This window comes from Streptomyces sp. NPDC056161, assembly GCF_042268025.1.
Lineage (GTDB): Bacteria > Actinomycetota > Actinomycetes > Streptomycetales > Streptomycetaceae > Streptomyces.
Map to the genome: position 1 here is coordinate 1 of NZ_JBHJUV010000016.1, position 56622 is coordinate 56622.

Genomic DNA, 56622 nt, shown 5'->3' on the forward strand with positions numbered 1-56622 from the left:
GGGACGGAGCGGGAGTCGCGCGGGCAGTGCCCTCCCGTCCCGTTCACGGGCCGGGCGCCCCCGATGTCCCTTCCACGACCACGTCCGAGCAGCCTTCGACGGCCACGAGGTCCGTCTCTACGAGGGCTTCGGCGTCGGCGCCTGTCAGGTGGTTGCCGGTGAAGGTCGGTCCGCGGACGGCGCGGGCGTGGACGACCGGGGCGCCGGCCCCGTCGAAGACGTTGCCGCTGATCGTCACGTTGCGGTGCACGGGGTGCGCGGGGTCGAGGACGGTGTTGGTCGGGGCGATGAGGATCGCCGGGGTGGACGGGCGCAGGATCCCCGCACCGGCTCTCGTGCACCCGACCGGCCGACCACTGGCAGGGGGCTCTGCCGCTGGACAACGGGCGGACTCCTTCGCGTCGAGCGGCTTGCGCCCGGTGACCTTGCGCAGGAACTCGGCCCGGTCCCGGCCGAGTTCACGCATCGAGGTCCTCCGGTCCGGGCCGAGCAGCAGGCCCAGCACGGATTCCGCGGCCTGCGAGGTCAGCCATGCGCCCCTACTCCGATTCCGCCCGCGGGCGCCACGTGCCGTCGAGTGGGATGCCGGCGGCCACCGCGATCCGATTGCGTGATTCGACCAGTCGGGTCCTCAGCGCCGCCAGGTCCACGCCCACCAGTACGCCGTCGCGTTTGACCACGCGGCCGGCGACGAGGACGGTGTCCACCAGGCCGGAGTGGCCGGCGCTGACGATGGTGGCGGCCGGGTCGGTGACCGGGAACACGGTCAGGTCGTCGGCGCGCAGAAGGATGACGTCGGCGTCCTTGCCGGGCGCGAGGCTGCCGGTTCGGGCGCCGAGTCCGCACGACCGGGCGGCGTCGACGGTGGCGAACTCCAGCAGGTCCCGGGAGCGCAGGCCGCCGTCCAGGCCGCGCTGCACGGCGAAGGCGGTACGCATCGTGGAGAACATGTCGCCGCCGACCGACGGGACGTCGTCGACGGACAGCGTCGGGCGCAGGCCGGCGGCCAGCGCCCGGCCGGTGATCGGTGCTCCGAACCCCATCTTCAGCTCGACGTCCGGGCTGATCGACACCGAACTGCCCGCGTCGGCGAGCATCCGCAACTCTTCGTCACTGATCCCGTTGGCGTGCACGAACGTGGTGGTGTCCCGCAGCAGACCGTGCTCGCGCAACTCGGCGACCGGGCGCCGCGTCCCGCCGCCGTCGGCGTGGAGGCTGGTACGCAGGCCGAGTTCGGCCGCCAGTTCCAGCTCTCGGGCGACGGTGTCCATGCCGGTGACCTCGGGCCCGCGCAGTCCGAGTGCCATGGTGACCGGGCCGTCCCCGGCCATGTCGGCGCGGACGCGGCGGACGGCGGCGTCGACCGGGTCGGGGGTGCCCCATCCGGCGCCGAGGCAGAAGATCGACCGCCCCGGTGCGTCCCGCAGCGCGGCGACGGCGGCGTCCTCGTGTTCGCGGTCCTGCGCGACGTGGTACCAGTCCAGCATCGTGGTCACGCCGGAGTGCAGGGCCTCCAGGCGGCCGAGCAGAGTGCCTACGTAGACGTCCTCGGGCTGGTAGTGGGGCTTGACCGTGCCGTGCATGGCCACCGCCCACTCGGGGAACGTCCAGTCCGCGCCGATGCCTCGGAACGCGGTCTGCCAGGTGTGGCGGTGGTTGTCGACGAAGCCGGGCATGACGATCCGGTCGGTCGCGTCGATCGGCTCGGCGTCCGGCGCGTCGATCCGTTCGGCCACCTCGACGATCACGCCGTCTTCGATGAGGACGTCACCGTGGTCGAGATCGCCGACAGCCGGGTCCATGCTGACCACGGTGCCGCCGGTGAGCAGGGTCTTCATCGGGATGAACTCCTTCACGGACGCGTTCGGATTGCTCAAGATCGTGTTGTGGCGACCGCTCCTTCTCTGCCTGCCGCCGTGCAGTTCGGCCGCGGGCGGTCAGGCACGGCTGCCGCAGGTGACCGACGGGGAGAGGGGCACCGCGAGGCCGCCGGGGACATACACCTCGGGTGGCCGGCAGTAGCTGAGCAGCACGGGGAGGATGCCGAAGCCGGACGGGGCGATCACCGCGAGCCGTGGCATTCCGCCGGAGACCTTGCCGTCCCGCAGGCCCCAGCAGGCGTGCAACTGGTCCGGCCCGCACCAACGGTCGGTCAGGTGCGCACGGCGTCGGCGGCGGCGAGTGCGTCGGCGACCAGGTCGGCCGTGTCCTCGGTGCCCGCGGCCAGCCGGACCAGGCCCGGCGGGACCGCCCCGGCGATCTGTTCCGCACTGAGCATCCCGCGCCACATGGACGCCGGGTGCACGGCCAGCGATTCCACGCCGCCGAGGCCGGCCGACCGGCGCGGATAGGTCTGAGCAGCTTTGGCAGCAAATTGCGCGCGGTCTGAGGCGAACGATTGTGGTAGGTGGTCTAACGGCGCAATAATCTGCCACCATGGACGAGGTCGATCGGTCGATTCTGGCTGTGCTCGAACAGCATGGTCGGATCAGCAACGCCGAGCTTGCCGCCCGGGTCGGGCTGTCGCAGTCGCCCTGCCTGCGGCGCGTGCGCCAACTGGAGGAGGCGGGGGTCATCCGCGGCTACCGGGCGCTGATCGACCCCGTCGCGGTCGGTCGTGGTCTGCGGGTGTTCGCCGGGGTGCGGCTGATGCGGCACACCCGCGCGGAGGTGGTCGCGTTCGAGCGGGAGGTCACCCGGCTGCCGGAAGTGGTCGCCTGCCACCACATCACCGGCAACTTCGACTATCTGCTCCAGGTCGAGGTGGCGGACCTGCCCGCCTACGAGGACTTCCACGCCCACCAGTTGGCCGACCTGCCCAGCGTGGCCACGGTGACCAGCTACGTCACCATGAAGACGCTTTCGCCCGACACCGCATGACGCTTTCGTCCCGACCCGGGTGGTCCGGCGTACGCACGGCGGTCGGCGGCTCGGACAGTGAGGGTGCCGTGTCGGTACCTCAGGGCCGGTGCTGGACGGACGTCGGATCCGACGCGCCGCTGACCCGTCCAGGTCGCGCCTGGGCCGCGTTTGAATTGAACCGCGGACGCCCGGAAGGTCCAGCGGCCGAGCCGGGAACAGCCGGTCCGACCGGCACTGTTGAATCGACTGAGGGACCGGCGCCGCCCAGGCGGGGAACACGGAGACCACGAGGTCGTCCACCCCGCCAGGAGCCGGGCCCCGGGTTCGCGGACGCCCGCCGTGGACTCGGACCAAGCTGTATTTCTCCAGGAGGACTGTTTCATGACTGACCGGCCTTTGACACTCATGGCTGTGCACGCCCACCCCGACGATGAGGCCACCGGAACCGGTGGGGTTCTCGCGCGGTACGCGGCGGAAGGCATCCGCACGGTGCTCGTGACGTGTACCGACGGCGCTTGTGGCGACGGACCGGGGGGTGTCAAGCCGGGTGATCCCGGGCACGATCCGGCGGCCGTCGCCTTGATGCGCCGTCAGGAACTCAAGGCGAGCTGTGACGTCCTGAAGGTCAGCGATCTGGAGATGCTGGACTACGCCGACTCCGGGATGATGGGCTGGCCGGGCAACGACGCCCCCGGATCCTTCTGGCAGACCCCCGTGGCGGAAGGCGCGGCCCGGCTCGCGGAACTCATGCGGCACTACCGTCCTGATGTGGTCGTCACCTACGACGAGAACGGCTTCTACGGCCATCCCGACCACATCCAGGCCCACCGCATCACGATGGCGGCGCTGGAGATGACCGAACTGAGGCCGAAGGTGTACTGGACGACCATGCCCCGTTCGATGATGCAGCGGTTCGGCGAGGTCATGCGGGAGTTTCATGAGGACATGCCGGAGCCGGATCCGGCCGAGGCCGCCGCGATGGCCGAGATCGGCCTCCCGGACGATGAGATCACCACGTGGGTGGAGACCACCGCGTTCAGCGGTCAGAAGTTCGACGCGTTGGCCGCGCACGCCAGTCAGGGCGAGAACATCTTCTTCCTGAAGATGGGCAAGGAGAAGTTCGGCGAGTTGATGGGCATGGAGACCTTCGTACGGGTACAGGACGCCACCGGCGCCGCCGTACCCGAGAACGATCTCTTCGCCGGACTGCGCTGATCCGCGCGGCCGACCGGGGCCCCGACGCCGGATGAAGGACGGCGCGGCCCGGCTCGGCGCGCCGTCCGATCAGACCGGCCCCGACCGCGGTCGGCGGGAGAGCGCCGCGATGTGCCCGCAGGTGTGCCTCCGGCCGGCCCACCGTCTGGTCGTCCAGGGTCCGTGCAGGGTTGCAGGGCGATGTCCACCCGGGCATCGGCTTCGCAACCGACGCGCGCCTCCGACCAGGGCGAGCGGGCGATCCCGGACCGTGCCGACGCGCGCCTCCGACCAGGCCGAGCGGGCGATCCCGGACCGTTCGACGGACAGGATCGCTCGGGGCCGCCCTGGGTGTGTGGCAGACCCGGTAACCAGCAAATGGGGCATATTGACAGGGGGATAGGATTCGGTCGAGACGAATCCGTACGGTGCCGCGCGAGATGCGCGGGGGCCGGACACGGTGGCCGCCCAGGAGGAGCCGGATGTTGCAGGCGCTGGGCTTGAGCCCGGCTGAAGAGGCCGTCTACACGGCACTGTTGACCCGTCCGACAGCCTCCGCGCGGGATCTCGCCGGGCAGACCGGAACGGAGGAGTCGGAGACCGCCCGCGTTCTGCTGGACCTGGCCACACGTGGCCTGGTGGCGGTCGCCGCCGAGGCCGGGAGCGGGACGCCTGACCCGGCCGACCGCGAGGTCGGCCGCCGGCCCGCCCACTACCGGCTCACACCGCCTTCGGTGGCCTTGGCCCCGTTCCTCGTCGAGCAGCGCAACGCGCTTCAGCGGGCCGAGGTCGCGCTCTCGATGCTGACCGAGCAGTACCGCAGTGCCGCCGTGCACACCGCCGGCAGCGTCGTGGAGGTGGTCGTGGGCGCGGAGCAGGTCGCACACCGCTTCCATCAACTGCAACGGGGCGCACAACGGGAGTTGCTCGTCTTTCTCGTCGGTGTGCCCATCGCGGTGTCGCGCGAAGAAGCCGACATGTCGGAGAACTCCGCGCTGGACCGAGGAGTCGACTTCCGGGTCGTGGCCGCCAGGAACTACCTCGACGGTCACGACGTGGCGCGGGACGTGCAGGCGTCCATCACGGCGGGCCTGGAGCTCCGCCTGGTCGACTCGCTGCCACTGAAGATGGTCGTCTCGGACCGAGAGCGTGCCATGGTGCCGCTGGAGACGGCGGATTCCGGCGACGAGCCGAGCGCCGTCGTGGTGCACCGCAGCGGCCTGCTGACGGCCCTGGTCCACCTCTTCGAGAAGGAATGGGCCCAGGCCCGGCCGCTGTACACCACCGCCAAGGGCGTGCGCGTGGAGCAGGTGACCGACCAGCAGCCGACCGAGGGGGAACTGGAGGTCCTCGCCCTGCTGCTGGCAGGGTTTTCCGATCGGCGTACGGCATCCCAGCTCGGCCTCTCCATACGCACCGTGGAACGGCGGACGCGCCGTCTGATGGACCTCGCCGGGGCGGATTCGCGCCTGCAACTCGGGTGGCACGCCGCGCGTGCGGGCTGGCTCTGACCTTTCCTTCTCCTCGGCCCGAGGCCGAGGAGGCTTCCCCTACCAGCGATCCGCCTACGAGGGACGCCGGGACGCTGGTCAAGGAGGCGGAGGACGGCACCGGCGCGTCCCTTCCTTGAGTTCGCCTCGGCATGCCTCAGCGCGGCAGACCGTCCCGCCCGGGAACCTGCGCGAAGCCTCACCGAGCCGACGTACCAGGTGAGGTGACCGTGTGACGGAAACCCGTCATGCGGCAAACCCGCCATGTGTGACATCCCTGTGAACCCCGTATGTCTGCCAGGCTGCAGCCGCAACATGGCATGTTCACGGCCTCAAGTAGGGAGATTCATGCGCCCCATATCGCTCATGGCCTTGGGCGCGGCGACCGCCGCCGTCCTGGCCGTCTCCGCGGTCACGCCTTCCGGGGCGGCGGATACGCCGCCTGACGGAGCCTCGGGGACGAGGCCGGTCATCGGGAGCGGGACCACAGCAACGGACGGCAAGCAGGTGACGGTCACTCTCGTCACCGGCGACAAAGTACTGGTGACCACGGACACGTCGGGTCGCAGTTCTGCGGCGGTGCTGCCGCGCCAGGACGGTGCGCAGCCGATGTTCCAGACCTATCAGAGGGGCAAGGACCTCTACGTCTACCCGGACGACGCCTCCCAGGCGATCGCCGACGGCAAGGTCGACGAGCAGTTGTTCAACGTCACTGGGCTCATCCGCCAGGGATACGACGACACACACACCGACTCACTGCCGCTCATCGCCACCTACCGCGAGGGTGTGAGCGTCGCCGACAGCGTGCCCGCTTCCCCCCGCGGGACCGAGCGGAGCCTGAGCCTCCCGGCTGTGAACGGCGTCGCGCTCAAGGTCGGCAAGACCACCGCCGCCACCTTCTGGCAGGACATCACCGGTACCCGCTCACGTTCTGCCTCCACGGTGCGCAAGCTGTGGCTGGACGGCAAGGTCGAGGCCACACTGGCCCGGTCCACCGCGCAGGTGCACGCGCCGGAGGCATGGGCGGCCGGCTACGACGGCAAGGGCACCAAGGTCGCCGTGCTGGACACAGGCGTGGACGCCGAACACCCCGACCTGGCGGGCCGGGTCACCACGTCCAGGAACTTCACGGACTCCAAGACCACCGACGACCGGGTGGGCCACGGCACCCACACCGCCTCCACGGTCGGCGGCTCGGGAGCGGCCAGTGGCGGCCGCGAGAAGGGGGTGGCCCCTGGTGCCTCCCTGCTCATCGGCAAGGTCCTCGACGACCAGGGCTACGGCCAGGACTCCTGGATCATCGCGGGTATGCAGTGGGCCGTGGACCAGAAGGCCGACGTCGTCTCCATGAGCCTGGGCAGCGCCACGATCGGCGACTGCACCGACCCGATGGCCGAGGCCACGAAGCAGTTCTCGAAGAACACCCACACCCTGTTCGTCGTCGCCGCCGGCAACTCCGGCTCGAACACCGAGACCGTCTCCTCGCCCGGCTGCGTACCCGGCGTGCTGACCGTCGGTGCCGTCGACCACGACGACACCACCGCGTGGTTCTCCAGCCGCGGTCCCGTGGCCGTGACCCACACCCTCAAGCCCGAGATCGCCGCCCCCGGCGTCGACATCTCGGCGGCCAACGCGGGCGGCCGCGGCGTCTACGCCTACCAGACGATGTCCGGTACCTCCATGGCCACCCCGCATGTCGCGGGCGCCGCGGCCGTCGTCCGCCAGGCCCACCCGGACTGGACCGCGCAGCGGATCAAGGCAGCCCTCGTCGCCTCGGCCCGCACCGACGGCAAGGTCGCAGGCGCCGACCAGACCGGCGGTGGGGTCCTGGACGTGTTCGGCGCGGTGAACCAGAAGGTGCTTTCCGCGCCGGCCGTCCAGGCCGGCAGCTACGACTGGCCGCAGGAGGCATCGGACCGCACCACCGTGCGGGTGCCCCTCACCAACACCAGCGGAACCGACCTCACCCTGAATCTGAAGGTCAGCGGGGTGCACGGCAACGACGGCAGCGACGTCCACTCCGGCATCGTCAAGCTGGAGCAGGGCAAGGTGAAGGTCCCCGCGGGCGCCACCGCCGAGGTGCCGCTGCGGATCGACCCCACCGCCCGTCTGAAGGACGCCCAGTACGGTGCGGTCACCGGCCGGATCCTGGCCACCGGCGACCACGTGCACGTCTCGGTGCCCGTCACGCTCTACGTCCAGCCGGAGACGGTCACCCTCCGGGTCAAGGCCATCGACCGCGACGGCAGACCCGCGACCGGCACCTCCTCCCTGGACCTCGTCAGCCTCGACACCAACAAGGGCGAGCGCCGCAGCAACCAGGGTGCGGCCGAGCAGACGTACAGCGTGCGTCCTGGCGACTACGCCCTCAGCGGCTTCGTGGCGACGTACGACGCGAACAACGCACCTGAATCGGTCAGTTACCTCGCGCACCCGCAGCTCCGGATCACCCGTGACACCACCGTCGTCCTGGACGCCCGCAAGGCCCACCGGCTGAGCCTGCACACCGACCGCCCGTCGACGGTGGACAACACCACGATCAGCTACGACCGCACGTGGGACGACACCTGGCAGACAACCGGATCGGTCTCGGTCGACGGCACCGTCCAGGAGTTCTACGCGGACATCGACGGGCGCGCCCAGAACGGCACCTTCGAGTTCCGTCCCACCTGGCGCGCGACCGGCTCCGAGGACGGCTCCTCCTACGTCTACAACCTGTCGTTCCCGACCCGGGGTCCGCTCCACTCCGACCAGGTCCACCGGCCCAGGGACACCAAGCTGGCCCAGGTCACCGAGAAGTGGAACGCCATGGGCAAGGAGGGCGACTACGTCGACGCGATGTTCCTCCGCCCGTCCGGGAGCAGCGGTGGCTACGTCCCCGTGAGCCCGTCCGGCACCGTCCATGTGCCCGGTACCCGCACCGCGTACTACACGACCGGCGACGACGCCTGGTACCACGGGGCGATGACCAGCTTCCCGTTCGCCGCGTTCATGAGCGACCACGAGCGTACCTACCAGGCGGGACAGCGGAGTGCCGAGGAGTGGTACGGCGGTCCCCTGCGGCCGGCCGCGCCACGCGATGCCGACGGCAAGCTGATGCTGGCCGCCGAGCGGCAGGGCGACCTGATCGGCATTCAGACCGGGCTCTGGCTCGACAGCTCCGGCGACCACTGGTCCTCCGGCGGGTCGTTCGGCGACCTCGGCAACCTGGTACTGAAGCGGAACGGTGAGCAGATCGCCACCAGCGCCTGGCCGTACGACGCGTTCAAAGTGCCGGACGAGGACTCCGCGTACGAGCTGACGCAGAACCTCCAGAAGATTCCGTCCTCGGACCGCAACTGGCTGCGCTCCACCGCTGTCACCACCACCTGGAGCTTCCGCTCCCACCGGGAGCCGGACGTCTACTCCCGGGGCCTGCCGATTCTCTTCCCGGCGTACGACCTGCCGGTGGACGGCCTGAACACCTTGCCCGCGCAGAGCGGCATCAGGGTCGGCCTGTCGGTCGAGGGTCACGCGGGATACACGCCAGGGGCGATCAAGTCGGCCTCGCTGTCGTACTCCTACGACGGCGGTACCACCTGGATCCAGGCGCCGACCGAGCAGCGGGACGGCCACTGGACGGCCGTCCTCGACCACACCGGCGCCTCCGGCAAGCAGGTCACGACGAAGGCCACCGTCACCGACGCCAACGGCAACGCGGTCACCCAGACCATCACCCGCGCCTACGACGTCCGGTAGTCACACAGTCCGGCCGGGCGGTCTGCCGTAACGGGCGGGCCGCCCGGCCGCCTGCTGCCGTCAGTCGCGCCTGCTCGGCACGGAACCCACGGAACCCACGGGACCTAAGGGACTAACGGGATCTACAGGACCAACGGTTCACCGGCCGGCCGACTTCGACCGGCCGGGTTGTCGTCGAGGTATTAGGAAGGCTGGCCTTGCAATATTGCGATTGGAAGTCTAGTCTTCTATTCATGCAACCTCGCGACGCTCTGAACCGCTCCACGGCCACTTCGATCCGGGTGGCGGTGGGGATGCTCAAGCGACGTACCGGCGAGGCGCTCACGGACGGCCAGTTGACGAATCCGGAGTTGACCGTGCTGGCGCAGATCGACCGCAATGGCCCGATCACCGTCGCCGATCTGGCCCGGCTACAGCAGATCACCCCGCAGGCAATGGGCTCGACCGTCGCATCGCTGGAGAAGCACGGACTGGTGACGCGGTCACCGGACCCCGACGACCGGCGGCGGTCACTGCTGACGGTCAGCAGTGCGGGCAGCGACGTCCTGCACTCCAGCCGCGACGTGATCTCCGATCGCATGGCCGTCGCGCTCGGCGAGTCGTTCACCGATGACGAGGTCGCCGTCCTGGCGGCGGCGGCTCCGCTGCTTGAGCGCCTCGCCCAGCGTTTCTGACCCACACGCGAACCGGCAGTGATCATCACGCCGCTCTCCCGGCGCAGACTCGTCCGCAGACCGGTCATCGCGGCCGCTGCCGTCTGCCTGCTCGGATCAGCCGGTGTCCTGCTGCTCGACTCCACGATCCGGATCGGCATCGTGGTCATCCTGACCCTCGTCTTCGGGCTCGCCATCGGCTTCTCGACCGTCGGCAACCAGACCTCGCTCACCGAGCAGGCGCCGGCCGCTCAACTGGGCGCCGCGTCCGGGCAGCTGGGCACCTTCGGATACGTCGGCTCCATCGGCGCCGACGCCGGTGCCGTCACCGGCTTGGTCGTCCGCCGCGACGTCACCGACCGCGACGTCACCGGCCACGACGTCACCGACCGCGACGTCACCGACCACGGCGTCACCAACCCACGATGTCCACCGGATCGGCTGGATCACGACGGCCATCAGCCTCGTTCCGGTGGCACTCACACTCGCCGACCGCACCGTGCGGCCGGTCCGCCACTGACGGCCCGACCCGACGGACCGCTCAACACCACCGATTGCTCAAGGAGACACACATGCCCATCACCGCGATCGACCCCAACACGGCCCTCATCGTCATCGATCTCCAGGCCGCCGCCGTCCATATGCCGACGGTTCACCCGTTCGGCGGTGTCCTGGCCAATGCGGCCAGGCTCGCCGCCGCCTTTCGGGCCGGGAAGCTCCCCGTCGTGCTGGTCAACGTCGCCGGCGGCGCCCCGGGCCGCACCGAGCACGACTTCGGGGCCCCGGACCTCCCCGCCGGCTGGTCGGACCTCCTCCCGGAACTCGACCAGCAGCCCGGCGACAAGACGGTCACCAAGTACACCTGGGGCGCTTTCCACAACACCGACCTGGCAGCACACCTCCGGGAACTCGGCGTCACCCAGGTCGTCGTCTGCGGACTCGCCACGGCCATCGGTGTCGAGTCCACCGCCCGGCAGGCCCACGAGCACGGCTTCCACGTGGCGTTGCCGATCGACGCCATGACCGATCTCGACGCCGCGGCGCACGACAACTCGGTCGCGCTGATCTTCCCCAAGCTCGGCGAGACCGGGACCACCGCCGAGATCCTCACCCACCTCGGCGCCTGACCCCGGCCGCGCGACAACGGGCGGGCCCATGGTGCCGTGGGGGGAACGAAGCTGACGCATCGAATCTTGCAGGCGAATATTTTGATTCTACAAAGTCCTGTCTAGTTATTGCGCTTCGATATCGGCAATATTACGGTCCTCCTTGCGTCGCCCCGCCATGTCCTCCCAGCCTCCGCTGAGCACAGGCACGGCCCCCGCAGGGGCAAGGGCGGTGCCGGCCCGATCACCGATTTCGCTCGCTCGCAGTCGACGGACGTCGACACCGACCAGAGGAGTCCAGATGGGTGTCACACGCAGAGGCTTCCTACAGGCCGCGATCGCGGCCACCGCGGTGGGAACCGTGGGAGCCACCGCGACCGTCTCCGCCGAAGCCGCGTCAGCGGCCAGTCCACCCGGTGACGTGGTCGGCAAGATCAGCGTCGGCTACCAGGGCTGGTTCGCCTGCACCGGCGACGGCGCGCCCATCAACGGCTGGTGGCACTGGAGCCAGAACTGGGGCCAGTCGCCGTCCCCGTCGAACACCGCCATCAAATGCTGGCCCGATGTGCGCGACTACACCAAGACGTACCAGACGTCGTACGCCGCCTTCGGCAACGGCCGTGCCGCCACCCTGTTCTCCTCGTACGACCAGCAGACGGTGGACACCCACTTCCTGTGGATGCAGCAGAACGCCATCGACACCGCGGCACTCCAGCGCTTCAACCCCACCGGAGGCGAGGGCCCCACCCGCGACGCCATGGCGACCAGGGTGCGCAGCGCAGCCGAGTCGTACGGGCGGAAGTTCTACATCATGTACGACGTCACCAACTGGACGAACATGCAGTCCGAGATCAAGACGGACTGGACGAACAAGATGTCCGCGCACACCGCGTCCTCGGCGTACGCGAAGCAGAACGGCAAGCCGGTCGTCTGCATCTGGGGCTTCGGCTTCAACGACAACAACCACCCCTTCACCGCCGACGCCTGCCTCGACGTCATCAACTGGTTCAAAGGGCAGGGGTGTTACGTCATCGGCGGCGTCCCGCGCGAATGGCGGACGGGCACCGGGGGCTCACGGGCCGGCTATCTCGGCGTCTACCACGCCTTCAACATGATCTCGCCGTGGATGGTCGGCGCCATCGCCAACGTGACCGAAGCCGACAACGCCTACAACACGTACACCGTCGGCGACCAGGCCGACTGCAACGCCAACGGCATCGACTACCAGCCCTGCGTCCTGCCCGGTGACCTGGCGCTGCGGCAGCGGGTGCACGGCGACTTCATGTGGCGGCAGTTCTACAACATGGTCCGGGCCGGGGTGCAGGGCATCTACATCTCGATGTTCGACGAGTACAACGAGGGCAACCAGATCGCCAAGACCGCCGAGACCCAGGCATGGGTGCCCGGCAACTCCGGTTTCCTCGCCCTCGACGAGGACGGCACCGCCTGCTCCGCCGACTACTACCTGCGGCTGACCGGCGACGGCGGCCGCATGCTCAAGGGGCAGATAGCGCTGACCGCCACCCGCCCCACCCAGCCGGTCGTCTCCACCGGCGGCGACACCACGGCCCCCACCGCGCCGGGTGCCCTGAACGTCACCGGGCACACCAGCAACTCCGCCTCGCTGGCCTGGAGCGCCGCCACCGACGGTGTCGGCGTCACCGGCTACCGCGTGCTGCAAGTGACCGGCTCGACCAGCACGCAGGTGGGTACGACCAGCGGCACCTCGTTCACGGTGACCGGACTCGGCGCGTCCACCGCGTACACCTTCGGTGTCGTCGCCTTCGACGCGGCCGGAAACGTGTCGCAGCTCTCCAACCAGGTCACCGTCACCACCGATCCTCCTTCCAGCACCACCAACCTGGCTCTCCGCCGCCCGACCGCGGAGAGCAGCCACACCCAGACGTATGTCTCGGGCAACACGACCGACGGCGACGCCAACACCTACTGGGAGTCCGCCAACAACGCCTTCCCGCAGTGGGTCCAGGTCGATCTGGGCGCCGCCACCGACGTCCGACGGATCGTCCTCCGCCTCCCTCCGGCGACCGCGTGGGCCGCCCGCACCCAGACCGTCTCCGTACAGGGCAGCACGGACGGCGGCACCTTCGCCCAGCTTCTCGCCCCGGCGGGCTGCACCTTCGACCCGGCGACCGGCAACACGGCGACCCTCACGCTTCCCGCCACCGTGGTCACCCGCTACGTACGGCTCACCTTCACCGCCAACACCGGCTGGCCGGCCGGGCAGATCTCGGAGTTCCAGGTCTTCGGCGCCTGATGCCTGACCCCGTCTCCGTCGGCGGCTGAGGGGCCGTTCGTATCCGATACGTCGTTCGGGTGCTTCTGCCGCGCGATCGAGAGGACGGCATGCCTGTGACCGTTTTGAGGTACTTCGTACTAGTCTCTGGTAGCGGTAAGCAATCGATCTATTACGGATCGCATCCATTCACTCCATCGGAGACGACATGCGTAAGCTTCGCAACGTGGCCGTTCTGATCGCCGCGCTCGGCAGCATCGGACTCGTGGGCGGCACGGCCCACGCCGGGGGCAAGGGCGGCGACGAGGGCGACAGGTTCGCCATCCTGCAGAGCTCCACCTGTAAGTCGCACGACCTGAACCTCGATGTGCTCGGCGAGGTCGGCGTGCTCAACGGCGCGCTGGGCAACGCCCTGAACGGCGAGGGCAACCCGGGCGCCCAGGCCACCGACATGGGCTCCAGCATGGAGTGCGGCAACAGCGCCTTCTGAGGCCGTGCCCGGCGCACAGGCGCCGGACGGTGAACGCGGTCCCGGCACTCGGCCAAGGCAGGGTGCCGGGGCTTCGTCGTTCCCGCGACCGGCCGGGCCCGGGGAGCCTTGTACGTTCGTGGCGTACTCGACGGCCGGCCCCGCCAGGGGTGTCCCTCGGTCGCCCTTGCTCAAGGGCAGCCGGGAAAACGGCCTCTGCGGGGTGGTCCAGGAGGGGCCAGCGCCGTCAGGCAGTCGGCGACTGCCTCGGTCATCGCGCCCCGGGCGAGCGTCAGACAGCGGCGCGGGTCGACCAGGTCCGGCGCGTCGGCCAGTGCCTCGCGGACGGCCCGGGTGAAGGCGACGTTGAGCAGCGTCCCGACGTTGATCTTCGTCATGCCGTGTTCGACCGCGACCCTGAGTGTCGCGTGCGGCACGCCGGACGAGCCGTGCAGGACCAGGGGCACGGGCACCTCGTCCCGCAGCCGGGAGATCAGGTCGAGATCGAGCGCGGCGGTGCGGGTGATCATCGCGTGACTGCTGCCCACGGCGACGGCGAGGGCGTCCACGCCGGTCTCGGCGACGAACCGGGCGGCGTCCCCCGGGTCGGTGCGGACACCGGGCAGGTGCGCCGACCCCTTGCCGCCGATCTCGCCCAGTTCGGCCTCGACGAACAGGCCGTGCTCGTGGGCCCATCGGGCGGCAGCACGGGTCGCGGCGATGTTCTCCTCGTCGGGCATCCGGGACGCGTCGTACATCACCGAACTGGCCCCGCACTGGGCCGTACGGTGCAGCAGCGCGACGTCCTCGACATGATCGAGGTGCAGCGCGAGCCGGGCCCGGCTGCTTGCGGCTGCGGCCGTCGTGGCGGCGGCCAGGGGCATGACGTCGCCGCCGTAGTGACGGACGACATTGTGGCTGATCTGCACGATCGCCGGTCGGCCGGTGCGCTGCGCGGCCTCGACGACGGCCTGCACGTGTTCCAGCGTGATGACGTTGAAGGCGGCTATGCCGGAGCCCGACGTACGGGCTTCGGCGATCAGGTCCGCGCTGCGGCAGAGCATGACGTCCTTTCGGAAGGGAAGCGGTCGGAGAGCGCCGGGGCGGCGGGCCGGCGTTCGGGGACGTCCCGGCCCGGCCTCGCCCTCGGCCGAAGGGCCCGCGAGGCGCGGCACCGGACCCGGGTGAGCCGCCGTCCACCGCGAGATGGGCGGCACCGGCTGCGACGTCCGCCGGTGTGCGGTCAGGAACCGGGCCGGTCCAGGATCACCGAACGGCTCAGGGCGCGCGGCCGGTCGGGGTCCAGCCCCTTGCGTACGGCGTCGGCCTCGGCGAGCCGCTGCACCCGGACCAGGTCGGCCTGCGGGTCCTCGGGGTGGTCCACGAAGTGCGCACCGGTGGCGGCGACGTCCGCCCGCAGTCCGTCCTCGTCCGCGCCGAAGTGCCATACCAGACGGCCGGGCGCGGCGATGGCGATCGGACCGTGCCGGTACTCCAGGGACGGGTATGCCTCCGTCCAGCTCTGGGTGGCCTCACGCATCTTCAGGGATGCCTCGCGGGCGATTCCGTGCGCCCAGCCGCGGCCGAGGAAGGTGATCTGGTCGGCGGCGAACCACTCCTCGGGAAGCGGTGCGTCCAGTGCCGTGCGCGCGGCCTCCGCAAGGGGCTCGGCCGCCTCACCCAGGCCCGCGCGCAGGGCGGTCAGCGCGGTGGTCGCGAAGACGGTCTGCACGACGGACCTCTCGTCCGCGAAAGACAGGTCGAGGACGTGCTCGGCGGTATCGACGATCGGGGTCGAGGTGTCGGCGGTCAGGGCGACGGCGGGGTAGCGGCCGCGTCGGCGCTCCAGCAGGTCCAGGATCTCGGTGGTGGTGCCGGACCGGGAGATCGCCACCAGCCGGTCGTAGGCGCGCTCGTGGGGAAACTCGGAGGCCGCGAAGTGGTCCGTCTCGCCCAGGCCGCGCCCCTCGCGGAGCGCGGCGTACGCCTCGGCCATGAACCAGGAGGTGCCGCAGCCGACGACGGCGACCCGCTCACCCGGCCGGGGCAGCAGATCCGCGGCCTCGGCGGCCACGCTCGCGGCCTTGAGCCAGGTCCGGGGCTGGCGGGCGATCTCCTCGCCTATGAACGACATGTGTGTCCTGCTTTCTTGGTCGTGGATCCGAGCCGGTCATTCGGCGGACCGGGGCTCAGGGGGCTCAGGGGGTTCGGGTGGCCGGCCCGTGCGAGCCGGGCTGGTGACGGGTGAAGTAGTCGGCGAGGTGCGGGGCGAGGGCGGGAACCTCGACCGGAGTGCCGCCCGAGCGCAGCGACGTGGTGGCGGCGATGCCGGTCGCGACGGCTTCGCGGGCGGCGACGGGCGAGGTGTCGGTGGCGCCGCCGTGCGCGACGAAGCGCAGGAACTCGGCTACGAGAGCCTCATCCGCACCCCCGTGCCGGCCGTCGGTCGCCTCGGTGGGGGACAGGGTCAGATCCGCCTCGGGGCGGTAGCCGGAGCGCCGCCGGTTCCACACCTTGATCACCGGTGCGTCGCCCTGGATGCCGTCTCCGAGGTTCTCCATGCGGCCTTCGTCGCCGATGACGGTGTAGTTGCGCCAGTAGTCGGGGGTGAAGTGGCATTGCTGGTAGCTGGTGAGCACCCCGTTGTCGAGGCGGGTCAGCACCATGCTGATGTCCTCCACGTCGATGACGGGGTTGAGGTCGCGCAGCGCGGACGGCGGCCAGACGCCTTCGTCGAACCAGTCCTGCACTCGCCGTGAGTCCTGCGCCCCGGCACGGCGGGGCGGGCCGGGGCGGTAGACGGCCAGGTCGCCCAGCGCGGTCACCGTGCGGGCAGAGCCGCCCGCCAGCCAGTGGATCGCGTCCAGGTCGTGCGCGCCCTTCTGGAGCAGCAGGCCGGTGGTTCGCGCGCGTTCGGCGTGCCAGTCCTTGAAGTAGTAGTCGCCGCCGTGGCCGACGAAGTGCCGGCACCACACGGCCCGCACCGTTCCGATCGCGCCCTCCTCGACGAGGCGGCGCATGGTGCGCAGGACCGGCAGATGGCGGAGGTTGTGTCCGACGTACAGCCGGGTTCCGGTGCGGGCCGCGGCGGCCAGGACGCGGTCGCAGTCGTCGAGGCTGACGGCCAGCGGCTTCTCGGCGAACACGGCGACGCCCGCTTCGAGGAAGTAGAGGGCGGGAGCGGTGTGGACGTCGTCGGGGGTGAGGACGAACACGGCGTCGAGGTCGTGCGCGAGCAGGTCCTCGTAGCGCTCGTGGACCTGGACATCGGTGCCGAAGACCGCCCGCGCGTCGGCGCGGCCGCGTTCGGCCGGATCGGCGCAGGCGACCACGCGGGCCGATCCGGGCCGCTCGGCCAGGGCGGCCAGCCCGGCTCGCTGGCCGACGCCGACGACGCCGACGCGCAGTTCCGGCGCGGATGGCTGGTTGGACATGAGCACTCCTTCGTCGCGGACAGGGAGTTGCGCTCGACGCCACGGCGTCGCGGGGCCCGGACCGGGCGGCAGGCATACGTCACGGCCGACCCGGATCGCACCGGGGTCTCCACCGCGACACCCACGATCATAGATGCTCGAAAACGCTCGATCAACGCTTGTTGCGAGCAGCTTCGAGCATTTTGGTTACGATCTGGCCGTGTGCAGGGCCATGGAGCGGCCGGCAGAACACCCGCAGAACACCCCCACCTCCACCGTCGTCCCCCACCTCCACCGACCCCACCGACCCCACCGACCCCCATCTCCACCGACACCTCCGAAGGAGCAGCAGGTGATCCTCACCGTCACACTCAACGCCGCGCTCGACATCACCCACCGGGTCGACCGGCTCCGTCCCCATGCGAGCAACCGCGTCGCATCCGTGGCCCAGCGGGCGGGCGGCAAGGGAGTCAACGTGGCGCGGGTCCTCCACGCCCTCGGGCACGAATGCGCCGTCACCGGGCTGGCCGGGGGAGCGACCGGCGCCGCCGTGCGCGCCGAACTCGCCTCGGCCCGCCTGGCCGACCACCTCGTCCCGATCCGGGGGGAGACTCGTCGTACCGTCGCCGTCGTGGACGACCGCGACACCACGATCCTGCTGGAGCCCGGACCGTTCGTCACCCGGGCCGAATGGGCCCGGTTCGTCGACCACTACCGGCTGCTGCTGAGCGGCGCGGCGGCCGTCGTCCTCGCCGGCAGCCTGCCCCCGGGCATACCCGTGGACGCCTACGCCTCACTGATCGCCCTGGCCCGCGCCCAGGATGTGCCCACCCTCCTCGACGCGGACGGCGCGGCGCTGACGGCCGCGCTCGCCGCGGCGCCGGATGTCGTCAAGCCGAACGCCCATGAACTCGCCGCTGCCACCGGCGGCAGCGACCCGGGGGCCGGAGCGGCCGCGCTGAGCGCCGCGGGAGCGCGGGCGGTGGTCGCCTCCCTCGGCCCCGAAGGACTCCTCGCCCACACGCCGCAGGGAGCGTGGCGGGCCCGTCCGCCCGCCCCCGTCGCAGGCAACCCGACGGGGGCGGGAGACGCGGCGGTGGCGGCCCTCGCCCGCACCTTCGGCCGACCCTGGCCGGAGCGGCTCGCCGAGGCCGTGGCCCTGTCGGCCGCCGCCGTGGCCGCCCCGCTCGCCGGGGACTTCGACCCCGAGGTGCGTCGCGCTCTGCTCCGCACGGTGACCGTCAGTCCGATCGCCTCCCCGCGCACGGGACGCTCCGACGCGACCTCCACCGGAGGAACTTCGTCACCGCGGTGACGTCCTCACCGGCACTCTGTGCTCGATTGTGCGCGTTTCGCAGGTGTTTCGCGCATATCCAAGCATGCCTGCCTCTTGACAGTGGCCCGGAACGGTCGTTTAACTCCTGGCCAACGCCGCAGTCGAAGGACTTGGCGTCAGAGGTACGCCCAGCCGGTAACTGACCACGCGTCAGAAGTCCGGCCTGAGTCGCCAGGACCGCGTCGGCGTCCGAGGCGGGGCCGTGCCCACCATGTTCTGGAGCTCGGACGTGATCCGTATCGGCGTGACTCCCCGGGGACACCCACACGGCCACCACCACTTCGGGACGCGCCCGCCCGTGCGGACCGGACCGCCCGGCCTTCGCGGCGCCCGTATCCGGCCGCCGTTACCCCACGTGAGACCCACGTGCGAGCTGTAGCGGTACGACGACCGATTCCCGCCCCCGAGCCCGACGCCGCTTCCCGCTCCCCGAGCCCGACGCCGCTTCCCGCTCCCCGAGCCCGACGCCGAGCGCCGCCCACCGTGACGCCGCAGCCGCCGCAGGACGGCGGCGCACACGGCCCCACCGGGACCGTCGGCCTGTGCCCCGGCCGGTACGCCATGCACCGGTCGCACCCCTCGCAGAGACGACGCGTGTCCCACGGCTCCCACCGGAGGTACCCATGTATGCGGTCACCCGCAGTGCCCAGCCCGCACGCCGCGACGTGCTGCGCGCCGGCGTCGGCCTGGCCACGGCAGCGGCCACGGGCACAGCGGCGTCCGGTTGCGCGGCAGGCCGCGACGACGGCGTCGGCGCCGACGGCACCGTGACGATCGAGATGTGGCACGGCCAGACCGACACCGGCAAGAAGGCACTGGAATCCCTGGTCGCCTCCTTCAGGCGCGGCCACCCCCGTATCCGCGTCAACCTGGGCGGCGGAGTACTCGCCGACACGATGCTCCAGAAGGTGACGGCCTCCCTCGCCTCCGGCTCCTACCCGGACATCGCCTACATCTTCGGCACCGATCTGGCGAGCATCGCCCGCAGCCCCCAGGTCGTCGACCTCACCGACACGGTGCGGCATGCCCCCACTGCCTGGACGAGCTACTGGGCACCGGCGCGCAAGGCCGTGACCGTCAACAGCCGAGTGCTCGCCGCGCCCGCGCTGCTGGACTCCCTCGCCGTGGTCTGCAACAAGAAGCTCTTCCGGCAGGCGGGTCTGCCGCTGCCCGAGGCGGGCTGGCGGTGGGACGACTTCGTCGCCACCGCCAAGGCGCTCACCGACGCCGGCGGCGGCCGTTTCGGCACCGGCTGGCCCGGCGTCGGCGACGAGGACACCGTCTGGCGCCTGTGGCCCATGGTCTGGGACCTCGGCGGGGACGTCGTCGCCGGCGACGGCAAGCACATCGGATTCGGCAGCACCGGGGCCCGCGCCCTGGAGGTACTGGCCGCGCTGGCCCGCGACAAGAGCGTCTACGTCGACCCGAAGCCGGGCAGCGAGCAGATGTACCAGGTCTTCATGTCCGGCCGCATGGGCATGGCCCTCACAGGCCCCTGGCAACTGCCCGACATCCAGCAGGCGAAGATCGACTACCACGTCGTGCCGCTGCCCAGCTTCTCGGGCCGGCCGGTGACCATCAGCGGACCCGACACGTGGACCGTGTTCGACAACGGCGACGCCCGGAAGCAGGCTGCCAAGACGTTCGTCAGCTGGCTCATGCAACCCGGACAGGACGTGCGCTGGGACGTCGAGGCGGGCAGCCTGCCGCTCAGCCGCGGGGCCGACGAACTGCCCGCCTGGCGGCACAAGGAGAGTGACACCGAGGGACTCGGGGTGTTCACCAAGGCCCTGGACTCGGCCCGGGTACGCCCGGTCCACGCCGCCTATCCGCAGGTCTCCCAGGCCCTCGGACAGGCTGTCGTCGCCGTGCTGCTGGGACGGAGCAGCCCCGCCAAGGCACTGCGCGCCTGTGCCACCGACGCCAACGCAGCACTGCTCATCCCGCGTTGAGGAGCCCCCTTCATGTCGCGACTGCCCACCCCGATCACCGTGTCCGAGCCCCCGGACAACCGGCGTGCCCTGCGCCGCAGACGCACCCGTGAAGCCGCCATGGCGTGGACGTTCGTCTCGCCCGCCGTCCTGATCATCCTCGGGCTGAGCGTGGTGCCCATCATCTGGTCGCTGCTGCTGTCCTTCCAGGCCAACGACCTCGTCACCCCGAGCCGTTGGGTGGGCCTGGACAACTACCGCGCCCTCGCCCAGGACCCGCACTTCAGCCAGGCCCTGCGCAACACCCTGCTGTACACCGTGCTGTACGTGCCGGCCGGCATGGCGCTGGGACTGTTCCTCGCCCTCGCCCTGAACCGGCGCATCCGCTTCGTCGGGCTCTACCGCACCCTGTACTTCGTCCCGTTCGTGGTCTCCGCGACCGCGCAGGGCGTACTGTTCTCGTTCATCCTGGACCCGGAGTTCGGCGCGGCCAACGCGGTACTGCACCACCTCGGAATACCGTCCCAGGGCTTCCTCACCGACCCGTCCCAGGCGCTGCCCGTGCTCGTCGCGATCAGCCTGTGGAGCGGTACGGGCTTCTGCCTGGTGATCTACCTCGCCGCGCTCCAGGACGTGCCCGCCTCGTTGATCGAGGCGGCCCGGCTGGACGGCGCCGACCGCCTCCAACTCCTGCGCCACGTCACCTTGCCCGCCCTCAGGCCCGTCACGGTCTTCCTGCTGCTGTGGCAGACCATCCAGTCCCTCCAGGCGTTCGACCTCGTGTACGTCACCACGAAGGGCGGCCCGCTCGGGTCCACCACCGTGATCGTCTATTTCATCTGGGAGCAGGCGTTCAAGAACGCCACCGCCGGATACGGGGCCGCCTCCGCCTACGCACTGGCCGTGGCCCTGGGACTGATCGGTGTGATCTCCCAGGTCGCCCGCCGCCGCCGAGGAGCCGCCGCATGACACTCACCTCCGCCCCGCCCGATGCCGCGCAGGCGATCTCCTCCTCCGAGCCAGAGGCGCACCGAGGACGCCCGCGGCTGCCGTTCAGCCCCTGGCATCTGCTGCTCGCCCCGATGGCCCTGCTCTTCGCGGTGCCGCTGATCTGGCTGGCCCTCAGCTCGGTGATGAGCAACGCGGAGATCAACCGCTTCCCGCCGGCGCTGTGGCCCTCCCACCTCGACCTGGGCGGCTACCGCTATGTGCTGGGCAACGCGATGTTCCCCCGCTGGTTCGCCAACTCCTTCCTCGTCAGCCTGGTCACGGTCACCGCGAACCTCGTGCTCGGCACCCTCGGCGGCTACGCGTTCGCCCGGATGCGGTTCGCCGGTTCCCGGCTGCTGATGGGCCTGATGCTGGCCACGATGGCGATCCCGTTCCAGCTGACGATGATCCCCACGTTCCTGGTGATGAAGCAGCTCGGCCTCATCGACACACTCGGCGCGCTGATCGTGCCGTCACTGGTCACACCCTTCTCGGTGTTCCTGCTGCGCCAGTTCTTCCTCTCGCTGCCCCGCGAGCTGGAGGAGGCCGCCTGGATCGACGGCTGCTCACGGCTTCGCGTGCTGTGGCGGATCGTGCTCCCGCTGTCCCGGCCCGCCCTCAGCACGGTCGCCGTCCTCACGTTCCTGAGCACCTGGAACGACCTGACCTGGCCCCTGATCTCGATCAACCACGACACCCAGTACACGCTCCAGCTCGGCCTGACGACCTTCCAGGGCCAGCACCACACCCAGTGGGCCGCCGTGATGGCCGGGAACGTCATCACCGTGCTGCCGGTCCTGCTCGCCTTCCTCGGTGCGCAGAAGGCGTTCATCCAGTCCATCACCTCCACCGGTCTCAAGGGCTGACCCGTTCGCCACCCCGACATCCGACCCAGGCAGGAACACCTCGATGCCACACACCTTCGACCTGCTCGTCATCGGTGACGCCAACCCCGACGTCATCATCGGCCCGCTCGACGCACCGCCCGCCTTCGGCCAGCGCGAACAACTGGTTTCCACCGGCGCCCTCACCATCGGGGGATCCGGCGCGATCGTCGCCTGCGGGGCCGCGCGCCTCGGCCTCAGGGTGGCCTTCGCCGGCCGGGTGGGTGACGACGACGCCGGCCGCTACATGCGCGACCGGCTCGGCGCCCATGGCGTCGACACCGAGGCGCTGAAACGCGACCCCCGCCGGCCCACCCCCCTGACCGTCTCGCTGACCCGCGGGGACGACCGGGCCATCCTCACCGCCCCCGGCACCCTGGCCGCGACCACGACCGACGACGTGCCCGCGGCGCTGCTGGGCGCCGCACGGCACGTCCACTCCGCGTCCTACTTTCTGATGCCCCAGCTCGCGGCCGCGCTTCCGGAACTCCTGCGCACCGCACGCCAACAAGGCGCCACCACCTCCGTGGACACGAATGACGACCCGGCGGGGCGGTGGGAGACCACGGGCCTGGACGCCGTCCTGGCTCACACGGACTTCCTGCTGCCCAACGCCACCGAAGCCCGGCGCCTGGCCCGCCTCGACACCGACGACCCGGCCGACGCCGCCGAACGGCTCGCAGTCCGGGGCCCGGTCACCGTGGTCAAGAACGGCGCCGACGGCGCGCTGTGCCACGACGGCGAACGCCTCTTCACCACCCGGGGCATCCCCCTCCAGCCGGTCGACGCGGTGGGCGCCGGGGACAGCTTCGACGCCGGATTCATCGCCGCCCTGCTGCACGACATGCCCTTGCCGGAAGCGCTCCGCTTCGCCGCGGTGTGCGGCGCCCTGTCCACCCGGGCCCACGGCGGCACCACCGCACAGCCCACATGGGACGAAGTCCTCACCCGCCTACCCGAGACCGAGGAAACCCCGGTATGACCACCCCCAAGATCGTCTTCATCGGCGCAGGCAGCGTCGTCTTCACCCAGGGACTGCTCGCGGACCTCCTCGCGTTCGACCCACTGAAGTCCGTACACATCGCGCTGCACGACATCGACGCCGAGCGGCTGGCCACCTCGCACGCCGCCGCCCTCCGCATAGCCGACACCCTCGGTGCCCGTCCCACTCTCACCGCCCACGCCGATCGCCGCGAAGCCCTGGCAGACGCCGACTTCGTCATCAACATGGTGCAGATCGGCATGGGGGAGGCCACCCGTACCGACTTCGAGGTACCGGCCCGCTACGGCGTGCGCCAGACCATCGGCGACACCCTCGGCATCGGCGGCATCTTCCGAGCCCTGCGTACCTTCCCGTTCCTCAGGGAACTGGGCAGGGACATCGCCGACGTCTGCCCGCAGGCGTGGTTGCTGAACTACACCAACCCCATGGCCATGAACGTCCAGTACCTGACGCAGGCCACCGGCCTGACCCGGGTGGTGGGACTGTGCCACTCGGTGTACTGGACGATGCGCGATCTCGCCGATCTGGTCAAGGTCCCCTACGAGGAGATCAATTACCACGCCGCCGGCGTCAACCACCAGGCATGGGTGCTTCGCTTTGAACACCAGGGACGGAGTCTCTACCCGAAGCTGGACGAACTGATCGCGACCGACGAGCAACTGCGTCGCCGGGTCCGCGTCGACATGTACCGCAGGCTCGGTCACTACCCGACCGAGACCAGCGAGCACTCCTCCGAGTACGTACCCTGGTACCTGCACCACACCAGCGAGGTCGAACGCCTCCGGCTGCCGATCGGCGAGTACCTCACCATCGTCGACGAGAACGTGGCCGCCTACGAGAAGACCCGCGACGCGCTGGCCGCCGGTGCCCCGCTCACCGTCGAGGGGACGATGGAGTACGCACCCCAGATCATCCACAGCATGGTCACCGGCACCCCGCGCACCGTCTACGGCAACGTCCCCAACAAGGGCCTGATCGACAACCTGCCCGCGCACGGCGTGGTCGAGGTGCCGTGCCTGGTGGACTCGCTGGGCGTCCAGCCCACCCGCGTCGGCTCCCTCCCGCCCCAACTGGCGGCGCTCAACCGCACCTACCTGAGCGCCAACGACCTGGTGGTGCGGGCGGCGATCGAGGACGAACCGCGGCACATCAGGCACGCGGCGATGACGGACCCGGCCACGGCCGCGGCCCTGCCCGTCGAGCAGATCTGGCGCCTGTGCGACGACATGGTCACCGCCCACGGCGACCGCCTCCAGCCGGGCCTGCGGAGCCGCCTGGACCTGTGAGGGGTGGTCCATCCAGGAATCAGGCTCGGCTCCTGGACCGCGTGGCCGCGGCCCGTTGAGTCATGCCCGCAAGACACCGCGGACCGTCCAGACGTGATGACATGACGCGAGCGCGGAGGTGAGCAGTGCCGCCTCGACGCCGGATCGTCGAGCGGACCTTCGGCCGGCGCATGCGCCGGCGACGGCTCGCCCGGTCAATTCGATTATTGTGATAATCACCTCTGGATGGCCTCGGGTCGGACGGAATTGCCGCGGAGTGCCCGTCGACAGGTGACGGAAGCCGACGAGGGTCGCGCTATGACGCTCCTTGCCAATTGCTCTGCGCTCACGGCCAATGCCCCGCGCGCCGACTCAGGAAAGACTTCGGGAGCGCGGTGCGGGGACCCGAGTGGGCGGCAGCGCGCGGCACGGACCATCTGCGCAGGAAATATGCGCGATCACGCACGAACTACGGGAGGAATCAGCAAATGAATCTCACCAAGAGGAGTGCTCTCGCCGTCGGTGTCGCCATTCTGGGCGTCGGCACGTTACTGGCCCAGTCCGCGGCAGCGGACCCGTCCAGCCGCCCGGTGCACATCCAGTCGGGCACGTTCCACCTCTATGAGAAGGACAATTACAAGGGCGGCTGGGCAGGGCTGACCAAGACCGACAAGGACCTCAGGAACAACAAGTTCGACAACGGCAAGAAGGTCGACAACCAGACCAGTTCGGTGAAGAACTACACGAACAAGTACGTCGACCTGTGGCAGAACGTCGGTTGCACCGGCGCGCACACGACGTCGTACCCGGGCACGAAGGACCCCAAGCTCAGCAACGACGCCATCAAGGACAACCGCCTGAGCTGCGTCAAGTTCCGCTGACCGAGCCGCCGTTCCCGGGTGCGCGGCCACGACGGCCTCGCACCCGGGCCACGCCGCCCGAGAGGAGCCACGTGTCCGCGTCCCGAGGTCTCCGACGCGCCGGCATCTGTCTGGTGACGGGGAGCTGCGGCCTGCTGGTGGGCTGCACCCCGCCCGACGCGGCGCCCGGACACACACCCTCCGCCGTCGTGGCCGGGCCCACCGCCTCTACGCAGGCCCGCGCCCTGCTGCTGCCGTACGACCGTTACGAGATGACGCCCACCGACCTGCTGGTGATCCAGGCGGCGGAGGACGTCCTGATGGTGCCGTGCATGCGGACCCACGGCTGGTCATGGAAGCCGCTGCCGCACGCTGGGGACGCTGACCCGCCCAACCGCTCGCGTTACGGCGTCATCGAGCCGCAGGTCGCGGAAGGCTACGGTTACCACCAGCCCCCGCCTCCGCCCGGTGTCGCCCGCCATGAGGCCGCCGAAAACACGCGGAATACGGGACTCAGCCAGGCTGAAGCGGACGCCGCGTTCGGCAGGGCGACCGGGCATTCGGCGTCCGTCAACGGGTGTTGGAAGAAGGCTCACGACCGGCTCCGCCGGCAGGTACCGGCGTCCGACCACGCACTGCTCAACGAACTCACCCTCCGGTCGTTCGACGCCTCGCTCAAGAACTCACTCGTACAGAAGGAACTGGCCGCGTGGAATTCCTGCATGAAACGTTCGGGATTCGCCTACGCCACACCGCTCGACGCGGCCAACGACCCGGCCTGGAGGAAGACGAAGCGACCGACGAGACATGAGGTGCTGGTCGCTGTCACGGATGTGCGCTGCAAGGGATCAACCGGGCTCATCGACAACTGGAAGCAGACGGAGACCACTTGGCAACAAGACTTCGTCGACCGGCATTCCGAGGCGTTCCAAGCGCTGGCCCGAGCCAAGGACGTGTGGCTGCGTGCGGCCCGTGCCGTGCTGCGCTGAAAACGGGGGCAGCACGGCAACGGGCCGGTTCACCGACCCGACGAACCGGGTGTCTCGGTCGAGACTGTCGTAGCGGAAACGGATGCGGCTTCGGGGAGAGCGGCAGTGGTTTCCCGCTCGCCGGCGAGGATCGCGGAGGAACGACACACCGGTGTTGCCGGCCGTCCCGCGATTCCCCGCCTGGCGGCCTTTCCGTCTCCAGGTCGTCGGTCGGTTACACAGGCGGCCACGTCCACGGGCCGCCCGGCCTCGAAGTGAGGTTCCCCCGCACAGCGGGGGAACCTCAGAGGTGATCCCGGCGCCGGTCCACACGTCGCCGAAGCGCACGAAGATCGGATCGGGGTCGACGGCGGCCTCGGGGTACCCGGCCGCCAACTGCGCCGCGGTCGACCAGTGCGTCGTCGCCGTCCTGCCGTCCTGCCGTCCAGCAGCCCGGCGGCGGCCAGCGGGTGCGCGCGGCGGCAATGACGGTCTGCTGTCAGATTCGGACAGGCCGGTCCGGCATACGCGCCGGCGCCCGATGCTTCGTACGAGCCTCGGGCGCCGTGCCGTTCCGGCGTCGGGGACCACCCCGGCTGCTACGTGCACCGCCGGTGTCCGGTGTCTCAGGCACCGGCCTTGTCCAGGGCGCTCTGGAGAGACTGCATGTAGCCCTCGCTGGTGTAGGAGGCACCGGAGACGGCCTGAATCTGTGCGCTCTGCGCGGCCAGGGCCTCCCGGGTCAGAGTGGGCACGGAACTGGCGGCGATCGACTGGCTGCGCCCGGAGTCGTTCGGGGTCTGCAACGCTCGGACGCCGGTCATCCTGCCATGGGAAAAGGTGGCCTCGACCTGCATCGGGCCGTACGGGGTCTGCATGACGGCGCCGGCGTAGGTGCCCGTGGCACCGCCCCCGCCACTGCTGCGCTTGCCGCCCTTCGACCCGCGGGAGTTGCTCGACGGGCTCGGCCGACTCGAACCGGAGCCCGACACGGGCGGGGCGACCGCGGTGCTTCCGCCGGAACCGGCGATGGCCGGCAGGGTGGACTGGTGGGGTTTCAGGCCCAGGAGCAGGACGATGCCCGCAACGGTCGAGGCGGTCAGGACGGCGGTCCGGCGCACTGCCATGAAGGTGCTCCCCTGGCTTTGGGAATCCGTAGAACAATGATCAGAAGGCGAAGGACTCGTGGTGGATGCGGCGACGGGGCACACCGGCTGCTCGCAGCGCCGATATCGCCGCCGCCGCCATCCCCGGCGGCCCGCACAGATAGACGTCATGCTCGGCGACGTCGGGAACGAGGGCGGCCAGTCCACCCGCGGTGAGGGGCGACGAGTATTCGGCGGGCTCGTCGACCACGTAGTGCGCGGTCGCGCCACGACGGACCGCTATCGTGTCCAGCTCCTGCCACAGTGCCAGGTCCTCAGGACGACGCGCCCGGTAGATCAGGGTGACCTCACCGGGCAGTGACTCGAACAGGGCACGCAGCGGTGTGATGCCCACGCCGCCTCCCAGCAGCAGGACCTTGCGGGCTGTGCGCCGGGCCTCCGTGAAGGCACCGTAGGGCCCCTCCGCCCACACCCGGGTGCCCGGTCGCAGCCTGGCCAGCGCCTCACTGTGACGGCCGACGGCCTTCACGGTGATCCGCAGATACCCCGCGTCGGCCGGCGCGGACAACGAGTACGGGTTCGCCGTCCACCACATCCCGCGGACGAGGAAACGCCAGCGGAAGAACTGACCCGGCTGGGCGCCCAGTTCATCGAGGTGCCGGCCGGTCATGAAGACCGACACCACGCCGGGCGCCTCGGGCCGTACCCCGGTCACGGTCAGCCGGTGCCGCCGCGCCAGCCTGATCGGGGTGAGGAAGCGATACCACACCAGCAGCGCCGCCGCACCGATGTAGAGGGCGTACCAGGCGAGCTGGGCGGAGCGGTGCGCGACGAAGTCGGCGCCGTCGGACAACTGGTGGAAGAAGGCCAGGAAGATGGCGAGATAGGTGGCGAAGTGCAGGTAGTGCCAGGTCTCGTAGCTCAACCGGCGGCGTGCGGCACGGGCCGAGATCACACCGGTGGCGATCAGAAGCAGAAAGCCCGCTGTCGCCTTGAGCATGTCGGGATAGGTCAGGACGATCGTGGTGGTCTGCCTGACGACGTTCACGTGGGCGCTCGCCGCATAGCCGAGAACGATCAGCAGTGTGTGGGCGAGCGTCAGCGAGACGGTGTACCGGCCGCCCAGCGCATGCCAGCGGGCCAGACGGTCCGAACCGACGGACCGCTCCAGCAGGGGGAAGCGGGACATCAGCACGAGCAGCACCGCGCAGGCGTAACCGGCCAGCATGCCGGTGACCCGGCCGGCGTTGGTCAGCCAGCCGTCCAGGCCGACCACGGAGGTGGTGTCGATCCACCACAGGCCCACCACGGCTGCGACCCCTGCGCAGATCAGCAGCTGGGCCACCACGGAAACGGTGTGTGGAGCGGACGGGCGGGATTGAGGGGGGCGTGTCCTGGCATGGCGTCCGTAGGTGGATGTCGTGGCCACAGGGCTCCTCTCGTCGGCTCACGGCGTGCGCTGACACATCGACGCCACGTCGACGTGTGATGCGACGTGTGATCCGCCGTGTGATGCGACGTGTGGTGCGTGTACGTCGGCCACCCTGCCCCCGGAACTTCTACAAAGCCTCTGAGCAACCCGCTCACACGTCCATTCAGAGAGAACTCAGAGCCCGCGCCCGCTCCCGGCAACGGTGCGGCGGGGGTTTCGCCATGGCACCTGGTACAGGGGACGAGCCCCCTGGAGCGCGCCAGTCCCCGATGCCTGTCGCCCCGATGCCTGTCGCCCCGATGCCTGTCGCCCCGATGCCTGTCGCCCGCGACGGACGCGCCCGCGTGAGCGCCGGACGGCAGCGGTGGTGAGGCATTACAGGGAGGAGGAGTCCGCGTCCCGGCGGGGAGCGGGGGATGGATCGGGCACCGGCGTGAGCGGTAGCCGCAGGAGGAAAGCCGTGCTGCCGGGGCTGCTGGTGAGGGCGATCGTGCCGTGGTGCGCGGTGACGACGGCGTCGACGATCGCGAGACCGAGGCCCGTGCCGCCCGTCCGGCGAGAGCGGCCGGGGTCGGCCCGGGTGAAACGGTCGAAGATCTCGGTCTGGAGGGCTTCGGGGACACCGGGGCCGTCGTCGGCGACGGACAGTTCGATGTGGTCGGCGTACGGCGTGAGTGAGAGCGTCACGCGCGTGCCGGGCGGAGTGTGGGTGCGAGCGTTGGCGAGCAGGTTGGCCAGGACCTGGTGGAGGCGGTGTTCGTCGCCCGGGACGGTGACGGGTTCCTCTGGCAGCTCCAGCAGCCAGTGATGGTCCCTGGACAGGGCACGGGCGTCGCCCACGGCGTCCAGGGCCAGGCAGGTGAGGTCGACGGGCTCACGGGCCAGCGGACGGCCCGCGTCCAGGCGGGCGAGGAGAAGCAGGTCGTCGACCAGGCCGCTCATCCGCCGTGACGTGGCCGCGATGCGCTCCAGGGAGTGCCGTACCTCCCGCGGAAGGGGGCCGGTGTGGCGCAGCGCGAGGTCCGTGTGGGCGCGGACCGCTGCGATGGGGGTGCGCAGTTCGTGGCTGGCGTCGGCGGCGAAGCGGCGCAGACGTTCCTCGCCGGCGTGCCGTCGAGCGAGGGCGTCGCCGACGTGACCGAGCATGTGGTTGAGGGCTGTCGCGACCCGGCCCACCTCGGTGTGCCCGTCGCTGTACGGGACGGGGAGGGGCATGGCGACCTCCCCTGTGGCCAGGGGCAGGCGCGTGACCCCGGTCGCCGTCGCGGCCACCCGTTCCAGCGGCCGTAGCGACAGACGCACCCAGGCCGCGCCCGCGGCGGCGGTGGCCACGAGGGCGGCGCCGAAGACGGCGGCCTCCACTGCCTCCAGCCGGTGCACCGTGTCCTCGACGGGGCGCAGGGGAAGCCCGGTGACAAGAACGTCGCCGTCGTCGCCCCGGACGGCGGTCAGGCGGTAGCGAGCGTTCAGTGCGGACAGGAGGGCGCTGCGGCCCTTGCTGCCCGGTCGCAGCGTGGTCAGTGCGCGTTGGTCGGCCGGCGTCAGCCGCACTGTGGCGTCGGCCTCGTCCCTGACCACGGCCGCCCGGGTGGTGTGCCCGGCCGACAGGTGGGCACCGAACGTCCCCTCGGGCTGGCCGCGGGTGTCGGGGGTGTTGTCCGCATCGGGGTGTTTCTCGTGCTCAAGGCTGGCCGCGAACCGGCCGCCGGTGGCGGTCAGCTGTTGGTCGATGCGACCGACGAGGAAGCTGTCCAGGGAGACGACGGTAGCGACGCCGACGACCGCGCACGTCGCGGCCAGCAGCACCACGAGCCCGGCGGTGAGCCGCAGGCGCAGGGAGAGCGGCCGACGCACGCGCGAAGCCGCCCACCCCCGGCGCAGCGCGGCGGGCGGGCGTGGCCGGCGCCGTGTCATGAGGGAGCCAGCTTGAGGACGTGTCCCACACCGCGCACCGTGTGGATCAGCGGGGACCGTCCGGCGTCCGTCTTCCTGCGCAGATGACTGATGTACGGCCCGACCACGTGGGCCCGGCCCCGAAGTCGTAGAACCACACGCGGTCGGGGATCAGCCGGGACGCGGACAGCGCCACCGTCCGGCCTGCGCAGCGGCGTGGGAGAAATGTGGTTCGGGGTGGTAGGCATGATGCATCCAGCATCGCGCTTCCTGCTGCGCTCCCGGGTGGACGACCACCTCTGCGTTCCTTCTGAATTTCACAGGGGGAGACGGACAAGGGGCGTCTGTTCGGAATGCTTCCAGAGGATGCGGGCGATTTCGCACGGCGATTCCTCACCTGCCGCCGTACGGGGACATCGAGGGTAGTTCCACCGTGATGCGGATCCCGCCGGCGGGGCGCGGGGCGAGGGTGAGTTCTCCGTCGTGTGCCTGGGTGATGGTGTTGACGATGGCCAGGCCGAGGCCGACACCTGCGTGGTGGGTGTGGACGCGCTCGGTGCCGCGCTGGAAGGGTTCGGTGAGGGTCGAGACCGACTCGGGGGTGAGCTGCTCGCCGGTGTTCTCGACCGTGAGTACCACGGTGTCGGGGCGGACGCTGGTGTGGACCCATACGGTGCCGCGTCCGGGCAGGTTGTGGACGATCGCGTTCTGTACCAGGTTGGTGGTCAGCTGGAGCAGGAGCGCCGGTGATCCGATCGTCAGGGCGATGTCGCCGCTGGCTTCCAGGGTGACGCCGTGCTTCTCCGCGAGGGGGAGGAGTGTTTCGGTGGCTTCTTCCGCCAGGAGGGACAGGTCGACGTGTTCGCGGGTGAAGGACCTCTGCTCGGCGCGGCTGAGTAGAAGCAGTGCCTCGGTGAGATCGATGGCTCGGGTGTTGACGGCGCGGAGACGGTCGATGAGTTCGCTGGTGTCGTGGTCCGGATCGCTGCGGGCCACGTCGAGAAGCGACTTCGAGACGGCCAGCGGGGTGCGCAGCTCGTGTGAGGCGTTGGCTGCGAATCTCTGCTGCTCGGCGACGTGCGCTTCGAGCCGTACGAGCATCCTGTCGAAGGCGTCGGCGAGTTCACGGACCTCGTCCGTGCGGCCCGGCAGCCGGATGCGGTGGGAGAGAGATCCGTTCGCGGCCATGCGGGTGGCGTGCGTGATGTGGTTCAGCGGGGCGAGCATGCGGCCGGCGAGGAACCACCCTCCTCCGAGACCGAACACCAGCAGGAACAGCATCGTGATGGCCGCCATCGGAGCGAAGTCACGTGCGACGGAGAGGCTGTAGCCAGGCACGAAGACGAGCCCGACGTGCTTCACACGAGTCAGGAACAACCATCCGGCGATGAGCATCAGGGCGCCGGCCAGCATGAGGAATCCGGTGTAGCTGAGGGTGAGTTTGAGGCGAACGCTCAGCCCGGGACGCCTATCCACGGTCCCTTCCTGTACGTCCGGTGTCGGGCGCCGTGTCTATGCGGTAGCCGACGCCCGGCACGGTGGCGATGAGCCAGGGTTCGCCGAGGCGCTTGCGCAGGGCCGAGACCGTGATGCGTACGGCGTTGGTGAACGGGTCGGCGTTCTCGTCCCACGCGCGTTCCAGGAGTTCTTCGGCACTGACGACACCTCCTTCGGCGGCGACGAGGACTTCGAGCACGGCGAACTGCTTCCGGGTGAGCGCGACGTAGCGGTCGTCGCGGTAGACCTCGCGACGGAACGGATCCAGACGCAGACCGGCGATCTCCCACACGGGCGGCCTGTTGTGCGCGCGCCTGCGGTCGAGTGCTCTGAGCCGCATGACGAGTTCTCGGAGTTCGAACGGTTTGGTGAGGTAGTCGTCGGCACCGAGTTCGAAGCCGGATGCCTTGTCGTCGAGACGGTCGGCTGCGGTGAGCATCAGGATGGGCATGCCCGTGCCGGAGGCGACGACGCGTCTGGCGATCTCGTCGCCGGACGGTCCGGGGATGTCGCGGTCGAGGACGGCGATGTCGTAGGCGTTGCAGCTGAGCAGTTCCAGAGCGGTGTCGCCGTCACCGGCCATGTCGGCCGCGATCGCTTCCAGACGCAGGCCGTCGCGGATGGCTTCTGCCAGATAGGGCTCGTCCTCGACGATCAAGACACGCATGTGCTCAAGGCTACGAGTCAGCACTTATCGTCGGCGTATCGAAAACCGCATACGTGTCGGTAACATCGCGTTGCTTTCACTGGCGGAATGACTCCGAACCCCAGCACCAGCACGAACAACGGCCCGCCGGGTTCGCCGGCTGATCGTCGCCTGCCTGACAGCCGTCGTAGCAGTGATCAGCGCAGGAGTCCCCGCCTACGCGGTGCAGGAGTCCTCGCCCCGGTCGTCCTCCTCCGAGCCTTCTTCGCCCCGGCCGTCCTCCTCGGAGCCTTCTTCGTCCCAGCCGTCCTCCTCGGAGCCCTCTTCGTCCCGCTCGTCTTCCGCGCCTTCCTCGTCTTCCGCGCCTTCCTCGCACCACGAATTGCGCACCGATGCGATCGACCGCGGCGTGCCCCGGCTGCATGCCGCCCCCGGGCAGGACCCGAGGACGTGGCGGTGAACGGCAGCGGGAAGCAGTGAACGGCAGTAAGCAGTCAGCGGCAGTAAGCAGTCAGCGGACAGCAGTGAGCGAGGACAGACGATGACGCAGGTGGACACGGCCGGGACCGGGCAGGGCAGCCCGGCGGACACCGGTGTGCCGGGTGCCGGAGCCGGTGCCGCGGCGGCCGGGACCGGCGGGACGCGGCGTGCGCGGATTCATCGGGCGATCCGCGCCCTCTCCCGGCCGGGGCTGTGGAAGCGCGGCCCGGTGCCCGCGGCGTCGGCGCTCGTGCTGGGCCTGCTCATGCTGGTGCACGCACAGATCACCGACAGTGGCGGCCTCGGCAGTCTGGTGGAGACCTTCCTGCCGTGGTTCGGCCTGTTCGTCCCGGTGCTGCTCGCCGTCGCGCTGTGGCGCCGCTCGGCCTCCGCGGTGGTCGCGCTGCTGCTGCCGGCCCTGGTGTGGCTGAACCTTTTCGGCGGGCTGCTCGGCGACAGGTCCCGGTCGGGCGGTGACCTCACCGTGGTCAGCCACAACGTCGGCGCCGAGAATCCCGACCCGGCCGGTACCGCCCGCGACCTGGCCGCCTCCGGTGCGGACGTGCTGGCCCTGGAGGAGATCACCCAGCAGTCCCGGGGCACGTACGAGAAGGAACTGGCGAAGGCGTACCCCTACCATTCGGTGCAGGGCACGGTCGGACTGTGGAGCAAGCTGCCGCTGTCGGACACCCGGCCGGTCGACATCAGGCAGGACGTCGGACCACTGGGGGACACCAAACCGGCCGAGGCCAAGATGGCCGACAACCGGGCGCTGCGCACCACGGTGGCCACGGACCACGGACCACTGGCGGTGTATGTGGCCCACCTGGGATCCGTACGGGTGAATCCCAGGGCAGGCTTCTGGACGGACTCACGGGACCGGAACGCGCGGGCACTCGGCGAGGCCCTCGCCGTCGAGCCGAACGAGCGGGTGGTGCTGCTCGGTGACCTGAACGGCACCATGGACGACCGCGCGTTCGACGGCATCACCTCGCAGATGCGCTCGGCCCAGGACACGGCGGGGGAGGGCTTCGGCTTCAGCTGGCCGGCGGCGTTCCCGGTCGCGCGGATCGATCAGATCCTGGTCCACGGCGTGGAACCGACGAGTGCGTGGCTGCTGCCGGAGACCGGCAGCGACCACCTACCGGTGGCGGCCGGAATCCGCTGGTGACCGCCAGGACCGGCGCACGACTGGTGAAAACCTGACATCGCTGGTGAGCACCGGCACATATCGTCGGCGTATCGAAAACCACATACGTGCCGACAACACCACGCCGACTTGACTGGAGGCATGTCCAACAGCGAACCAGCACGAACAGCGGGCGTGCGCCCGACCGTCGAACCGATCAGCGCCGCCGAGCACTTGGCGTTCGTGCGGACACAGCGGTCGGCCAGCTTCCTGCAGACCCCGGCATGGGCCCGGGTCAAGACCGAATGGCGCGGCGAGTCCCTCGGCTGGTTCGACGGTCGGCGACTGGTCGGTGCCGGGCTCGTCCTGCACCGACCGGTGCCGCGGCTCGACCGCTTCACGCTGGCCTATCTGCCAGAAGGCCCGGTCATCGACTGGACCGGCGAGATCGGCGCATGGCTCGCTCCACTGGCGGCGTACCTCAAGGCACACGGCGCGTTCGCGATCCGGCTTGGCCCACCGGTGTACACGAACACCTGGAGCGCCGCCCAGGTCAAGGAGGGCATCGCCGATCCGGGCATCAAGCGGCTCACGGAGTTGCCCAGCCAGTGGGACGACCCGGTCGGCGCCCGTGTGACCGGTCGGCTCAGGGAGGCCGGCTGGCTGCCGCAGAACCCGCAGGACGGCTTCGGGGTCGGGCACCCGCAGTTCAAGTATGAGATTCCGCTGGTCGGCAGGACCGAGGACGACCTGCTCAGGGGCATGAACCAGCTCTGGCGCCGCAACATCAAGAAGGCGGCCAAGGAGGGGGTCGAGGTCACGATCGGTGAGGACCTCAAGGCGTTCCACGGCCTCTACGTCCACACCGCCGAGCGCGACCGCTTCACACCCCGGCCGCTGCGCTACTTCGAGACCATGTTCGCGGCGCTGCGCGCGGAGGACCCCGAGCGGATCAAGCTCTACCTGGCCCACCACCAGGGCGACCTGGTCGCCGCCACCGTCCTGGTCCGCGTCGGCGCCCACGCGGTGTACGCCTACGGTGCCTCCGCCACCCGGAAACGCGAGGTGCGCGGCTCCAACGCCTGCCAGTGGGCGATGATCCGCGACTCCCTCGCGGCCGGCTGCGACGTCTACGACCTGCGCGGCATCACCCCGACCCTCGACGCCGACGACGCGCACGTCGGACTGATCCAGTTCAAGGTCGGCACCGGCGGTCAGGCCGTGCGGTACGTCGGCGAGTGGGACCTGCCGCTGCGGCCGATGGTCTACCGGGCTTTCGGCCTCTACCTGCGGCGGCGCGGGCGTGGCTGAGTCCCAAGGCGGACTCCGGCCTGGCCGGCTACGCGAGCGCGGCGGCGACCTCGTCGAGGCCGAGCGGGATCATGCTGTTTCCCTGTAGGTCATGCCCCCAGTCAAGGCGCCGCGGTGTATCGCCGGTGTATCGAAATCCGCATACGTTCCGGCAACACCACGCTGCCTTGACTGGAAGGCATGACCTACAGCGACCCGCCCCGCGTCACCGTCTATGGGTGCGGCCCGGATGAGGCCGTCTTGTTCCGGCAGTTGGCGCCTCGTTTCGGCGTGACGCCGACCATCACGGACACGCCGGTATCCGAAGCCAACAGCGAGCTGGCAGCCGGCAGCCGATGCATCAGTGTCGGGCACAAGGCTTCCATCACCCGCGCCACTCTTCGTGCGCTCGGTCAAGTCGGCGTGACGTACATCTCTACGCGAAGCATCGGCTACAACCACATCGATGTGGAATACGCCGACAGCATCGGCATTTCGGTGGAGAACGTCACCTACTCGCCGGACAGCGTGGCCGATTACACGTTGATGTTGATGCTGATGGCAGTGCGGGATGCGAAATCCATCATCCGCCGTGCAGCCATGCACGACTACAGGCTGAGTGAAGCGCGTGGGAAAGAGCTGCGCGATCTGACCGTCGGGGTGATCGGCACCGGCCGCATCGGCACTGCGGTCATCGACAGACTGCGGGGCTTCGGCTGTCGAATACTCGCCCACGACAATCGCCCCAAGGCTGCTGTCGACTACGTTCCGCTCGATGAACTGCTGCGGCAGAGCGACATCGTCACGCTCCACACACCGCTTGCCGCGCATACCCGCCATCTGCTGAATCGGCGGCGTATGGAGCAGATGAAGCACGGTGCGTTCATCGTCAACACGGGGCGCGGTGCGCTCATGGATACCGAGGCCCTCCTTTCCGCATTGGGAAGCGGCAGGCTGGGCGGCGCGGCGCTGGATGTCCTCGAAGGCGAGGAAGGCATCTTCTACTCCGACTGTCGGAACAAGCCCATTGAAAGCAAGGTGCTGCTGCGACTATCCCGAGCGGAGGAACTGCTGGGCGCGGTGGAAACCGCGAGGCAGTTCGACTCGAAAGTGCTGATCGAAGAGGCTGTCGTCGGCAGCGAGATCGGTTGCGCCATCCTGGGGAACGAAAAGGATCTGATGGCGGGCGAGGTGGACCGGATCGCCCTCTCCCACGGCTTCTTCCGCGTCCATCAGGAGGATGACCCCGAAGCCGGTTCCGACAACTCGACGGCAATCGTTCCCGCTGACATTCCAGCGGAATCACGCCGGCTCGTGCAGTACACGGCCATGGCCGTGTATCGAGCCCTGGGGTGCAGGGGACTGGCGCGGGTGGACCTGTTCCTCACGAAGGACGGAACAGTGGTACTCAACGAGGTCAACACGTTTCCCGGTATGACGTCGTACAGTCGCTATCCGAGGATGATGGCCGCCGCAGGGATGCCGCTCAGCGAAGTGATCGACCGTACGGTGTCGCTGGCCTTGGCGGGAAAGAGCCGATGAAGGAGGACTTCGTCTTCGTGGACGAACTGGCGCCCGACATGCGCTGGGATGCCAAGTACGCCACGTGGGACAACTTCACCGGCAAGCCGGTGGACGGATACCTGGCCAATCGAATCGTCGGCACGAGGGCCTTGTGCACAGCCCTGGAGCGAGCCAGGGAGAAGGCCGAATCCCTCGGTTTCGGCTTGCTGCTCTGGGACGGTTACCGCCCGCAGCGCGCCGTCGACTGCTTTCTGCGCTGGTCGGAACAGCCGGAAGACGGCCGGACGAAGTCGCGGCACTATCCGAATATCGGCAGAGCCGAGATGTTCGACAGGGGATACGTGGCCGCCAAGTCGGGCCACAGCCGCGGGAGCACCGTGGACCTGACGCTCTATGACCTGGCCACGGGCGAACTCGTTCCCATGGGCGGTGGCCATGACTTGATGGATGCCATCTCGCATCATGGAGCGAAAGGCATCACGCAAGTCGAAACGAGGAACCGTCAGTACCTTCGGTCCATCATGGAGGCGTGCCGTTTCAGTGCGTACGACTGCGAGTGGTGGCACTACACCCTCCAAGACGAACCTTACCCGGACACCTATTTCGACTTTCCCGTCAAATAGCCGAGTCGGTCGAACGAGAGTGTGATCAGTCAGGCGCCGACGCGGCAGTGCAGCAGCCTGCCGCTCCGGATCAGCCGCTCGCGTCGGCGATCCGACCGTGCCGACCCTTCCGGAGATCCGCCGTCCCCTCGCCGTCGTCCTCCACCCGCCGGTCGTGACCGCAGCCGGACTGCTGAGCTGGTCCCTCTGGCGCGGACGGCACCGGACGGCACCGGACGGCACCGGACGGGAGTCCGACGCGGCCACAACCGACGCCGGACCGCCGACGAACCCACTGGACAGACCACGAAACCGGCCTGGAGAACGCTCAGATGCGGACCACGACTTTTCCTCGGACGTGCCCGCGCTCGGAGTGGGCATGGGCTTCCGCGATCTGTTCGAGCGGGTAGGAACGCTCGACGCGCGGTGTGTAGCGGCCTTGTCGGCCCAGCTCCCCGGCTGCCGCGAGAAGCGCGGAGTCGTTACGCGCGTTGGCCAGATGCGTGCCCAGACGAGCTGCTTCGGCATGGTCGGCGACGGTCGACACACGGGTGGGATCGCCCACGATCGCGACGAGGTCGGACAGGGACCCGGAGGCCACGGTGTCCAGCGCGAAATCGATACCGTCCGGGGCGAGGGCGGAGACGCGCTCCGCGAGCCCCGCGCCGTAGGTGGTGGCTACTGCCCCAAGAGCGCTGAGGAACTCGTGGTTGTGCCCGCCGGCCGTTCCGACGACCGTGGCGCCCTGCGCGACAGCGATCTCCACCGCGGCGCTGCCCACGCCTCCGGCGGCGCCCTCGATGAGAAGGGTGCGCCCCTTGAGGGAACCGAATACCTCCAGCCCGGCCAGCGCGGTCACGGAAGCCAAGCCGGCACCGGCGGCCTCCTCGTCGCTCCATACGGTCGGCGCGGGGGCCCAGGCCGAGAGCACAGCCAACTCGGCTGTAGCACCGGTGACACCGCCCAGCCCGAAAACACGGTCCCCGATACTCACCCCGCGCACCTCGTCACCGATCTCGTCCACCACGCCGACGGCATCGCGTCCGGGGATCGCGGGCAACTCCACGGGGAGCACGTCACGGACCGCGCCGCTGCGTACCTTCCAGTCGACGGGATTGACGCCGGCCGCCGAGACCCGGATGCGTATCTCGGCGGGGCCAGGACGCGGATCCGGCACTTCCTCGATCACAAGGGTCTCTGTACCGCCGTACTCGTGATAGCGGGCTGCGCGCATGGTTGTCCTGCCTTACCGGATCGGTGGGCTCGGTGAGCCTCGACGCCAGCTACGCTAAAACCTCACGCCGACGTCAGATGCAAGTCGGACGAACGGCCCGAAGAACGGAGGACCGGTGCGTATCGGTGAGGTGGCGGAGAAGGCGGGAGTGAGCGTCCGGGCCCTGCGGTACTACGAGGAGCAAGACCTGCTGCGACCCGACCGCAGTGCCGGAGGCCAGCGTCGGTATCCCGATACCGCCGTCGGTCGGGTCAGACTGATCCAGCAGCTCTTTGCCGCCGGCCTGCCGAGCAGGTCCGTACGTGAGGTGCTGCCGTGCGTGGATACCGGCACAGCGGCCCCGGGGCTCCTGGACCACCTGGAGACCGAACGCGCCCGTATCAGCCGGCGGATCATCGACCTGCTCGCGGCGCGGGACCGGCTCGACAATGTGATCGCCAACACGCGGAACCCTCCTCCTGAGTGCAACCACACGCAGTGAAGAGTGCTGTTCCCGCGGCCTTACGCGCGTCACACCAACTCGAACATCACCGTGTTTCCCGGATCGCGCCGGATGAAGGGCGGCGCGGCCCGGCTCTGCGCCTTGTCCGGCCACACCCGGCCCCCTTCGGCCCGTGCGGCGCCGAGGTGCGCGATCCTGGAGACATGGAGATCGAGATCCTGGTCGTACCCGACTGCCCGCACCAGCGACTCGCCGAGGAACGGGTGCGACAGGCGCTGGACGTCGCCGGGTTGACCACCGCCGGCGTCACCACGCGGGTGGTCGGCGACCAGGCCGAGGCCGAGCGGGCCGGTTTCACCGGCTCCCCGACGATCCTCGTCGACGGCCGCGACCCGTTCGCCGAGCCTGGCGCCACCCCGACCCTCGCGTGCCGGATGTACCGCACCCAGGGCGGCCTGGCCGGGGCGCCGGGCGTCGACCGGATCCGTCGCGCACTCGAAGACGCCGGGCGGGGCTGATCACGGACCCGGCCGACGGCTTGGCGGCGCGACGGCGTCGACCGGCCGGCCCTCAAGCGCTCAACCTCAGCCCAGTGTTCGGCAGGCGCCGCTACCGGCCCGCGGGACGCCTACTGGACGTGCGTTGTCCGTCGCTCGGCATCGCGGATGGCGCGAGCGGCGTTGATGAGACCGATGTGACTGAACGCCTGGGGGAAGTTGCCGAGGGCCTCCGCCGTGACGGAGTCGGTCTCCTCGGCCAGCAGGCCGACGTCGTTGGCATGTGTGAGGGCGGCCTGGAAGACACCTCGTGCCCGGGTGGTGTGGCCGGTGACGGCGAGGGCCTGGGCAAGCCAGAAGGTGCACAGCAAGAAGGAGCCCTCCTCTTCCTGCAACTCGTCGGTGAGGTAGCGGCGGACCAGGCCCTCGCGGTCGGTCAGGTGGGTGGCGATGGCCAGCACGGTGGACTGGACGCGGGGGTCGTGCGGCGGCAGGAAGCCGACGATGGGCAGCATCAGCGCGGACGCGTCGAGGTCGTCGTTGTCGAATGCCTGGGTGAAGACGCCGAGGCCGGGTTTCCAACCGCGTTCTTCGATGGCCTGGCGGATCCGGTCGCGCTCCTGCTGCCAGTGGGACAGGCGTTCCTCGGCCCGCAGGGCGGGGGCCATGGCGATGGCGCGGTCGAGGGCGACCCAGCACATCAGTTTCGAGTGGAGGAAGTGTCTGCTGGGGCCGCGTCTTTCCCAGATGCCCTGATCCGGTCGGGACCACCGCTGGGCCGCTGTCTCGGCCGCCTGGATCAGGAACGTCGCGGTGGCCGGGGCGAGGGGTTCACCGGGCGGAAGGGTCTGGTGAGCGGCGTCGAGGAGTTCGCCGTAGACGTCGAGCTGGCGTTGGCGCCAGGCGTCGTTGCCGATCCGTACGGGGCTGCTGTCGCGCCAGCCGGTCAGGTGCGGCAGCAGCCGCTCGCTGAGATCGCGTTCGCCACCGATGCCGTACATGATCTGCAGGTCGACGCCGCGGTCAAGTTGGGTTGCCGCGGCTCGGGCGAGGAAATCGAAGAACCGGTTCTTCTCCTTCTCGCAGGCGGCCGTGGCGAGCGCTTGCAGGGTGAAACTCGCGTCACGGACCCATGTGTAGCGGTAGTCCCAGTTGCGCTTTCCGCCCACCGTCTCGGGCAGGGACGTGGTGGCCGCGGCGACGATGGCCCCGGTGGGGGCGTAGGTCAGGGCGCGCAGCACGCGTCCGCTGTGGCCCACCTCGTCCTGCCAGGGGCCGGCGTACCCGCGGTGGAGCTTCGACCAGGAGCGCCAGCCTTCCACCGTGTCGGACATACGGCGCCGGATCCGCCCCGCCCGCCAGCTCACCGGAGCGGTTTCCCACATCGGCCCGGCGTGCAGGGCGAATCCGAGGCGGCGCCCCGCCGGGAGCGGGATCCGCCCGTGCGCCGTGGACCCGCTCACCCGCAACTCGACGGGGCTCGACAGCAACAGGACGTGGGCGCCCCCGTACGCCACGAGCCCACCTCGTACGGCTGACAGGAGCGGGTGGACGAGTCCGAACTCGGGGCGCGGCGCGTACGAGATCTCGATGTCCACCTGCCCTTCGGTGCAGGTGATCTGCCGCAGGAGCGTTCCGGGGGAAGCGGTGCCGAGCGCGTGCCCGCGTTCGCGCCGCCCGAGGGCGAGCGCGTCACGCAGGACCGCCGTACCCGTGGCTGTTCGGAAGGTCGTCTCCAGAACGAGGGTGTCCTCGACGTACCTGCGGCTGATGTCGCCCACGTCGGTCGGGCGGATGACCCAGTGGCCGGCGTCCTCGTCGAGGAGCCGAGCGAAGATCGCCGGGCTGTCGAACCGGGGCAGGCACAGCCAGTCCACCGAGCCGTCGGTGGTCACCAGCGCGGCCGAGCGGCAGTCGGACAGCAGAGCGTGGTCACTGATCGGTCGCGTGCTCATGTGCCGCAGCCCGCCTGCCCCGGGCCGGACGCGGCCCGGCCGGGACGCTCCTCTCCTCGCCACCGCGCGACCGGCTCGCCGCGGCGCAGCGGGGTCGAGGCGTGGCGGCACAGGGCGAGGAAGCGCCGATGGCCCCATCGCCACTGGTCGGTGACGCTGAGGGCGAGGTCCGCGGCGATCCGGTGGAGCGCCGGCGTTCCCAGCCGGGCCCAGGGAAACGGTGGACCTTCGCGGCCGTGACCGTCTTCCAGCCGGGCGGAGCAGCGCTCCTCGACGTCGTCGGGGTCGGCCTCGACAAGGAGGGTACCTGTCGGCGCGGTGAGCTGGATGCACCGGTACAGCAGGGTGTGCGGGTCGCCGCCGATGCCGATGTTGCCGTCGATGAGCAGGACGGTCTGCCAGTCGCCCTCGGCCGGCAACTGGTCGAACACCGATCGGCACAGTGCGATCCCGCCGAGGACGGTGGTCTGGGCGACCGCGCGGGGAGCCAGGTCGACGCCGAGCGCGAAGACGCCGCGGCCCAGGAGGGCCCTGCACAGCCGTCCGGGTCCGCAGCCGGCATCGAGAACGGGATTCACGCAGCGTGCCAGCACGGTCTCGTCGGCCCGGGTGGGCCGCCCGTACCAGCGGTGTACCGGCACCTGGATCCTGCGCCTGCCCGCCAGCCGCAGGTACACCGGTGCGGGACCGGCCCGACGGGCGAGTGCGTAAGGGTCCGCGCCGTCACAGGACGACTCCTCGTCGGTCGTCATGGTGTGGTGCCCGGTGTGGGGCGTGTCGTGTGGGTGTGGAGGTGGGGGTAGGTGGTTTTCCGGGTCCGGCGGAGTTCGAAGGCGAGGGCCGAGGCGAGGGCCGAGGCGAGGAAGAGTACGGCCGGCGTCCGGCCGTCCGTCCCTGTCCATCCGCTGCCTCCTTCCACCACCGGCCCACTCCTCACCAACCGCCCGGAGCCCGCATCCCCCACGACGGATGACCGTCCACAAACCCATCGGGAAGCCAGCTACAACCTGACACGGAACAAGCCGCACCGCCGTGCCGGACGGGCATGCGGGTGTCTGGCTCTGTTCACGAGAGACGACAACGTCTCTACGGGGATTGGTGAGGCACCGAGGTCCTGGGCAGGGTCAGGGGCAGGGTCAGGGCCCAGAATGTTCAGAGTTTCGCCAGCGGGCGGAGGCCGTGCCGTCTTGGGGTGGACCGGGCCTGTTCGATTGCGAGGATCCTGGGTTTCGGGGTTGAAGTTGCCGTTGCGGCAGCTTCTACCGTCGTGGCCAGGGCCGGAACGACCGGCCCGGCGACACCTACGTGCGGGAGTGGCGATGGACTGGCCGATCGCGGAGGTGGCACGGATGTCGGGCGTGACCGCCCGGACACTGCGCCACTACGACGAGACCGGCCTGCTGCCGCCGGCCCGGATCGGCGCCAACGGTCACCGCTCCTACGAGGAGCACCAGCTCCTGCGGTTGCAGCAGATCCTCGTACTGCGAGCGCTGGGCGTCGGGCTCCCGGAGATCGGCCGGATCCTGTCCGAGCAGGTCGACGAGGTGGACGCCCTGCGGGGCCACCACCGACGCCTCCTCGCGGAGCGGGACCGGCTCGACGCTCTGGCCGGCACCGTCTCCCGCACGATCGCCGAACTGGAGCAGTCCAGGAAGGACGACCGTCCCATGGCCATCAACCGCCCGGAGAACCTCTTCGAGGGCGTGACGCCCTCGCACTACGAGGACACCATGCGCGACTACCCCGAACTCGCCGAGGCGGTCGGACGACGCGCCGCCACGATGAGCCAGGCCGACGCCGACACCGCGCACCGTGAGCGCACCGCGCAGATGATCCGGCTGGCCGAACTCATGGTCGCGGGCCATCCGGTCGACGCCGACCCGGCCCAGGCCGAGATCGACACCCAGTACCGGGCACTGACCGAACTGCGCGCTGTCTCCGCCGAGGAGTACCGGGCCATCGGACGCTCCATCATCGACAACGAGACGTGGCGCGCCGCGTACGAGGCCATCGCCCCGGGGCTGGCCGGGTACCAGTGCGACGCCATGGAGGCGTACGCCGCCACCCGGCTGAGCTGAGACACGACGCAGCCGCCATCGGGGGAGGGCGACGATGGCGGCTGCACCGCGTCACGGCGGGCCACGATGTCCGATCCCGAGAACCGGCCGCTGCCGCCTCAACCGGGTGCTGCCCGTCCATTCTCATGAACCTCGGCTTCCCCTGCACTCACGCGCTCCACGCCACGAGGGGACCCACACCGGACAGCCACCCCCACCACCATCTCCGCAACCACCCCCACAACCACCCCCACACCCGTCCCCGGCGCGCGCCCCACACCCATCCCCGGCGCGCGTCCCGTCCCTTCAGCGGGCATTCAGCTTGCGCATGCGACCCTGACCCTGTGCGCATTCTCGTGGTGGAAGACGACGTCCGGCTGCGTGAACTCCTCAAAGAGGGGCTGGAGCAGGAGGGGTTCGCCGTCGACACGGCCCATGACGGGCCGAGCGGGCTGGCGTTGGCCGGGCGCGCGTACGAGCGTGGATACGCCGCGGTCGTACTCGATGTGATGCTCCCCGGGCTGTCCGGCTATCAGGTCTGCAGACAACTGCGGGAACGTGGCATCTGGACGCCGATTCTGATGCTGACCGCGAAGGACGGCGAATACGACGAGGCGGACGGGCTCGATGTCGGAGCGGACGACTATCTGACCAAGCCCTTCTCCTACGTCGTCCTGTTCGCGCGGTTACGTGCCCTGGTCCGGCGGGGTGACCTGCACCGGCCCGAAGTGCTGGCGATGGGCGATCTGCGCCTGGAACCGGCGGCGTTGGGCTGTTCCCGGGGTGATGAGAGCATCACTCTCACGGCGAAGGAGTTCGCCGTGCTGGAGTACCTCGCCCGCCACGCCGGCCAGGTGGTCTCCAAATCCGAGATCGTGCAGACGGTGTGGGACACCGCCTACGACGGCGGCGCCAATCTCGTCGAGGTCTACATCAGAAGCCTGCGCCGGAAGATCGATGTGCCGTACGGCCGCAGTGCGATCCGCACGATACGGGGCGCGGGATATCTACTGGCCCGTGACGGAGGATGAGGATGAGGATGAGGACGCCATGAGGTTCGTGACCGGGATGAGCGTCCGCGCCAAGGCAGCTCTGGCCGCCGCCGGGACCGTCGCGTTCGCACTCGCGCTGTGCATGCTGGCCCTTGTGCTCGCGCTCCAGCACAACCTGCGCGACAGCGCGAACATGGACGCGACGAAGACCGCCGACACCATCAACACCCAGTTGCAGGAACTGCATCCCGTGGAGAGTAAACCCCTCATCCTCGGCTCAGACGACATCAACCTCCGGGACGGGACGGGCCACGACGTCGTCCCCGCGCCCGCGGGCGAAACCGCGGCTCCGCTGGTACTCAAGGACAGCGCCAGCGCCTCGCCGCTGAGCGTGACCGTGCGCCCCTCGACCACCGCCGTCGACAACGCCACCGGTCTGCTGCTCGGCAAGGTGGCCCCCGCGGCCGTCGGACTCGTCCTCTTCGTGGCCGCTCTCACCTGGCTGCTGGTGGGCCGAGCCCTGCGGCCCGTCTCCGCCATCCGGCAGGAGTTCACCGAGATCACCGAACGCGATCTGCACCGCCGGGTCCCCGTGGCGGCGGCACGGGACGAGATCTCGCAGTTGGCACAGACCATGAACAGGACGCTGGACCGGCTCCAGCAGGGGATGAACCGGCAACGCCAGTTCATCGCGGACGCCTCCCATGAACTGCGCAGTCCCATCGCCGCCCTGCGCGCCCAACTCGAACTCGCTCTGGCCCGCCCCTCGCGGACCGATTGGCCCACCGCGGTGCACAAGGCGCTCGGGGACACCGAACGGCTCCAGGCCGTCGCCTCCGATCTGCTGTTGCTCGCCCGGCTCGACGCGCAGGAAACGCACCGCAGAACCGCGGTGGACCTGTCGGAACTCGCGGCCGAGGAATCACAGCGCCAGCCCCGCACGATCACCATGTCGGGCGACGGCGGCGGGGAAGGCCCCGTGGTCACCGGCAGCCGGGTGCAGCTTCTCCGCCTCCTGACCAACCTCGCCGACAACGCCCGCAGACATGCCCGTACCAGGGTCTCGATCACCGTGGGTGTCAGTGACGGAACGGTCGAACTGGCCGTGGACGACGACGGCCCCGGCATCCCTGAGGCCGACCGCGAGCGTGTCTTCGAACGCTTCACCCGGCTGGACGGCGCCCGCGCCCGCCAGGACGGCGGCACCGGCCTCGGCCTCGCCATCGCCAGGGACATCGCCCGAGCCCATGGCGGGACGCTCGCCATCGAAACCAGCCCCTGGGGCGGCGCCCGTCTGCTTCTACGCCTGCCACGGGCCCAGGAGGAGGCCAGGGTCGCCTGCGCAAGCTGAATACCCGTTGTGCTGAATACCCGTTGTAGGGGCAGGGAGGGGCGGGTGCCGGGGACGGGTGTGGGGGGATGGGTGTGTGGGGTGGCTGTGGAGATGGTTGTGGGGGTGGCTGTCCGGCGGCGTTTCAGCGGGACTTCGGGAGTTCAGCGGGGCTTCAGGGGTTTCAGCGAGGACTCAGCATCGATCCGTGAGAGTGAGGTTGTCGACGGATCGAACGGTCCGCCGAAAGCCACCTCTGTAGAGAACATGAAGGAGACTCCTGTGTCTCGGTTCCGCTTCACTGCCACCAAGCGTTACGGCGTCCTGCTCGGCCTCGCGGCTGGTTCCCTGGTGCTGGGCGTCGCGACCTCCTCCGCCTCGGCCTCCTCGGCGTCGCACCATGACGCCAAGCCGGCCAAGAAGTGCAAGGTCGTCATCGTCGAGGTGGGCGGCCGTGCCGATGTGCCGGGTGTTCCGGCCAAGCCCGGCAAGCCCGCCGATGTGCCGGGTGTTCCGGCCAAGCCGGGCAAGCCCGCTGACGCGCCGGGTGTTCCGGCCAAGCCGGGCAAGCCCGCCGATGAGCCGAGTGGGAGGTGTGTGATCTTCGTGGATCAGCATGGCAACCGCCTCACGCCGGTGGAACTGCTTGAGGACGGGCAGCCGTCCAAGCTTGAGCCGACCCGGCCCGAGGCCACTCGTTCCTGAGCCGTCGGCCGGTCCGTCGGCCGGTCCGTCGGCCGGTCCGTCGGGAGCGGGTCGGCCGCGGTCGGGCGTGTGAGCGCGACCGCCGGTCGAGTCGGCCCGGACTGCTTCGCCCCGTCGCTGTGCGGCGGGGCGAAGCACTGTCGGAGCTGCACGGCGTGCTCTCTCCCCCCACGATGCGGTTCTGGCCGTCGCCGCGCAGCAGGATGGCCGCCGCCAACCGCGTCGGCGGCGTCTTTCGGCCCCGCTCGAACGCGGTCGGACTCAGGACAACTGGCCTGGGATTCCGGCGGATGAAAGGACAGGTCGGCGCTGTCGCCGGCGCGCTGGCCGGAGTGGCCACGGCGGCCCTCGGCCTGACACTGACGACCCAGTTCGTGATCACGCTGTCGTGCTCGCCGTGGTGTCGGCGGTGGCGACGTGCGGGCTCGGGCCGGACGGGGAAAACGCTCGGCAGGCGCAGCGGCCCAAGACCGCTCGCATGCCGGACGCGGGCGAACGGGATGCGGGCGGGCAGGGGCCGAACAGAGGGATCATCGTGCTGCTGCTCGCGCCGATGACCTTCCTGGCCGCTCTGGTGGAAGATGCACCCGCCTCCTGGGGCGGCGTGTATCTGAGGCACGTCGGTGCGGACGCCGCAACAGCCGCCGCCGGATACGCGGCCTTCTCAGCGGGGGAGGCCGTCACCCGGCTGCTCAACGACCGGATGGTCGACCGCATCGGCTGGGCCCGCCTGATCCGGGCCGGCACCCTGTGCTGCGCTGCCGCGCTGAGCGCGGCGCTGCTGCTCGGACAGCCCGGGACCACGCTGGCGGCGCTCGTCGTCGCCGGTGCCGGGATCAGCGCCGTCTTTCCCGGTGTGTTCACACCGGCGGGTGGGCTTCCCGCCGCGCCGCAGGCACCGAGGCAGGTGGCGCGGACGTGACGTACAAACGAGGTTCCCGCCGCGTTCCGGGACGCAGTCGGCAAGCCCGACGGGTTCGTGAAGGCCGCGATCGAACCAAACCCGTCCGCTCCGGCCTGAGTTCGCCACGCGGACGTCGTCCAGGCGCCCCGACCGCGCAGGCGAGGGGCGCCGTCCTTCTCCTCGCTGTCGAGAGCACGTACAACAGGGCCGGGACGGAAACAGACTACTCATTTCTCCCGGTCCGCATCAACTTCCTCAAGTAGCTCCCCGGTGAAGTTTCCCTTTACCCACTGAAGTGTGGATGGCCGATATCCAGTGCTCTCCCGGTAGTACGCTTCCACTGCTGAACGAACATCACTCAGCGGTATGGCGCTAACGCGGTTGAAGAAACTCGGACACCACGGATCGCTCACAATTTGCGGGTCGACCGCCGGAGGGGCCGGGTTCCATGAAACCCAGACGTACTCTGCCACATCGGCGCTTGCGAATGTTTTGATCTGTTCTGCGACCCCATCGGTGCAGTGCCAGATGAGTGCACCGTAGCCGGAATCGTAGTCAAGACCGATCGAAAGCACGTTATCAATGTCTTCGGTTTCGTCCTTGACGGCCTGGATGTCTACGTTCAGATAGCCTTCCTTATTTTCTTCGGCGAAGATTTCATCGAGGAAATCCTGTAGTTCGCGGTCGTTCGTCAGGTGCAGAGGCTCTTGTCCGAACACCTTGATCGTCACTTCTTCACCCTTCCGCCCCACTGCTGGAAGACCAGGCACCGTGGGGGGCCGTAGCTACCGCTCGATAAAACGGAATAAGAACTTTCTGGTCCGCCCCTCATTTCGCGGCCCCCGGCCTCGGCACCACATCGACATGCTCGGCCGTTACTCCTTCCCGCTGTCCGAGATGCCCTGCGGCCCGCGCCCGCTGTGCGCTGCGGACGCCGCCGCGTCGTGTGGCCGCGGGCAATGTCACGGGGGAGTGGTCCCGGAGGCGGTGCCCCCGGCTACCGGGCCCGGCCCGGGGCCGGAAGCGTGCGCGGTCGTAGGCGCTCGCCCTGCGGCCCGAACATGATCAGGTATTCGACCGGTCCGCCGGGGTCGGCGTTCGCGACTCCGTGGGCGGTACGGGTGTCGAACTCGGCGACGTCCCCGGCGCTCAGGACGAGGTCCTGCTCGCCGAGCGCCAGCCACAGCCGCCCGTACAGGACACACAGCCATTCGTACCCGTCGTGGGAGACCTGCCGCGGCCGGGTCGGCGGCGCGTCGACGGCGGGCAGGACGTGCTTGTGGGCGTGCAGGCCCCCCACGTACCGGGTCAGCGGCAGCACCGCCTTGTCGTCGCCGGGACGCTGCTGCATCGGGGTGCGCGGTCCGGCCGCGGCGGCGGGTGCGGTGCCCGCCAACTCGTCCAGGGAGATGTCGTACGCCTTGGCGAGCTGGAGCAGCACCTCCAGGGTCGGATTGCGCCGGCCGGTCTCGATCCGCGACAGCGTGCTCAGCGAGATACCGGTCGCACAGCTGACGCCGGTGAGTGTGGCGCCGCGCTGCTCGCGCGCGGTCCGCAGCCGGGCGCCCATGGCCGCCAGCGTGTCGGCTATGTCGTCGTCCGTCACCGTCACCGTTGCCCCGCTTCCTTCCGCTGTACTGCCTTTATCACCCTGTCCTGCAAGTTTGCCAGACTGGCAAGGGGGCTCGCTTCGGGCGGCCGCTGCGCCGCATGATCGGTGGGTAACCGCGGCCGTCCGTGAACCGAGGAGAAACCATGCACCACCCCGCGCCGTCCGCCGACCTGCACCACCGCACCATCGAGGCACCCGCCGGGCGCCTGCACCTGGTCGAGCAGGGCACCGGTCCGCTGGTCCTGCTCGTCCACGGCTTCCCCGAGTCCTGGTACTCCTGGCGCCGCCAGCTCCCGGCCCTCGCGGCGGCGGGGTACCGGGCCGTGGCGCTCGACGTGCGCGGCTACGGCCGCTCCTCCAAGCCCGCCGCGACGGACGCCTACCGGATGCTCGACCTGGTGGAGGACAACGTCGCCCTGGTGCACGCGCTGGGCGAGGAGAAGGCGGTGGTCGTCGGGCACGACTGGGGTTCCAACATCGCGGCAACCTCCGCCCTGCTCCACCCCGAGGTCTTCCGCGCCGTCGGACTGCTGAGCGTCCCCTACGCGCCGCCCGGCGGCCCCCGTCCCACCGACGTCTTCGCGCAGATGGGTGGCGATGAGGAGTTCTACGTCTCGTACTTCCAGGAGCCCGGCCGGGCCGAGGCGGAGATGGAGCCCGACGTCCGGGGCTGGCTCGCGGGCTTCTACGCGGCCCTGTCCGCCGACACCATGCCCGGCCAGGGCGAGCCCGACCCGCACTTCGTCACCCGCGCCGGCGGCAAGCTGCGCGACCGCTTCCCCGGCGGCAAGCTGCCCGCCTGGCTGACCGAGGACGACCTCGACGCGTACGCCGGGGAGTTCGAGCGCACCGGCGTGACCGGGGCCCTCAACCGGTACCGCAACATGGACCGCGACTGGGAGGACCTCGCCCAGTACGGCGGTGCCGCGATCAAGCAGCCGTCCCTGTTCATCGGCGGTGCCCTGGACGCTTCCACCACCTGGATGGCCGACGCGATCGACGCCTACCCCGCCACCCTCCCCGGCCTGGCCTCCGCCCACATCCTGGACGGCTGCGGGCACTGGATCCAGCAGGAGCGTCCCGAGGAGGTCAACCGCCTGCTGACCGACTGGCTCGCCTCCCTCCAGGACTGAATCGCCGGGTGTGCCGGCCGGATCCGTCGCAGGACAACCCCGGCCGGCACACCCGAGGGCATCGCCCGGACCCCTGAGCTGACTCTGGGGGGTGTCGGTCGCGGTACTCGACGGCGCATCGCGTCGATCGCTTGCCGATGATCCTGCCACCGCCGCCGTCCACCCCGCTTCGGTGTCCGGGCCGCAGTGCCGGGCACCCTTGAATCGAATCAGCCCGCCAGCGCGATGAGGATGGTCGACACACCGTTGTTGACCGCGTGAACGATGACCCCTGGCCACACCGACTTGGTGCGCACCAGCAGAATGCCGTTGATCGCGCCGACGACGATCGCCGGAATCAGAGCCAGGTTGATGCCGTGGGCCAAGGCGAAGATGACGGTGCTGCCGATGACGCTCACCCATGTGCCGTACCGGGTGAGCGCAGTGGAGACCACCCCTCGGAATGCGAACTCTTCGCCGAGGGGAGTCAGAACGGCGATGAACAGCAGTTGCAGGGTCAGGGCGAGTGGACCGGCGTTGGAAGCGGCGTGGTAGTCGCCTTGCGGATCTCCGTCCGTGCTCCCGGTGATCGCCACGACGATGGCGGCGACCACGCGGGTCAGGACGAACGCGAGCAGCCCGAAGCCGAGCGAGAGGAAGATCCAGCGAGCCGTGATGGCGCGGACATTGAACGCGGACCAAGAACGCCTACGGATGACGAAAGCGGCGAAGAAGGCGAGCAGGCCCATGATTCCGGAGAGCGCTGCGAGAGACAGCCCGCTCGCGACCGACTCGTCGTGGGTGAGTGCGCTGACGATCGGCACGCCGATGATGAAACTCAGGATGTAGGCGACGGCGGCGGCGAACATCTCGGGCCACCCGGGTCGCTGCTCCTCCGCACCGATCAAACCTTCCGGCGTGGCGTTCAAATCTGTCGGAGCGGCGTTGAGGTTCATGGAAGTGTCTCTCATGGGGGTCGGGTTTTTCGACGGGCTGTCTGTGTTGGCCTGGTTTCGCGTATGTGTGGGCGTTGGGCGTTGAGCGGAAAGGTATTTCGCAGAACGGCCGGGAAGCCGGTCGGCGTCGGACCGGGCCGCAACGATGCCTGCCATCTCGCGCCGACGGTCCGCTGGGGACGGTGAGTTGACGTCGAGCGTGGCAGGCACCGCAGCCACTGGCGGCACACTGTACCGCACATCGTGCGGTACAGTGTGCCGGTATGCGGGTGCGCTCCTCGGCATGGCCGTTCGGGAGGAGATCGTCGAGGCCCGCGCTCCGTCCGGCCTCGACGCGAGAGATCGGTTCGCCGAACGTCCGCCGTGTCGTGGTTGAGGCGGGTGGGTGTGGTGGTGGGGGGCGACGACGGATCGACGTTGCTTCCGACGCGCTGATGCTTGTCAACGGGCTGTGCCTGAAGGCACTGCGCCCTCCCGATCAAGCCGACCTCGGTGCCGCGAAGAACACCATCCGCTGGTTCGCCCAGCTGATGGTCGACCGTCGATCCGCGTCGTCACGGTGACGTTCCACCTTGTTCGGGATGGTGAACCACGCCTCCGGAGGCGCTGTGCGACGAGCAGTCAATTCGTCCGTGGTCGCCGGATCCCGCAATCCTTCACGCAATCCTTCACGCAATCCTTCACGCAGGTTTCGCGTCTGGGGCGTTCTCCTCGGGAGCGGTCAGGGACTCTTCCGCGAACCAGCGAAGTGTGGCTTCCGCCCGGTCGAGCGCTCCTTCGCCCTTGTCCAACAAGAGACTCAGGTGCAACCCGTCCACGAGGGCCACGAACCGGTTGGCCAGCACCTCCGGTGTGTCTCGCGGTGCACTTCCGTCCGCTGCCAGAAGCGTGAACCAGCGTGTCACGACCACGACGGACTCATCGTGCCCGGAGCGCACCATTTCCAGCACCTCCGCGTTGGCATCGGAGCCAAGAGCGAGGGTGAGCCGTTCGAACCACATCGAAAGGGCGGAATGCCGGTCCGCCATGCCGGGGAGGAACTGCCGCAGGCTCGCGTACAGGCGATCCACGGGGGCCAGGGAGACATCCTGGATCCACTCTTCGCTGAGCACCTGGGAGATCACCCGCTCCGCGACGGCCCGGTAGAGCAACGCCTGTGAGGGGAAATACGCCCGCAGAGTCGTCGCGCCGATACCGGCCGAGGCGGCGACAGATCGCACGCTCAGGCCCCGCAGACCTTCCGTTCTGGCGAGGCGCGTTGCCACGTCCAAGATGTGCTGTCGCTTGTCTGCATTCCCAACCACGTCGCGATCCTATCCCGCAAGAGCGGCCTCGTACGGCGCGTACAGGCGCATGACCAGGTTGAACCGGCCGCCGGCCGGGACGGGAAGCCAGTTGCCCCGGGTGCGTCGGGTCGCGGGTTCGAAGCGGATCCGGTGGCCGCGAGGGGCGCCTCGGGGTGCGGCTCAGCGGTGGTTCGGGACGACGGTCTCGAACGTGCCGGTGAACGTGTCGAGAAGGGTGAGCAGGGTGTCGAGGTCGGTGCGGTCACCGTCGACTGCGGCAGCGTCCTTCGTCAGGAGTTCGTCGAGTGGCACCGATCCGTAGGCGAGGTGTGCCAGCGCGGTGTGGGTGATGCGCAGGGTACCGGCCGGTGTCTCGGTGTCGATCGGTTGCCGGTGCCGCAGAACGCCGTTGTCGATGATGACCGTGCGCGTGTCGCTGGTCGGCCCGAGCCCGCTGCCGTCGGCGGTGACTTCGAGTCCGATGCGGAGCCGGGTGCCGGCCGCGCGGGGGCCGTTGAGGCGGATGGCCAGGTAGTCGAGGATCGCGTCGGTGGTCATTCCGGCGATGAGGTCGGGGCTGATTCCCGCACCGGACGGCTTTCCGCTGGGGGCGCCGTGGCGCAGTTCCTGGGCGCCGACGAGGTAGAAGTTGCGCCAAGGGGCTGCTTCGGACTGGTGGCCGAGCTGTTCGAAGACGTCCGCCTGGAGCAGGCGTGCGGCTTCGTGGCCGGGGTCGGCGGCCAGGGCGTGCTTGAGCAGTTCGGCGGCCCACCGGCCCTCGCCCGCGTCGTGGGCGGTGCGCGCATGGCCGACCACGGCATTGATTCCGCCCATCAACTCGATGTAGCGTCGGCCGGCCCGGGTGGGCGGCAACGGGTCCAGGTTGGCCGGGTTGCCGTCGAACCAACCGAGGTAGTGCTGGTAGACGGCCTTGACGTTGTGGCGTGTGGCACCGTAGGTGCCGCGGTTGTCCCAGTGGCGGTCGAGCGAGTCGGGCAGCTCGATCAGTTCGGCGATCTCGTTCGGCGTGTGGCCGTGGTTGGCCAGGCGCAGTGTCTCGTCGTGGAGGTAGCGGTACACGTCGCGGTGCATGCCCAGCAGTTCGGCGATCTGTTCCTGGCCCCAGACGGGCCAGCCGTGGCCGATGAACATGACGTCCGAGACATCCCCGTACAGGCGCAGCGCATCGTCGATCGCGGTGCTCCAGGCCGCCGCGTCACGGACCGGGGCGCCACGCAGCGTGTACAGGTTGTGCATGTGATGGGAGATCAACTCCGCCATGCACAGGGCTCGGTGCTCGGGGAGGTGGAAGTTCATCTCCGCGGGCGCCTCCGTGTCGGGAGCGTACTGGAAGACGAACCGGACACCGTCGAGGACCAGTTCGTCCCCTGTACGGGAGACCTCGTGTGTCGGCCGGATCAGTGAGGTCCGGCCGGTCGCCAGGGCGGCGCAGCTGCCGTTCATCACGTGTCCCAGGGCGCCCTTGGGCAGCGGGCCGCCGAACATGAAGGCGGAGCGGCGCCTCATCGCGACGCCGGCAGAGACGTTCTCGCTGACGGCGTGCTCGTAGAAACCGGCGGGGGCGACCACCGGGATGCGCCCGGACCGCACATCCGCCTCATCGACGACTCCCTTGACCCCGCCGAAATGATCGAGATGTCCGTGCGTATGCACGACCGCCGTTACCGGACGGTCGCCGAGCTGCTCGCGGACCAGCTCCAGCGCCGCCTCCGAGGTCTCGACGCAGGTGAGGGGGTCGATCACGACGTAGCCGCGCTCGCCGACGACGACGGTCATGTTCGCGGCGTCGTAGCCGCGCACCTGGTAGACCCCTTCGGTGACCTCGAACAGGCCGTGATGTCGCAGCAGTTGGGCCATGCGCCACAGGCTCGGGTGCACGGTCACCGGGGCCTCGCCTTCGACGAAGGAGTACGCCGCCAGATCCCAGACCACCCTGCCCGAGGCATCGCGGACGACGGGCGGCTCGATGGAGGCGAGTCTGCCGCGCCGTGCGTCCTCGAACGCCCGCCGGTCCTCCCACGGCAGTCCCCGCGCAGCGGCGGCGTGCCGTCGCGCCGTGACCGAACCGGCTTCGTGTGAGCTGTTCCCCGACGGCGTATCGGCTGTCTGCGACATCTTCTTCTCTCCTCACTGCGAGCACGGGCGCTCTCGGACACGCGGTCGGCAGTCGATTCGGCGTGTCTTCGCCTTCCGTCTCGGGTCAGGCGTGATGCGCCGCGCGGGAACCGCGAATACCTCGATCCAAGGTATGCCGAAGCGTAACACCTCGAATCGAGGTATGTCGATGTGGCGTGAGACGATGGACTCGTGTTGGAGCTTGCGATCTTGGGATACCTGGCGGAAGGCCCGCTGCACGGCTACGAGCTACGCCGCCGGGTCGAGCAGTTGTCGGGGCACACCCGGCCGGTCAGCGACGGCAGTCTCTATCCGGCGATCAACCGCCTGGTCAAACGCGGCCAACTGGCCCGCCACACGGAACCGGGGGCGGCAGCCGCCCAGAAGTACGTGCTGACCCTGACCGAGGCCGGACGGGCCGAACTGCTGCACCGGTTGCGTGAGCCGGCCCAGCTGGAGATCACCGACCATGCCAGGTTCATGACCATCCTGGCGTTCCTGTCCCAGCTCCCCGACACCGAGGAGCAGCATGCGGTACTGAGGCGACGCCTGGAGTTCCTGGAGACGCCCGCGAGCTTCTTCTACGACGGCGACCGTCCGCTGAGCGCGGAGGAAGTCGCCGACCCCTACCGCCGGGGCATGATGCTCATGGCCCGCGCCATCAGCCGCGCCGAACGCGCGTGGCTCCGCCAGGAGCTCGACGGCGCACAGGAGACTTCCCGAGCGGCACCGGCGGTACCGGCGGTACCGGCAGTACCGGCACCACCGGCGGCGCGGCACTGACGACTCGGCCGCCGCATGAGGTTCGGGCGTGTTTGCCCAGCGGTTCGGCCGGCGACTCCGCGTCGGCCGAACCCGCGCCGACGAGATCGTCACCGTCCACGTCCAGGACACCCACTTCCGCATCACCCTCACGGCCCGGGAAGCGCGACGCCAGGGCGACGGCCACGGCGCGACACAGCGACATGTGGTGCATGTCACATTCTCGGCTCGGTGGGGAGCGACGGATTTTCCTCCGGTACTTGGTCTTGATACGGACCGAACCAGACCACCGTCCGGAGTGTCCGATGTCCGATCTCTTCTCCACTGCTGTCGTCACCGGTGCCAGCCGCGGCTTCGGGCGCGCGATCGCCGCCGCGCTCGTCGCCCGGGGCACCCACGTCTTCGGAATCGCCCGCCAGGAGCAGGAACTGCGTACCGTACGGGACGAACTCGGCGAGAGTTTCACACCCGTCGCCGCCGACGCGACCGACGAGACGCTCGCGCAGCGCGTGATCCGGGAACACCGTCCCGGCCTGCTCGTCCTCAACGCGGGCGCCCCACCGCACATGGCGCCCGTGCACGAGCAGACCTGGGAGATCTTCAGCCGCCACTGGCACACCGATACCC

General features: G+C 69.7%; 53 protein-coding genes and 4 pseudogenes (1 of these 57 only partly in view). 32 read left to right on the forward strand and 25 right to left on the reverse strand.

The window, feature by feature from the left end; all coding sequences use genetic code 11:
- Positions 1 to 43: 43 nt before the first annotated feature.
- From ACFC09_RS16755 to ACFC09_RS16770, 4 genes are all read right to left on the reverse strand, one after another.
- Positions 44 to 466 (reverse strand): hypothetical protein, encoded by a 423-nt coding sequence (locus tag ACFC09_RS16755; protein ID WP_376528446.1) that lies wholly within the window; start codon positions 464 to 466, stop codon positions 44 to 46.
- 73 nt (positions 467 to 539) lie between these two features.
- Complete coding sequence (locus ACFC09_RS16760; protein ID WP_376528769.1) at positions 540 to 1838, reverse strand: amidohydrolase family protein; 1299 nt, start codon at positions 1836 to 1838, stop codon at positions 540 to 542.
- 99 nt (positions 1839 to 1937) lie between these two features.
- Positions 1938 to 2081: a hypothetical protein gene (locus ACFC09_RS16765; RefSeq protein ID WP_376528449.1), complete on the reverse strand. Its 144-nt coding sequence runs from the start codon at positions 2079 to 2081 to the stop codon at positions 1938 to 1940.
- 71 nt (positions 2082 to 2152) lie between these two features.
- Positions 2153 to 2428: a PLP-dependent transferase gene (locus ACFC09_RS16770; protein WP_376528772.1), complete on the reverse strand. Its 276-nt coding sequence runs from the start codon at positions 2426 to 2428 to the stop codon at positions 2153 to 2155.
- Between the two features lie 8 nt (positions 2429 to 2436).
- On the opposite strand from ACFC09_RS16770, the gene ACFC09_RS16775 reads away from it, so the two are divergent.
- From ACFC09_RS16775 to ACFC09_RS16795, 5 genes are all read left to right on the forward strand, one after another.
- Positions 2437 to 2880 carry an Lrp/AsnC family transcriptional regulator gene (locus tag ACFC09_RS16775; RefSeq protein WP_376528451.1) on the forward strand — a complete coding sequence of 148 codons (444 nt, stop codon included), beginning with the start codon at positions 2437 to 2439 and terminating at the stop codon, positions 2878 to 2880.
- Between the two features lie 363 nt (positions 2881 to 3243).
- Entirely contained in the window at positions 3244 to 4077 is an 834-nt protein-coding gene (locus ACFC09_RS16780) for a PIG-L family deacetylase (RefSeq protein WP_376528453.1), read from the forward strand.
- 461 nt (positions 4078 to 4538) lie between these two features.
- Positions 4539 to 5567: a helix-turn-helix domain-containing protein gene (locus tag ACFC09_RS16785; protein WP_376528456.1), complete on the forward strand. Its 1029-nt coding sequence runs from the start codon at positions 4539 to 4541 to the stop codon at positions 5565 to 5567.
- A gap of 327 nt (positions 5568 to 5894) precedes the next feature.
- Positions 5895 to 9284, forward strand: a complete 3390-nt coding sequence (locus ACFC09_RS16790) for a S8 family serine peptidase (RefSeq protein ID WP_376528459.1) — start codon at positions 5895 to 5897, stop codon at positions 9282 to 9284.
- Between the two features lie 233 nt (positions 9285 to 9517).
- Positions 9518 to 9958 carry a MarR family winged helix-turn-helix transcriptional regulator gene (locus tag ACFC09_RS16795; protein ID WP_376528461.1) on the forward strand — a complete coding sequence of 147 codons (441 nt, stop codon included), beginning with the start codon at positions 9518 to 9520 and terminating at the stop codon, positions 9956 to 9958.
- Between the two features lie 96 nt (positions 9959 to 10054).
- Here the strand turns inward: ACFC09_RS16795 and ACFC09_RS16800 are convergent, their stop codons facing one another.
- Positions 10055 to 10396 carry a hypothetical protein gene (locus tag ACFC09_RS16800; RefSeq protein ID WP_376528463.1) on the reverse strand — a complete coding sequence of 114 codons (342 nt, stop codon included), beginning with the start codon at positions 10394 to 10396 and terminating at the stop codon, positions 10055 to 10057.
- A 113-nt stretch (positions 10397 to 10509) separates the two neighbouring features.
- Here ACFC09_RS16800 and ACFC09_RS16805 point away from each other — a divergent pair, with 113 nt between their 5' ends.
- The 3 genes from ACFC09_RS16805 to ACFC09_RS16815 all read left to right on the forward strand — a co-directional run bounded on the left by ACFC09_RS16805 (position 10510) and on the right by ACFC09_RS16815 (position 13787).
- On the forward strand, positions 10510 to 11064 hold the full coding sequence (locus ACFC09_RS16805) for an isochorismatase family protein (RefSeq protein ID WP_376528465.1): 555 nt from the start codon (positions 10510 to 10512) through the stop codon (positions 11062 to 11064).
- 280 nt (positions 11065 to 11344) lie between these two features.
- Positions 11345 to 13318, forward strand: coding sequence for a discoidin domain-containing protein (locus ACFC09_RS16810; RefSeq protein ID WP_376528467.1), 1974 nt, complete (start codon positions 11345 to 11347; stop codon positions 13316 to 13318).
- Positions 13319 to 13505: 187 nt separating this feature from the next.
- Positions 13506 to 13787 (forward strand): hypothetical protein, encoded by a 282-nt coding sequence (locus ACFC09_RS16815; RefSeq protein ID WP_376528468.1) that lies wholly within the window; start codon positions 13506 to 13508, stop codon positions 13785 to 13787.
- 170 nt (positions 13788 to 13957) lie between these two features.
- On the opposite strand, the gene ACFC09_RS16820 is transcribed toward ACFC09_RS16815, so the two are convergent.
- The 3 genes from ACFC09_RS16820 to ACFC09_RS16830 all read right to left on the reverse strand — a co-directional run bounded on the left by ACFC09_RS16820 (position 13958) and on the right by ACFC09_RS16830 (position 17200).
- On the reverse strand, positions 13958 to 14830 hold the full coding sequence (locus ACFC09_RS16820) for a class II fructose-bisphosphate aldolase (RefSeq protein ID WP_376528471.1): 873 nt from the start codon (positions 14828 to 14830) through the stop codon (positions 13958 to 13960).
- A gap of 179 nt (positions 14831 to 15009) precedes the next feature.
- Positions 15010 to 15900, reverse strand: coding sequence for an SIS domain-containing protein (locus ACFC09_RS16825; protein WP_376528473.1), 891 nt, complete (start codon positions 15898 to 15900; stop codon positions 15010 to 15012).
- 64 nt (positions 15901 to 15964) lie between these two features.
- A complete protein-coding gene (locus tag ACFC09_RS16830; RefSeq protein ID WP_376528476.1) occupies positions 15965 to 17200 on the reverse strand; it encodes a Gfo/Idh/MocA family protein in 1236 nt (411 codons plus the stop codon).
- 331 nt (positions 17201 to 17531) lie between these two features.
- On the opposite strand from ACFC09_RS16830, the gene ACFC09_RS16835 reads away from it, so the two are divergent.
- From ACFC09_RS16835 to ACFC09_RS16870, 8 genes are all read left to right on the forward strand, one after another.
- Positions 17532 to 18494: a 1-phosphofructokinase family hexose kinase gene (locus ACFC09_RS16835; protein ID WP_376528479.1), complete on the forward strand. Its 963-nt coding sequence runs from the start codon at positions 17532 to 17534 to the stop codon at positions 18492 to 18494.
- 644 nt (positions 18495 to 19138) lie between these two features.
- Entirely contained in the window at positions 19139 to 20467 is a 1329-nt protein-coding gene (locus ACFC09_RS16840; protein ID WP_376528481.1) for an ABC transporter substrate-binding protein, read from the forward strand.
- A 12-nt stretch (positions 20468 to 20479) separates the two neighbouring features.
- Entirely contained in the window at positions 20480 to 21415 is a 936-nt protein-coding gene (locus tag ACFC09_RS16845; protein ID WP_376528484.1) for a carbohydrate ABC transporter permease, read from the forward strand.
- Positions 21412 to 22302, forward strand: coding sequence for a carbohydrate ABC transporter permease (locus ACFC09_RS16850; RefSeq protein ID WP_376528487.1), 891 nt, complete (start codon positions 21412 to 21414; stop codon positions 22300 to 22302). Before ACFC09_RS16845 ends, ACFC09_RS16850 begins: the two co-directional genes overlap by 4 nt.
- A 43-nt stretch (positions 22303 to 22345) precedes the next feature.
- The gene (locus ACFC09_RS16855) at positions 22346 to 23302 is read left to right on the forward strand and encodes a carbohydrate kinase family protein (protein WP_376528490.1); all 957 of its coding nucleotides are present in this window, start codon (positions 22346 to 22348) and stop codon (positions 23300 to 23302) included.
- Complete coding sequence (locus ACFC09_RS16860; RefSeq protein ID WP_376528493.1) at positions 23299 to 24609, forward strand: alpha-glucosidase/alpha-galactosidase; 1311 nt, start codon at positions 23299 to 23301, stop codon at positions 24607 to 24609. The genes ACFC09_RS16855 and ACFC09_RS16860 overlap by 4 nt, the downstream gene beginning before the upstream one ends.
- 467 nt (positions 24610 to 25076) lie before the next feature.
- Positions 25077 to 25469, forward strand: coding sequence for a peptidase inhibitor family I36 protein (locus tag ACFC09_RS16865; RefSeq protein ID WP_376528495.1), 393 nt, complete (start codon positions 25077 to 25079; stop codon positions 25467 to 25469).
- A 71-nt stretch (positions 25470 to 25540) separates the two neighbouring features.
- A complete protein-coding gene (locus ACFC09_RS16870; protein ID WP_376528497.1) occupies positions 25541 to 26437 on the forward strand; it encodes a hypothetical protein in 897 nt (298 codons plus the stop codon).
- Between the two features lie 285 nt (positions 26438 to 26722).
- Here the strand turns inward: ACFC09_RS16870 and ACFC09_RS16875 are convergent.
- The 8 genes and pseudogenes from ACFC09_RS16875 to ACFC09_RS16910 form a co-directional block, all read right to left on the reverse strand.
- Positions 26723 to 26901, reverse strand: a pseudogene (locus tag ACFC09_RS16875) (AraC family transcriptional regulator); the annotation flags it as partial.
- Positions 26902 to 27042: 141 nt separating this feature from the next.
- Positions 27043 to 27543 (reverse strand): FMN-binding protein, encoded by a 501-nt coding sequence (locus ACFC09_RS16880; RefSeq protein WP_376528500.1) that lies wholly within the window; start codon positions 27541 to 27543, stop codon positions 27043 to 27045.
- A 40-nt stretch (positions 27544 to 27583) separates the two neighbouring features.
- Positions 27584 to 28951 (reverse strand): ferric reductase-like transmembrane domain-containing protein, encoded by a 1368-nt coding sequence (locus ACFC09_RS16885; protein WP_376528503.1) that lies wholly within the window; start codon positions 28949 to 28951, stop codon positions 27584 to 27586.
- 378 nt (positions 28952 to 29329) lie between these two features.
- Positions 29330 to 30808, reverse strand: coding sequence for an ATP-binding protein (locus tag ACFC09_RS16890; RefSeq protein ID WP_376528505.1), 1479 nt, complete (start codon positions 30806 to 30808; stop codon positions 29330 to 29332).
- A 56-nt stretch (positions 30809 to 30864) separates the two neighbouring features.
- Positions 30865 to 31019: pseudogene (locus ACFC09_RS16895) on the reverse strand (winged helix-turn-helix domain-containing protein); the annotation flags it as partial.
- Positions 31020 to 31240: 221 nt separating this feature from the next.
- A complete protein-coding gene (locus ACFC09_RS16900; protein WP_376528509.1) occupies positions 31241 to 32323 on the reverse strand; it encodes a sensor histidine kinase in 1083 nt (360 codons plus the stop codon).
- The gene (locus ACFC09_RS16905) at positions 32316 to 33011 is read right to left on the reverse strand and encodes a response regulator transcription factor (RefSeq protein WP_376528512.1); all 696 of its coding nucleotides are present in this window, start codon (positions 33009 to 33011) and stop codon (positions 32316 to 32318) included. The genes ACFC09_RS16900 and ACFC09_RS16905 overlap by 8 nt, the downstream gene beginning before the upstream one ends.
- A gap of 195 nt (positions 33012 to 33206) precedes the next feature.
- Positions 33207 to 33380, reverse strand: a complete 174-nt coding sequence (locus ACFC09_RS16910; RefSeq protein ID WP_376528514.1) for a hypothetical protein — start codon at positions 33378 to 33380, stop codon at positions 33207 to 33209.
- A gap of 151 nt (positions 33381 to 33531) precedes the next feature.
- On the opposite strand from ACFC09_RS16910, the gene ACFC09_RS16915 reads away from it, so the two are divergent.
- The 5 genes and pseudogenes from ACFC09_RS16915 to vanX all read left to right on the forward strand — a co-directional run bounded on the left by ACFC09_RS16915 (position 33532) and on the right by vanX (position 38036).
- Positions 33532 to 34641: an endonuclease/exonuclease/phosphatase family protein gene (locus ACFC09_RS16915; RefSeq protein WP_376528517.1), complete on the forward strand. Its 1110-nt coding sequence runs from the start codon at positions 33532 to 33534 to the stop codon at positions 34639 to 34641.
- A gap of 120 nt (positions 34642 to 34761) precedes the next feature.
- Positions 34762 to 35910 carry a lipid II:glycine glycyltransferase FemX gene (locus ACFC09_RS16920; RefSeq protein WP_376528520.1) on the forward strand — a complete coding sequence of 383 codons (1149 nt, stop codon included), beginning with the start codon at positions 34762 to 34764 and terminating at the stop codon, positions 35908 to 35910.
- A gap of 180 nt (positions 35911 to 36090) precedes the next feature.
- Positions 36091 to 36906: pseudogene (locus tag ACFC09_RS16925) on the forward strand (NAD(P)-dependent oxidoreductase); the annotation flags it as partial.
- A gap of 30 nt (positions 36907 to 36936) precedes the next feature.
- Positions 36937 to 37431 (forward strand): annotated as a pseudogene (locus tag ACFC09_RS16930) (D-alanine--(R)-lactate ligase); the annotation flags it as partial.
- A complete protein-coding gene (gene vanX, locus ACFC09_RS16935; protein WP_376528523.1) occupies positions 37428 to 38036 on the forward strand; it encodes a D-Ala-D-Ala dipeptidase VanX in 609 nt (202 codons plus the stop codon). The pseudogene ACFC09_RS16930 and the gene vanX, both read left to right, overlap by 4 nt.
- A gap of 307 nt (positions 38037 to 38343) precedes the next feature.
- Here vanX and ACFC09_RS16940 read toward each other — a convergent pair whose 3' ends face one another.
- Positions 38344 to 39249 (reverse strand): NADP-dependent oxidoreductase, encoded by a 906-nt coding sequence (locus ACFC09_RS16940; protein ID WP_376528527.1) that lies wholly within the window; start codon positions 39247 to 39249, stop codon positions 38344 to 38346.
- Positions 39250 to 39364: 115 nt separating this feature from the next.
- On the opposite strand from ACFC09_RS16940, the gene ACFC09_RS16945 reads away from it, so the two are divergent.
- Both ACFC09_RS16945 and ACFC09_RS16950 read left to right on the forward strand, forming a co-directional pair.
- Positions 39365 to 39730, forward strand: coding sequence for a MerR family transcriptional regulator (locus ACFC09_RS16945; protein ID WP_376528530.1), 366 nt, complete (start codon positions 39365 to 39367; stop codon positions 39728 to 39730).
- A 164-nt stretch (positions 39731 to 39894) separates the two neighbouring features.
- Positions 39895 to 40209, forward strand: a complete 315-nt coding sequence (locus tag ACFC09_RS16950; protein WP_376528533.1) for a hypothetical protein — start codon at positions 39895 to 39897, stop codon at positions 40207 to 40209.
- A gap of 110 nt (positions 40210 to 40319) precedes the next feature.
- On the opposite strand, the gene ACFC09_RS16955 is transcribed toward ACFC09_RS16950, so the two are convergent.
- Positions 40320 to 42143 (reverse strand): glycoside hydrolase family 15 protein, encoded by a 1824-nt coding sequence (locus tag ACFC09_RS16955; RefSeq protein WP_376528535.1) that lies wholly within the window; start codon positions 42141 to 42143, stop codon positions 40320 to 40322.
- On the reverse strand, positions 42140 to 42895 hold the full coding sequence (locus ACFC09_RS16960) for a class I SAM-dependent methyltransferase (RefSeq protein WP_376528538.1): 756 nt from the start codon (positions 42893 to 42895) through the stop codon (positions 42140 to 42142). Before ACFC09_RS16960 ends, ACFC09_RS16955 begins: the two co-directional genes overlap by 4 nt.
- Positions 42896 to 43462: 567 nt before the next feature.
- Here ACFC09_RS16960 and ACFC09_RS16965 point away from each other — a divergent pair.
- From ACFC09_RS16965 to ACFC09_RS16985, 5 genes are all read left to right on the forward strand, one after another.
- Complete coding sequence (locus tag ACFC09_RS16965; RefSeq protein ID WP_376528541.1) at positions 43463 to 44221, forward strand: MerR family transcriptional regulator; 759 nt, start codon at positions 43463 to 43465, stop codon at positions 44219 to 44221.
- 323 nt (positions 44222 to 44544) lie between these two features.
- On the forward strand, positions 44545 to 45231 hold the full coding sequence (locus tag ACFC09_RS16970; protein WP_376528543.1) for a response regulator transcription factor: 687 nt from the start codon (positions 44545 to 44547) through the stop codon (positions 45229 to 45231).
- 19 nt (positions 45232 to 45250) lie between these two features.
- Positions 45251 to 46543 (forward strand): sensor histidine kinase, encoded by a 1293-nt coding sequence (locus tag ACFC09_RS16975; protein WP_376528547.1) that lies wholly within the window; start codon positions 45251 to 45253, stop codon positions 46541 to 46543.
- 81 nt (positions 46544 to 46624) lie between these two features.
- A complete protein-coding gene (locus ACFC09_RS16980; protein WP_376528550.1) occupies positions 46625 to 47227 on the forward strand; it encodes a hypothetical protein in 603 nt (200 codons plus the stop codon).
- 478 nt (positions 47228 to 47705) lie between these two features.
- A complete protein-coding gene (locus ACFC09_RS16985; protein WP_376528553.1) occupies positions 47706 to 48149 on the forward strand; it encodes a hypothetical protein in 444 nt (147 codons plus the stop codon).
- A 209-nt stretch (positions 48150 to 48358) separates the two neighbouring features.
- On the opposite strand, the gene ACFC09_RS16990 is transcribed toward ACFC09_RS16985, so the two are convergent.
- Complete coding sequence (locus tag ACFC09_RS16990; RefSeq protein ID WP_376528556.1) at positions 48359 to 48862, reverse strand: Imm1 family immunity protein; 504 nt, start codon at positions 48860 to 48862, stop codon at positions 48359 to 48361.
- 266 nt (positions 48863 to 49128) lie between these two features.
- The gene (locus ACFC09_RS16995; protein ID WP_376528774.1) at positions 49129 to 49737 is read right to left on the reverse strand and encodes a helix-turn-helix domain-containing protein; all 609 of its coding nucleotides are present in this window, start codon (positions 49735 to 49737) and stop codon (positions 49129 to 49131) included.
- Between the two features lie 149 nt (positions 49738 to 49886).
- Between ACFC09_RS16995 and ACFC09_RS17000 the strand changes: the two genes are divergently transcribed.
- Positions 49887 to 50876, forward strand: coding sequence for an alpha/beta fold hydrolase (locus ACFC09_RS17000; protein WP_376528558.1), 990 nt, complete (start codon positions 49887 to 49889; stop codon positions 50874 to 50876).
- A gap of 209 nt (positions 50877 to 51085) precedes the next feature.
- On the opposite strand, the gene ACFC09_RS17005 is transcribed toward ACFC09_RS17000, so the two are convergent.
- On the reverse strand, positions 51086 to 51811 hold the full coding sequence (locus ACFC09_RS17005) for a lysostaphin resistance A-like protein (RefSeq protein ID WP_376528560.1): 726 nt from the start codon (positions 51809 to 51811) through the stop codon (positions 51086 to 51088).
- Between the two features lie 434 nt (positions 51812 to 52245).
- On the opposite strand from ACFC09_RS17005, the gene ACFC09_RS17010 reads away from it, so the two are divergent.
- Positions 52246 to 52374, forward strand: coding sequence for a hypothetical protein (locus ACFC09_RS17010; protein ID WP_376528562.1), 129 nt, complete (start codon positions 52246 to 52248; stop codon positions 52372 to 52374).
- A 117-nt stretch (positions 52375 to 52491) separates the two neighbouring features.
- Here the strand turns inward: ACFC09_RS17010 and ACFC09_RS17015 are convergent, their stop codons facing one another.
- The 3 genes from ACFC09_RS17015 to ACFC09_RS17025 are packed head-to-tail and all read right to left on the reverse strand — an operon-like array spanning position 52492 to position 55233.
- Positions 52492 to 53076 (reverse strand): TetR/AcrR family transcriptional regulator, encoded by a 585-nt coding sequence (locus ACFC09_RS17015; RefSeq protein ID WP_376528564.1) that lies wholly within the window; start codon positions 53074 to 53076, stop codon positions 52492 to 52494.
- 48 nt (positions 53077 to 53124) lie between these two features.
- Positions 53125 to 53244 carry a DUF1214 domain-containing protein gene (locus ACFC09_RS17020; RefSeq protein ID WP_376528777.1) on the reverse strand — a complete coding sequence of 40 codons (120 nt, stop codon included), beginning with the start codon at positions 53242 to 53244 and terminating at the stop codon, positions 53125 to 53127.
- 33 nt (positions 53245 to 53277) lie between these two features.
- The gene (locus ACFC09_RS17025) at positions 53278 to 55233 is read right to left on the reverse strand and encodes an alkyl/aryl-sulfatase (protein ID WP_376528566.1); all 1956 of its coding nucleotides are present in this window, start codon (positions 55231 to 55233) and stop codon (positions 53278 to 53280) included.
- Positions 55234 to 55425: 192 nt separating this feature from the next.
- Between ACFC09_RS17025 and ACFC09_RS17030 the strand changes: the two genes are divergently transcribed.
- Together ACFC09_RS17030 and ACFC09_RS17035 are read left to right on the forward strand one after the other, a co-directional pair.
- Complete coding sequence (locus ACFC09_RS17030) at positions 55426 to 56016, forward strand: PadR family transcriptional regulator (protein WP_376528568.1); 591 nt, start codon at positions 55426 to 55428, stop codon at positions 56014 to 56016.
- 284 nt (positions 56017 to 56300) lie between these two features.
- A protein-coding gene (locus ACFC09_RS17035; RefSeq protein WP_376528570.1) for an SDR family oxidoreductase crosses the window boundary here: on the forward strand, positions 56301 to 56622 show its 5' portion. Its footprint extends 422 nt past the window's final position; 322 of the gene's 744 nt are visible here — the first part of the coding sequence; the start codon lies at positions 56301 to 56303; its stop codon lies off the right edge, out of view.

Bases quoted from the DNA above. Each gene is read 5' to 3' on its own strand.
- ACFC09_RS16855 (WP_376528490.1), top strand. From the start codon at position 22,346: ATGCCACACACCTTCGACCTGCTCGTCATCGGTGACGCCAACCCCGAC.
- ACFC09_RS16920 (WP_376528520.1), top strand. From the start codon at position 34,762: ATGTCCAACAGCGAACCAGCACGAACAGCGGGCGTGCGCCCGACCGTC.
- ACFC09_RS16955 (WP_376528535.1), bottom strand. From the start codon at position 42,143: ATGAGCACGCGACCGATCAGTGACCACGCTCTGCTGTCCGACTGCCGC.
- ACFC09_RS16865 (WP_376528495.1), top strand. From the start codon at position 25,077: ATGAATCTCACCAAGAGGAGTGCTCTCGCCGTCGGTGTCGCCATTCTG.
- ACFC09_RS17005 (WP_376528560.1), bottom strand. From the start codon at position 51,811: ATGAACCTCAACGCCGCTCCGACAGATTTGAACGCCACGCCGGAAGGT.
- ACFC09_RS16915 (WP_376528517.1), top strand. From the start codon at position 33,532: ATGACGCAGGTGGACACGGCCGGGACCGGGCAGGGCAGCCCGGCGGAC.
- ACFC09_RS16905 (WP_376528512.1), bottom strand. From the start codon at position 33,011: ATGCGTGTCTTGATCGTCGAGGACGAGCCCTATCTGGCAGAAGCCATC.
- ACFC09_RS16775 (WP_376528451.1), top strand. From the start codon at position 2,437: ATGGACGAGGTCGATCGGTCGATTCTGGCTGTGCTCGAACAGCATGGT.
- ACFC09_RS16785 (WP_376528456.1), top strand. From the start codon at position 4,539: ATGTTGCAGGCGCTGGGCTTGAGCCCGGCTGAAGAGGCCGTCTACACG.
- ACFC09_RS16755 (WP_376528446.1), bottom strand. From the start codon at position 466: ATGCGTGAACTCGGCCGGGACCGGGCCGAGTTCCTGCGCAAGGTCACC.
- ACFC09_RS16790 (WP_376528459.1), top strand. From the start codon at position 5,895: ATGCGCCCCATATCGCTCATGGCCTTGGGCGCGGCGACCGCCGCCGTC.
- ACFC09_RS17025 (WP_376528566.1), bottom strand. From the start codon at position 55,233: ATGTCGCAGACAGCCGATACGCCGTCGGGGAACAGCTCACACGAAGCC.
- ACFC09_RS16760 (WP_376528769.1), bottom strand. From the start codon at position 1,838: ATGAAGACCCTGCTCACCGGCGGCACCGTGGTCAGCATGGACCCGGCT.
- ACFC09_RS16825 (WP_376528473.1), bottom strand. From the start codon at position 15,900: ATGTCGTTCATAGGCGAGGAGATCGCCCGCCAGCCCCGGACCTGGCTC.
- ACFC09_RS16975 (WP_376528547.1), top strand. From the start codon at position 45,251: ATGAGGTTCGTGACCGGGATGAGCGTCCGCGCCAAGGCAGCTCTGGCC.
- ACFC09_RS17010 (WP_376528562.1), top strand. From the start codon at position 52,246: ATGCTTGTCAACGGGCTGTGCCTGAAGGCACTGCGCCCTCCCGATCAA.
- ACFC09_RS16985 (WP_376528553.1), top strand. From the start codon at position 47,706: ATGCCGGACGCGGGCGAACGGGATGCGGGCGGGCAGGGGCCGAACAGA.
- ACFC09_RS16815 (WP_376528468.1), top strand. From the start codon at position 13,506: ATGCGTAAGCTTCGCAACGTGGCCGTTCTGATCGCCGCGCTCGGCAGC.
- ACFC09_RS16800 (WP_376528463.1), bottom strand. From the start codon at position 10,396: ATGGCCGTCGTGATCCAGCCGATCCGGTGGACATCGTGGGTTGGTGAC.
- vanX (WP_376528523.1), top strand. From the start codon at position 37,428: ATGAAGGAGGACTTCGTCTTCGTGGACGAACTGGCGCCCGACATGCGC.
- ACFC09_RS16860 (WP_376528493.1), top strand. From the start codon at position 23,299: ATGACCACCCCCAAGATCGTCTTCATCGGCGCAGGCAGCGTCGTCTTC.
- ACFC09_RS16795 (WP_376528461.1), top strand. From the start codon at position 9,518: ATGCAACCTCGCGACGCTCTGAACCGCTCCACGGCCACTTCGATCCGG.
- ACFC09_RS16965 (WP_376528541.1), top strand. From the start codon at position 43,463: ATGGACTGGCCGATCGCGGAGGTGGCACGGATGTCGGGCGTGACCGCC.
- ACFC09_RS16940 (WP_376528527.1), bottom strand. From the start codon at position 39,249: ATGCGCGCAGCCCGCTATCACGAGTACGGCGGTACAGAGACCCTTGTG.
- ACFC09_RS16780 (WP_376528453.1), top strand. From the start codon at position 3,244: ATGACTGACCGGCCTTTGACACTCATGGCTGTGCACGCCCACCCCGAC.
- ACFC09_RS16820 (WP_376528471.1), bottom strand. From the start codon at position 14,830: ATGCTCTGCCGCAGCGCGGACCTGATCGCCGAAGCCCGTACGTCGGGC.
- ACFC09_RS16950 (WP_376528533.1), top strand. From the start codon at position 39,895: ATGGAGATCGAGATCCTGGTCGTACCCGACTGCCCGCACCAGCGACTC.
- ACFC09_RS16960 (WP_376528538.1), bottom strand. From the start codon at position 42,895: ATGACGACCGACGAGGAGTCGTCCTGTGACGGCGCGGACCCTTACGCA.
- ACFC09_RS16840 (WP_376528481.1), top strand. From the start codon at position 19,139: ATGTATGCGGTCACCCGCAGTGCCCAGCCCGCACGCCGCGACGTGCTG.
- ACFC09_RS16880 (WP_376528500.1), bottom strand. From the start codon at position 27,543: ATGGCAGTGCGCCGGACCGCCGTCCTGACCGCCTCGACCGTTGCGGGC.
- ACFC09_RS16850 (WP_376528487.1), top strand. From the start codon at position 21,412: ATGACACTCACCTCCGCCCCGCCCGATGCCGCGCAGGCGATCTCCTCC.
- ACFC09_RS16805 (WP_376528465.1), top strand. From the start codon at position 10,510: ATGCCCATCACCGCGATCGACCCCAACACGGCCCTCATCGTCATCGAT.
- ACFC09_RS16810 (WP_376528467.1), top strand. From the start codon at position 11,345: ATGGGTGTCACACGCAGAGGCTTCCTACAGGCCGCGATCGCGGCCACC.
- ACFC09_RS16765 (WP_376528449.1), bottom strand. From the start codon at position 2,081: ATGCCACGGCTCGCGGTGATCGCCCCGTCCGGCTTCGGCATCCTCCCC.
- ACFC09_RS16845 (WP_376528484.1), top strand. From the start codon at position 20,480: ATGTCGCGACTGCCCACCCCGATCACCGTGTCCGAGCCCCCGGACAAC.
- ACFC09_RS17000 (WP_376528558.1), top strand. From the start codon at position 49,887: ATGCACCACCCCGCGCCGTCCGCCGACCTGCACCACCGCACCATCGAG.
- ACFC09_RS16830 (WP_376528476.1), bottom strand. From the start codon at position 17,200: ATGTCCAACCAGCCATCCGCGCCGGAACTGCGCGTCGGCGTCGTCGGC.